Below are 57,671 nucleotides of genomic sequence, written 5' to 3'. Positions count from 1 at the left end.
ACCACGGCCCGCGCCGCATACCGTTCACCGTTCCCGGTCTGAACGGTGAAGGCGCCGCCGGGCCCGGGCCGGACCGCGGTGACGCGGGCGCCGGTGCGGATGTCGGAGTCCAGGCCCTTGGCGACGGTGCGCAGGTAGTCGGCGACCTCGTCCCGCGCCGGGTAGCGGCCGGGGTCGCCGGGGAAGGGGTGGCCGGGCAGGGCGGAGTACCGGGCCGGGGAGAACAGGGTGAGGCTGTCGTAGTAGGCGGGCCAGGAGCCGGCTGTGTCGCTGCCGGCCTCCAGGACCAGCGGCCGGGACCAGCCGGTCCGGGCGGCGACGGCCGTCGTGGACAGTCCGGACTGGCCGGCGCCGATGATCAGGAGGTCAACGTGTTCCATGGTGGATGCTCCAACAACAGATAGTTCGATGTTTCGGGAAAAGACGAAGTTTCAGAGCCGGGTGGGCCCCGGGGCGAGGGGATACGCAATGGATCAGGTGCCGCCGGTCGACCAGGAAACGGCCGACTTCCTCAAGGCGCTGGCGAGCGAGACGCGCCAGCGGGTGATGATGCTGTTCGCCGGCGGCGCGGAACTCACCGTCGGCGAGGTCGCCGCCCGCAGCGGCCTGGGTGTCTCGACCGCCTCGGAGCACCTGGCGCTGCTGCGCCGCGGTGGGCTGCTGCGGGCCGAGCGGGACGGGCGGCAGGTCCGCTACCGGGCCGACGGCTCCCGGACCGCTCGGCGGCTGGACGCCCTGAAGGACTACCTCACCGGATGCTGCCCGCCCGACTGACCGCCGGGCGGGCGCCGCGGCCGGTCACCGACGCCGCGAGGCCGGGGATCAGGTGGTGGTGCGCAGGTCGAGCATCGCCGACATGGCCGCCACGACGGAGGGCGCGACGGCGTAGTAGACCCAGGTGCCGCGGCGCTCGGAGGTCAGCAGCCCGGCCTCGCGCAGCTTCTTCAGGTGGTGGGAGACGGTGGGCTGGGAGACGCCGACGTCGGCGATGTCGCACACGCACGCCTCGCCGCCGGGGTGGGAGGCGACCCTGGAGAAGAGGCGCAGCCGCACCGGGTCGGACAGGGCCTTGAACATCGCGGCCATCCTCTCCGCGTCCTCGGGCGACAGTTCCCCGGCTGTCAGCGGCGGGCAGCACGGCACCGCCATGCCCTCGGGTTCGAGTACCGGGAGTTCCACCGTCTTCTGATTCGACATGCCTCTATGTTGACACTTGTCGATGTCGCGTGGCAAGCTCCGGGGTATCGACAGACGTCGAAGTAACGAGGGAGTGCTGATCATGCCGGAGTCCGCCGGTCTGCCCGTCGCCGTCATCGGCGCCGGCCCCATCGGTCTTGCCGCCGCCGCCCACCTGGTCGGGCGCGGCATCGAGCCCCTGGTCCTGGAGCGCGGACCGCGGGCGGGGGCGGCGGTGCGCGCGTGGGGGCACGTGCGGCTGTTCTCCACCTGGTCCGAGCTGGTCGACCCGGCCGCCGAGAAGCTGCTGGCCCCCACCGGCTGGGTCCGCCCCGACGCGCGCACCTACCCGACCGGAGCCCAGTGGGCCGAGGACTACCTCCAGCCGTTGGCCGACACCCTCGGCGACCGGATCCGCTACGGCACCACGGTCACGGGTGTCGCCCGCGCCGGACGCGACCGCGTCGTGGACTCCGGCCGCGACACCCGGCCCTTCACCGTCCACCTGACCACCGTCGACGGTGGCGAGGAGCGCATCGCGGCGCGGGCGGTGATCGACGCCTCCGGCACCTACGCCACCCCCAACCCCCTCGGGGCGGACGGCTACCCGGCCGCCGGCGAACGGGCCCTGGCCGCCGAGGGCCGCGTCACCTACCGCGTCCCGGACCTCGGCGACCCGGCCGTCCGCGCCGCGTTCGCCGGCAGGCGCACCGCCGTCGTCGGCACCGGCGCCTCCGCGTTCACCGCGCTCGCCGGCCTGGCCGACCTCGCCAGGGCAGGGGACGGCGGCGGCACGCACGCGGTGTGGGTACTGCGGCGCGGCATCTCCGGCTCCACCTTCGGCGGCGGGACCGCCGACCAGCTGCCCGCCCGCGGGGCACTCGGCCTGGCAGCCAAGGCCGCCGTCGACGACGGCCACGCGGACGCGGTCACCGGCTTCCGCACCACCGCCGTCGAACGCGACGGCGACGACCGTCTCGTCCTGGTCGCCGACGACGGTCGCCGCACCGAGCCCGTCGACCACGTCATCGTCCTCACCGGCCTGCGCCCGGACCTGACGTTCCTGTCCGAGGTGCGCCTCGGCCTGGACGAACGCCTGTCCGCCCCCACCGCCCTGGCACCGCTGATCGACCCCAACCAGCACTCCTGCGGCACCGTCTACCCCCACGGCGTGAACGAGCTGACCCACCCCGAGGAGGGCCTGTTCCTGGCCGGGATGAAGTCCTACGGCCGCGCCCCCACCTTCCTCGCGATGACCGGCTACGAGCAGGTCCGCTCCGTCGCCGCCGCCCTCGCCGGGGACATGGAGGCCGCCGAGCGCGTCGAGCTCACCCTCCCGGAGACCGGAGTGTGCGGCGGCGCCGGCCTCTTCGACGTCTCGGGAGCCGACCCCACCCCCGCGGGCAGCTGCTGCGCGGCGCCCGAGCCGGAGCTCGTCCAGCTGGGCGTCGGCGCCCCCGCCACCACGGACGACTCCCCGGCGGGCGGCTGCTGCGGCTCGTAACCCGCGCCCACGCGGCACGGCGGCGGGGTGAGGCGGCGCCCGTGCGCGGCCTCACCCCGCCGTCAGGTCGGCGCGGGCGGGCCCCTTGGTTTCCCTTCGCCCGCGCCGGCCGATCACCGGGCCGGTGCGGGATCGGTGTGGCCGCTTCCGGGCTCGCAGTCGGACGCGACGACGCCGGCGGCCCACCGGATGCCGCCGAGCAGGTGTGCGCGGAAGTCCGGGTCGGCGAAGGACTCGGTGGTGTGGCCGCCGCCGGTGTAGAACGAGCGGCCTCCCGCGTACTCCTGGCACCACGCGATGGGGTGGTCGCCGCCCATGGCGCCGCCGCTGTAGCTGGACTCGTCGAGCGAGGCCAGGACGTGGACGCTCTCGCGCGGGTTGGTCCGGTAGTCGTACCACTCGTCGGTGCGCTGCCAGACGGACGGGAGGTGGGCGGTGGCGGCGTGCGTGTGGTCCTCGACGTTCACGGTGGCGGGCTGGATCGCGGGGTGGGAGGCGAAGTAGGCGCCGACCAGCTCGCCGTAGAAGGGCCAGTCGTACTCGGTGTCGGCGGCGGCGTGGACGCCGACGTAGCCGCCGCCGCCCGCGATGTACTCCTCGAACGCCGCCTGCTGCGCGTCGTCGAGCACGTCGCCGGTGGTGGACAGGAAGACGACCGCCTCGAACTGGGCGAGGTTGTCGGGGGTGAACGCGGCCGCGTCCTCGGTCGCGGTCACCGTGACGTTGTTCTCCGCGCCGAGTTCCCGGAGCGCCGTGACGCCCTCGTCGATGGAGTCGTGGCGGAAGCCGGCCGTCTTGGAGAAGACGAGGATCTCGTACGCCGGGTCGTCGGGGGCCGCGGCGGCGCCCTGGGCGATCACGGCGGGCAGCGTCGTGACGCACAGGGCCGTCCCGGCCACGAGCCCGGCCAGCCGCAGCCGGCGGGACCGTCCGGGCCTTCGGGACTGTTCGGTGGTCATGAGGGGGCTCCTTACTCCTGTTTACTCCTGGGGGAGGCTCGCGGGGGAGCCGGTGGTGAACGTGAAGTCGTCCACGTCGAACAGGTAGCCGCTGTCGGAGGGACCGGTGAAGACCAGGTACAGCGTGGTGGTCCCCGTGGGGGCGTTCGACAGGGAGGTCGTCACGTCCTCGAAGGTCTCCCAACCCCCGGTGTTCGGCACGTCGACGCTGCCGAGCAGCGTTCCGTCGGGCGATCCGGCGCGGACCTCGACGGTGCCGCCGGCGCCGTCGGAGGAGACCCGGGCGGTGAGGTCGGTGGCGTCGGCGAGCACGTAGGGCTCGAACGCGATCCAGTCACCGTCCTCGATGAAGCCCACGGTCCTGCCGCCGTGGGCGCTGGTGTGGCTGGCGATCTCGACGCCGCTGTGGTCGGAGAAGTACTCGGCCTGCCGCTGACGGGTCTGGGTGACGTGCTGGTCGTGCGTGGTCAGCCCGCCGGAGTCGGTGTACTCGGCGTCCCAGACGCCGAAGATGTTGGCGTTCGGGTCGTGTTCGCCGTCGGACAGCGTCTGGAGGGTGCCGGAGCAGCCGGTGGCGGAGGTCTGCTCGTGGCCGTGGTCGTCGTGGCCGAGGATGAAGGACAACGTGACCTTCGAGCAGTCGATCTCGCTGTCCTCGGGGTCGGTGACGGTGATCTCGTACGGCACGGCGTCGCCGAAGTCGACGAGCTGCCCGTCGGCCGGGAGTTCGAGGGTGACGGTCGGCGCGGTGTTGCCGACGGTGATGTGCGCGGAGGCGGTGGCGGTCAGGCCGCTGGCGTCGGTGACGGTCAGCGTGGCGGTGTACTCGCCCTCCTCGGTGTAGGTGTGGCTGGGGTTGGCGTCGGACGAGCCGCCGCCGTCGCCGAAGTCCCAGCGGTAGCTCAGGGAGTCGCCGTCCGGGTCGGTGCTGCCCTCGGCGGAGAAGGCCACGTCCAGCGGCGCCTGGCCCGAGGTCGGGTCGGCCGACGCCCTGGCGATCGGGGACAGCCCACCGGAGACGTTCTCGATCCGGTACAGGGCGCTGAACTCGTCGCCCGAGCCCCACCCGGTGCCGTAGTCCAGCACGTACAACGCGCCGTCCGGCCCGAACTCGGCGTCCATCACCTGGGTGCCCGACCAGGGGAAGTTCTGGATGGCGCCGGGGCTGCCGTCGTCGTTGACCTCGATGTTCCTGATCCACCGGCGGCCGAACTCCATGGCGAAGAAGTCGCCGTCGAACTCCTGGGGGAACTTCACCGAGGAGTTCAGGTCCGGGTCGTAGCGGTAGACCGGGCCCGCCGTCGGGGACTCCGAGCCGTTGCCGAACTCCGGCACCGACCCGCCGTCGTAGACGATCCATCCGGGCTGTGCCGGGGGGAGGGAGGTCAGCCCGGTGTTGTTCGGGGAGTCGTTGGTGGGCGCGGCGCAGTTGAACGCGGAGCCGGAGGAGCCGGTGGCGAAGTTGTAGTCGACGTAGGGCTGGTTGTCGCCGACGCAGTACGGCCAGCCGAAGTTGCCGGCCTGGGGCACCCGGGCGAACTCGACCATGCCCCCCGGGCCCCGGCCCGGGTTGGAGGTGCCGGCGTCGGGGCCGTACTCGCCCACGTAGACGGCGCCGGTCGCCTGGTCGACGCTCATGGTGAAGGGGTTGCGGAAGCCCATCGCGTAGATCTCGGGCCGGGTGTTCGCCGTGCCGGGCGGGAAGAGGTTGCCGTCCGGGATGTCGTAGGACCCGTCGTCGTTGACCGCGATGCGCAGGATCTTGCCGCGCAGGTCGTTGGTGTTGCCGGCGGAGCGCTGCGCGTCGTAGACCGGGTTGCGGTTGCCCCGCTCGTCGATCGGGGTGTAGCCGTCGGAGGCGAACGGGTTGCTGTCGTCGCCGGTGGACAGGTAGAGGTTGCCGTCGGCGTCGAAGGCGATGTCGCCCCCGACGTGGCAGCACTGGCCCCGGTCGGTGGGCACCTCGAGGACGACCACCTCGCTGCTCATGTCGAGCGTGTGGTCCTCGTTCAGCGTGAAACGGGAGAGCTGGTTGTGCCCCCGCCACGCCGCGAAGTCCGCCGCGCTGCCGGTGCTCGGCGCGTCCCCGGCCGGGGTGTCGAGCCGTGGCGAGTAGTAGAGGTAGACGAAGCGGTTGGTGGCGAAGTCGGGATCGACGCCGACGCTCTGTAGACCCTCCTCGTCGTGGGTGTAGACGTCGAGTTCACCCGCGACGCGGGTGGTGCCCCCGGCGTCGGTCACCCGCAGCGTGCCGTCGCGCGAGGTGTGCAACACCGCGCGGTCCGGCAGGACCGCCATGTGCATCGGCTCGCCCATCTCGGCGACGCCCTGGGCGAGGGTCACCTGCTGGAACTCCGCCTGGAGCGGGGCGGCGCCCTCGTCGACCGTCGCGGTGGGCTCGGCCGAGGCCGCCGACAGCGCCGTCAGGGTTCCCGAGGTGGCCAGCAGCGCGCCGGTCACGCCGGCGATGAGCCACCTGAGTTTCTTGTGTGGTTTCTTGTGTGGTTTCTGGTGCACGTGTGCTTCTCCATCGTGTGGGGGGCGGACGGCGGCGCGCGTCCCGGTGGGCCGGCCGGCACGGCGTCGGCCCGGGAGACGGAGGACGGGGGACCGAGCCGGGACCGGGGACCGGGGACCAGGGACCGGGGGAAGCCGACCCTGGACGGCGTCCCCGCCGCCACGCCCGGTGGTGGCGTGGCGTGGGGCGGCCTACGCCTCGACGAACTCCCAGTTGGTGCCGCCGCTGCTGGCGCCGGTGGGGAGGCGGTCGTGGGCGGCGGTGTCGCCGTACAGGCTCCAGCGGAACCAGTCCAGGAAGGTGTCGCGGGTCTGCTGGTAGGTCGGGAAGCCCGGGACGAGGTAGGAGCCGTGGTCCGCCCCGAGGTGGGTGAGGAACGCCTTGGGCGCGGCGAGTTCTCCGTAGGCCTGGCGGGCCGAGCCGTAGTCGCAGGTCGGGTCGCGGTCGCCGTGGATGAACAGCACGTTGGCGGTGGCTTCGCCGGTGGGGTTGCCCATGTCCACGCAGGCGATCGGGACGGCGGCGGCGACGCGGTCGTCCGGCCAGCTGGAGACCAGGCCGTGGGTGGTCATGCCGCCCATCGAGTGGCCGGAGACGCCGACTCCGGCGGCGGTGTCGAGGTGTCCGGCGAGCGGGTCACCCGAGGCGTCGTTGAGTGCGAGGGTCCGGGTGATGACCTCGGAGACGTCCCTGGACCACTCGCCGCCGTAGACGCTGCCGATGTTGGTGTTGTCGGAGAACGAGGGAGCGGGGCAGACGAAGCCCGCGGACGCCAGCTCGTGGGTCTGTGACGCGTAGCAGTCGGAGTTGCAGCCCATGCCGTGGCTGAACTCGGCGACGGGGAACACGCCGTCGGCGACGGGGGCGTCGGGGATCGGCTGGCCGCCGGGGCTGCCAGGCGTCGGGTAGAAGACCTTGGTGAACAGCGAACGGCCGCCCCGGGACCAGGAGAACTGCCGTACCCCGACCGCGAACGGCTCGGTCGGTGCCTGCCGAGGCGTCGCCGACCGCGGCCGGGAGAGGAGCGGGGCCGGGCTGCCGGCGGCTGGTGCGGTGCCGAGCAGGGCTAAGCCCAGGCTCGCCGCCCCGGCCGCGCCCAGGCCCAGGAGTGAGCGTCGAGTGACCGACATGGGTGACTCCTTGTGTGGGGGAAGGATGCCTGTCCTGGCGTCCGACGGCCTGGTGCGTGGGGGAGGCCTCGTCGGAACACCGGATGGTGCACCTGTGTCGCGTACGGCCCGTGGGGCGGACACAGGCCGTGCACACCAGCCAAACGTTCGTCATGCCGAACATGAGCCGGTTGGTCAGACGGCAGGAATCATAGGCCAGTCGAGGTCGTAATCGCCATACGTCGTACGAATTTTTTCCGTACGAGGGGTTGGTTGGCGCAGGGGCCTCGGCGCTCTGGCCTGGGCGGTTGGGTCATCTTATGAATGAGCCTCCGCCGCGTCTGGGGCGACCGGTGGGCGTCGTGGTTGACTCGTTCGTGCGAGGCATGTTGACGCCGCGTGCGGCGCGTCTATCATCGGTGTCTGGTAATTCGATCATTATTCGAAATGTCGAACACCACCTGGGTCGGCCCGCACAGCCCCTGATCCGCCGCACGACAGCACGCCACCCGTCCGCACCGACCGGTGAGACCCCCACACGTCGCCGTGCCGCACGCCTGAGGACGACGTCGCAGGCCGTGGCGGCTCCCCTCGCCGGCCAGGCGGGCGTTGTTCCCGTCAGGCACCTCTCTCACGGTGCCCGCGCCCTCCCCGCCGGGCGCCCCCGATCGATCCGGAAAGGGACCCCATGCGCACTCGATCACGCGGCCGTCCGTCGCTGCTCACCGCCCTGGCCGCCGGCCTCGTCCTCCTGCTCTCGCCGTTACCGCAGGAGCCCGCGGCGCAGGCCGCGCCCGGCAGCCCCGCGCTGACCCCGCCCATGGGCTGGAACAGTTGGAACAGCTTCGGATGCGCCGGCATCAACGAGCAGGTCGTGCGGGAGGCCGCCGACGCGATGGTGGAGTCGGGCATGCGAGACGCCGGCTACGAGTACGTCGTGGTCGACGACTGCTGGTTCGACCCCGAGCGCGCCGCCGACGGCACGCTCCGCGCCCACCCGACGAAGTTCCCCAGCGGCATGAAGGCGTTGGGCGACTACATCCACAGCCGCGGCCTGAAGTTCGGCATCTACCAGGTACCCACCGAACGCACCTGCGCCCAGCGCGTCGGCACCCACCCCGGCGCGACCGGCAGCCTGGGACACGAGGTGCAGGACGCCCGAACCTTCGCGTCGTGGGGCGTGGACTACCTCAAGTACGACTGGTGCTCGCCCGACGGCACCCGCGAGGAGCAGGTCGAACGGTTCTCCCTGATGCGCGACGCCCTGCGCGCCACCGGCCGGGACATCGTCTACAGCATCAACCCCAACAGCTTCCACGCCATCACCGGCTCCACCTACGACTGGGGCGAGGTGGCCGACATGTGGCGCACCACCGAGGACCTGCTCGACATCTGGCAGAACGGCAACACCAACAGCTACCCGATGGGCGTGGGCAACGTCGTCGACGTCAACGCCCCGTTGGCCGCCCAGGCCGGGCCCGGCAACTGGAACGACCCCGACATGCTGGTGGTCGGCAGGCCGGGGCTCACCCTGACCGAGTCGCGGTCCCACTTCGCGCTGTGGGCCCTGATGGGCGCGCCGCTGATGGCGGGCAACGACATCCGCTCCATGTCCGCGGACGTCAGCGAGATCCTGCGCAACCCGCGCCTGGTGGCCGTGAACCAGGACGCGCTGGGCGCGGGCGGCCGACGGGTCCGCGACGACGGCGACGTCGAGGTCTTCGCCAAGCCGCTGGCCGACGGCTCCGTCGCCGTCGGGCTGTTCAACCGCGGCGGCGGCACCGCGAACATCAGCACCACCGCGGCCGAGATCGGGCTGTCGGGCTCGTCGTTCACGCTGACCGAGCTGTGGACCGGCGCCTCCTCCTCCACCACCGGCCAGATCAGCGCCAGCGTGCCCGCGCACGGCGTCGCCGTGTTCGAGGTGTCCGGCGGCACCCCCCTGGCCAACGAGACCACCCGGCTGCGCGGTGCCGGCTCGGGCCGCTGCGTGGACGTCGACAACGCCGCCACGGCCCCCGGCGCGGCCGTCCTGATCTGGGACTGCCACACCGCGGCGAACCAGTTGTGGACGACCTGGGAGGGCGGCGAGATCCGCGTCTACGGCGACAGGTGCCTGGACGCCTACGAGCAGGGCACGACCAACGGCACCCCCGTGATCACCTGGACCTGCAACGGGCAGGACAACCAGAGGTGGGTCCTCGGCGACGACGGCAGCGTCCGCAACGTCCACGCCGGCCTCTGCCTGACCGCCGACCAGGCCGGCACCGCGAACGGAACCCGGCTGGTCCTCGCGGCCTGCGACGGCCAATCCCACCAGAGGTGGGACCGCGCGTGACGGCGCGTCCCCGGCACGGGGCTCCCCCTCGTGCCGGGGCCGCCCACCCCGACCCGCCGACACCCCCCTGACGTTCACCGCACGGCCCACCGCGTGGACGTCACCCCGTCCCTTCCACGACCACCAACACCCACGCCAGCACCAGTAGCAGCACCCACTGCCCACGGGAACGCGCTTCGAGGGAGTCGATGATGTCGCCACACGCCAACCGCAGGAACTTCCTGGCCCTCTCCGCCGCCGGCACGGTGGCCGCCGCGGGCGCGCGACCCGACTCCGCGACGCCGGCCTCCCCCTCGGCCTCGCCCTCGGCCACCTCCTCGGACACCCGGCCCCGCCAGGACCACCAGCTGAGGCTGTGGTACCCGGCCCCCGCCGCCGAGTGGCTCCAGGCGCTGCCGATCGGCAACGGCCGTCTCGGCGCCATGGTCTTCGGCGGCGTCGCGTCCGAGACGCTCCAGCTCAACGAGGACACCGTCTGGGCCGGCGGGCCCTACGACCCCGCCAACCCCGACGGCCTGGCCCAGCTGGAACGGATCAGGAGCCTGGTGTTCGCGGGCGACTGGGCAGGCGCCCAGTCCCTGGTCGACAGCGCCTTCATGGGCGGCCCGCTCGGCCAGCTGCCGTACCAGACCGTCGGGGACCTGCGGCTCACGTTCCCCTCCGGGGGAGCGGTGAGTGACTACCACCGGGAGCTGGACCTGACGACCGCCGTGGCGCTGACCCGCTACGTCCGCGACGGCGTGACGTACTCCAGGGAGGTCTTCGCCAGCGCCGCTGACCAGGTGATCGCGGTGCGGTTGACGGCCGACACCGGCGGCCGGGTCTCCTTCTCCGCGACCTTCGACAGCCCACAGTCCAGCTCGACTCTCTCACCGGACCCGCTGACGATCGGTCTGGACGGGACGACGGAGGGCTGGGAGGGGGTCCCCGGGCAGGTGCGGTTCCGCGCGCTGGCCACCGCCCGCGCCACCGGCGGCAGGGTCACCAGCGGCAACGGCACCCTGACCGTCGAGGGCGCCGACGCGGTGACCCTGCTGGTCTCGGTCGGCAGCGGGTACACCACCTTCGAGGACGTCACCGGCGACGAGGACGCCCGCGCGCTCGGTCCGCTGACAGCGGCGGGCGAGCTTGCGTACGAGGAGTTGCGCGCCCGTCACGTCGGGGACTACCAGGAGCTCTTCCACCGGGTCGCGCTCGACGTGGGCACCAGCGGCGCGGCCGACCGGCCCACCGACGAGCGGGTGGCGGACTTCGCGGCCGGCACCGACCCGCAGCTGGTGACGCTGTTCTTCCAGTTCGGCCGCTACCTGCTGATCTCCTCCTCCCGGCCCGGCACCCAGCCGGCCACCCTCCAGGGCCTGTGGAACGAGCAGCTGGCCCCCTCCTGGGACTCCAAGTACACGGTCAACATCAACACCGAGATGAACTACTGGCCCGCCGGCCCCACCAACCTCATCGAGACGATGGAGCCGCTGCTCGCGATGGTCGAGGACCTGTCCGTCACCGGCGCGCGGACCGCCCGCGTCCAGTACGGCGCCGAGGGCTGGGTCTGCCACCACAACACCGACGCCTGGCGCGGCACCGCCCCGGTCGACGGCGCGTTCTGGGGCATGTGGCAGACCGGCGGCGCCTGGCTGGCGCTCGCCGTCTGGGAGCACTACCGCTTCACCGGCGACCTCGACGCCCTCCGCGCCCGCTACCCCGTGCTCAGGGGAGCCGCGAGGTTCTTCGTGGACACCCTCGTCGAGGACCCGAACACCGGCCACCTGGTCACCTGCCCCTCCAACTCCCCGGAGAACGCCCACCACCCGAACGTCTCGGTCTGCGCCGGCCCCACGATGGACATGCAGATCATCCGCGACCTGTTCGGCGCCGTGGCCGAGGCGTCGACCCTGCTGGACACCGACGCGGACCTCCGCGACACCGTGCGAGCGCTGGCCGGCAGGCTGGCGCCCACCAGGATCGGCGCCCAGGGACAGATCCAGGAGTGGCAGGAGGACTGGGACGCCATCGCCCCCGAGCAGGGCCACCGCCACGTCTCCCACCTCTACGGCCTGCACCCCAGCAACCAGATCACCCCCACCGGGACCCCCGAACTCGCCCAGGCCGCCCGCGTCACCCTCGAACGGCGCGGCGACGCCGGCACCGGCTGGTCCCTCGCCTGGAAGATCAACTTCTGGGCCCGGCTGGCCGACGGCGCCCGCTCCTACAAGCTCCTCGCCGACCAGCTCACCCCCGACCGCACCGCCCCCAACCTCTTCTGCCTCCACCCGCCCTTCCAGATCGACGGCAACTTCGGCGCCACCGCGGGCATCACCGAATGGCTGCTGCAGTCCCACACCGAGGAGATCCACCTGCTGCCCGCCCTGCCCCCCGAACTCCCCACCGGGCAGGTCACCGGGCTGCGTGCCCGAGGCGGCGACACCCTCGACATCACCTGGGAGAACGGCCGGCTCACCCACGCCACCGTCCACGCCCTGCGGGCCCGCACGGTCCGGATCCGGGCCGGCGTGCCCGTCAGGGTGACGACGGCCGGCGGCCGACCGGTGGCCACGCGGCGGCCGCAGCCCACCGTGGTCTCCTTCACCACCACCGCCGGCGCCACCTACGAGCTCAGCCCGGGGTCACGGCCCTGACCCCGTGCCCCGCGAGCGGACGGGCGTTCGCCGCCGCGAGGGCGCGGGGCGCGAGGGCGTGGGGCGCCTCAGCCCGGAGAACGGAGCCGGAGGATTCGGGCGGCGGGCGCCGGTCCGCCCACGAGGCGGAGCACGCCGGCGGCGGCGTCCCACTCGGCGGACCAGGCGCCGAGCCGCGTCGGATACCGCACGTCGATCTCCGCGTCGACGCCGCGCAGGTGCGGCATCGGCAGGTCGACGCCGGCGTCCGCGCCGGGCCGCCGCCACACGGCCAGGACGTTCTCCCCACCCGCCCGCAGGCCGAGGGCGATCCAGCCGTCCTCCCATCCCGGCAGGCCGAGCGGCCAGAACGGCACCGCGCGGGCCAGCAGGCCACGGATCGCCTGATGCGCCTGGACGCCCTCGCGGACCAGTGCGAGCTGGTCGGCCGCCATCCGGTTGAGGTGCCCGGAGAGGTAGAGCCGGCCGAGCATCCCGGTGACCAGCGTGAACGCGATCTCCTCGTCGGACATCTCCGGCTGTGGGTAGGCCCAGCTCGCGGACTGCTCGGGCAGCACGGCCATCGGCGCCGACGCGGCGATCGGCGGATAGCGCAACGGGTTCTCCTGATCGCTGGTCGACTGGAGTTGCAGCCGGGCCAGCAGCGCGTAGTCCATGCGCATGCCGCCGGAGCCGCAGTTCTCCAGCACCAGGCCCGGGTGCCGGTCCAGCACGCCCTCCAGCCAGCGCAGGTGGGCGCGGTTGTGCTCCAGCAGCCCGGCCCCGGGCGACTCGGCCCGCACGTCGGTGCCGGGACCGGGGTTGACGTTGTAGTCGAGCTTGAAGTAGTCGATGCCGAACTCGCTGACCAGCCGATCGACCGTGGCGTCCAGGTGCGCGACCGCGGCGGGGTGGCGCAGGTCCAGGTGATACCGGCCGTTCTCGACCTGCCGCCGGCCGTCCCGTTGGAAGAACGCGTCGGGCGGCAGGCTGTCCGCCAGCGGGCTGCGCACGCCGACGACCTCCGGTTCGAGCCACAGCCCCGGCCGCATCCCGGCGGCGCGGACGCGGTCGATCACCTCGGCCAGACCGCCGGGGAACCGCGTACGCGAGGGCTCCCAGGCGCCGACGCTGTCCCACCACGCGCCGTCCTCGGCGTACCAGCCGGCGTCGATGCAGAAGTACTCGGCGCCGGCCGAACCAGCGGCGTCGATCAGGGGGAGCAGCCGTTCGGTCGTCGGGTCGCCGCGCAGGGTGTTCATGAAGTCGTTGAACACCACGGGCAGCGCCGTCCGGTCGGGATGCGGCCGGACGATCGCCCGCCGGTACGCCGTCAGCGCCGCGACCGCCGACTCCAGGCCCGCGTCGCCGATCGCGAGCCCGACGGGCACGCTGGTGAACCCCTCGCCCGGGTTCAGGGTCCGGCGCCACTGGTGGTCGCGGTCACCAGGTCCGGTCACGGCCAGGTACACGCCGTCGAGGCGCTCGCCCACCTCCCAGCGCCACGCCCCGTTGTGCTCCACCTGGAACGCCCACGCCCGCCCCGTGTCCGTGTCGAGAAGCGCCCCCATGGGCAGGTACTCACCCGACGACCAGGAGCCGTGGCCGGCCATCACCAGCGCGCCGCGCGGCCGCTGCCCGTGGGTGGCGAGGTCGACGTCCGGCAGCCGGCGCCGCCGCAGCGGCTGCCGCTGCCACCGGCTCTCGGCCAGCCAGTCGTTCTCCGCCCAGTACACGTCGATGCCGTCCGCGCCGGAGCCGGGTCGGAACGCTCCGGTCGCCAGCGAACTGACGGCGTGCAACGTCACCGGCTCGGCACCGACGGCCCGAACGCTGGTGTGCGCCTGGATCGCCGGGACGTCCCGCGGCGAACGGATCACGGTCAGGACCTGGAGTCCGGCCTGGTCGTCCACCTGCTCGACCTCGATCCGCACCCAGTCCCGCGCCGTCTCGACGTGGTGGCCGACGTACCGCAGCCGGGCACCGAGCGTGGTCCCCACCTGCCGGGGCCCGGACCAGGGGTGCCCCTCGCCCGCGATCAGCACCTCGACCAGCGGCTGGCCTGACCGGCGCGTGCCGTCGCCCTCGCTCCCGCCGTCGGCGTGGGCCCGGGACACGTCCGTCGGTTCGATACGTGTCAGGCACACGGGCGCGTCGGCGTCGGCCGTCAACGCGACGGTCAGCGCGGAGTGGCCCCACAGGAGTCGGATCGGAGGGCGCGTCACCATGTGAGGGGCCTTTCGGGTTCGCTTCCGCCGAGCGCCGGCGTGGCTCTGTCGCCGCGTGCGACTCGGTCGCAGGTCATCCGCTGGAGTCAGCGGGGCAGTTCATCTGATGTTCTCACGCTCGCGCCGGCCCCGCAACGGCCTGCCTCGCCGCACGAACGGCCCGGTGCGTGGCGGCTGGACCACGGCGACCGGACGGCCAACGGTGTCGCCCCATCAGGCGCGCTGCCCCTCGTGCGCCGGCACGAGGCTCGCTTCTCGCCGCCGGGCACCCCCCGGACGCGTCGCTCTCACGCCCGGGGTTGGCCGTGGAGCCCTGAGGGCCTAGAGTTCCCGATCGAAGTATTCATCATATGACTCGCCTTGTCTGAGGCGCCGGTCAGGACCGTCGAGCATCTGATCCCACGAGAGGACTGTGATGATCCGCCGATCCTTCTCCGACGGCTGGTGGTTCCGGGCCACCCACACCGAGGGCGCGCCGGTCGCGGGGGACGCGCCGGCCGTGGGGGTGACGCTGCCGCACGACGCCGTCCTGGCGTCGCCACGGCGCCCGGACCCGGCCCTGGCGGGCACGGCCTACTTCCCGGGCGGTGCCTGGGAGTACACGAAGCGCTTCCCCGTGCCCGAGGAGTGGCGGGACCGCCACGTCCTGCTGGAGTTCGAGGCCGTGTACCGGTCCGCCTCCGTCTTCGTCAACGGCGCCCTGGCGGCACACGCCGCGTCCGGCTACACCGAGTTCACCGTGCCGCTCGACCCGTTCCTCCGGTTCGGCGCCGAGAACGAGGTGCGCGTCCAGGCGCGCGCTCACCGGGACTCACGCTGGTACTCCGGTGGCGGTGTCATCAGACCCGTGCACCTGGTGGTCGCCGACCCCGTCCACGTGGCGCTCGACGGGATCGTCGTGACCACTCCGGACGTCGACGCGGAGTACGCCCTGGTCCAGGTCGACACGACGGTGGACAACGTCGGCCGGCACACGGCGACGCGCACCGTGCGGACGCGCGTCCTCGCGCCGGACAGCACCGAGTGCGCCGCCGACACGGCCCGGGTCACCGTCCTGCCCGGCGAACCGGCTGTCGTGCACCAGCGGATGCTCGTACCGCGCCCCCGGCTGTGGAGTCCGGACTCACCGTCGCTCTACCGGGCCGTCGCGACGGTCGCGGCCGACGGCGTCGTGACCGACGAGGCGGAGACGACGTTCGGGATCCGGGTGCTGCGGGTGGACGTCGCGCGCGGTCTGCGGATCAACGGCGAACAGGTCAAGCTGCGCGGTGCGTGTGTGCACCACGACAACGGCGTCATCGGCGCCGCCACGATCGCGCGCGCCGAGGAGCGCCGCGTCGAGCGCCTGAAGGCGGCCGGCTTCAACGCGATCCGCAGCGCCCACCAGCCGATGAGCCGAGCGATGCTCGCGGCCTGCGACCGCCACGGCATGCTCGTCATGGACGAACTCTCGGACATGTGGACGCGGCCCAAGAGCGACCACGACCCCGCCACGACCTTCCCCGACACCTGGCGCCGCGACCTGGAGTCGATGATCCGCAGGGACCGGAACCGGCCGTGCGTGTTCGCGTACTCGATCGGCAACGAGATCCCGGACATCGCGACCGGGCACGGCGCGGCGTGGGCGCGACGCCTCGCCACCGAAACGCGCCGACTCGATCCGACCCGCTTCGTGACCAGCGGCGTCAACGGCGCCCTGCTCGTGATGCCCGACACGCACGACCACGACCACGATCCCGAGCTGCTCGGCGAGGCCGCGCGCGCCGAGGTCACGGAGATCAACGAGGCCGGCACGGGGCTCGCCGAGAAGATGAACACGCTCGGCACCTCCGAGGCGGTCAGCGCACTGACGGCCGAGCCGTACGCCGCCCTCGACATCGCCGGGATGAACTACCTCGACGCGCGGTACGGACCCGACCGGCGGCTCTTCCCGAACCGCGTCATCGTCGGGTCGGAGACGTTCCCGACGCGGATCGACCAGCTCTGGGCGCTGGTGCTCGCACACCCCCACGTCATCGGCGACTTCACCTGGACCGGCTGGGACTACCTCGGCGAGGTCGGCATCGGCCGCCCGCGGTACGCGGAGCGTCCCGACGATCCCGGCGCGCTCGCGGGGTATCCCTGGATCACGGCGTGGGTCGGCGACATCGACATCACCGGGCGCCGCCGCCCGGCGTCGTTCTACCGGGAGATCGTGTTCGGGCGGCGGGCCGAGCCGTACGTCGCCGTGCGTCGTCCGGGCACCAGAGGGCTCACGCCGACGTCGAGCCCGTGGGCGTGGTCCGACAGCGTGGCGTCGTGGACGTGGCCGACCGCCGAGGGCTCGGCGGTGGAGGTCGAGGTGTACAGCGACGCCCCCGAGGTCGAACTGTTCGTCAACGGGACCTTGGTGGGCCGTCGACCGGCCGGCGCCGCGCACCGCCACCGCGCCGTCTTCGACGTCCCCTACGAGCCGGGACACCTCGAAGCGGTCGCCGTGCGGTCCGGCGAAGCCGCCGAACGCTTCTCGCTCCGGTCGGCCACCGCGGACCGGCGGCTCGTGGTGGCGCCGGACCGCACCGAACTCCGGGCCGACGACACCGAGCTGTCGTTCGTCGACATCGACGTCGTCGACGAGCACGGCACCCACGCCACCGACGCCGAGACCGAGCTGGAGATCGAGATCGACGGCCCCGGCCACCTGCAGGGATTCGGAAGCGCCGCGCCCCACACGGAGGAGTCCTACCTCGACCGCCGTCATCGCTCCTTCCAGGGCCACGCCCTCGCCGTCATCCGGCCGACGGGTCCCGGGACCATCACCGTGACCGTCCACGCGAGAGGGGTCGGCCACGCCGTCGCGACGGTCGTCGTGCGCTGACAGCGGTCTCCACGGTCGAGGAGGGCCCGCCCTGGACGGGTGGGGTGAGGCGAGGTGAGGCGAGGCGCGGTGTCCCGTGGCGGCGGCGGGCCGGCGTGCCGTTCAGCCGCGTGGGTCGGAGACCCAGTCCAGCCGCAGCGTCGACGGCCGCTCGTCCACGGTGATCCGGTGCTCCTCGCCCGCGCGGCCGTTGAGGGCGAACGGCCGTCCGGCGTCCAACCGCACTCGGTCGCCGGGGTTCAGCCAGGCCGCCTCGGGCAGGCGTCGCAGCCGCACGGTGGCGCCCGTCGCGTCCCACGCGAGCCGTTCGACGACGATTCCGCCGCGGGCCCTGAGCCCGGTGACCGAGCCGACCGGCCATTCCTCGGGCACCGCCGGCAGGAGCGTGAGCGTCCCGACGGTGGAGGTGAGGAGCATCGCCGCCACGAGCGCCGGGAGGCCGCCGCTGGGATCGAGATTGAAGATGCTGCCGGCGTCGTGCGTGGTCGTCAGCGCGGGGCGCCAGTGCTCCACCGCGAGCCACTCGGCACAGCGCAGCGCCGACCGGGCGTCCCCCAACGCCGCCGCCGCCATGCCGAGTTGGACGAGGCCGAACGCCATCTCCATGCGTCCGGGAGGCGCCGTCGGATCCTCCGCCCGCCACGCCAGCCTCGCCGCGACCGTCGCCGCCGCGGCGGCGCGCAGCGCGGCCGCCGACTCCGTCGCGCCGACGAACGCGGGATCGGGCTCGTACCACAGCGGGTACAGCTGCGAGGTGTGCCGGTGCGCGTGGTTCTCCGGCCACCGGTCGTCGATCCACTCGGCCAACGTCCCGTCGTCCGCGCGTCGGTACGCCGGCAGCGCCGACGCGAGCGCGGCCCACCGCTCGTCCAGGGAGTGGTCACCGCGCGCGCGTGCCAGGAGCCCCGCGCACCGAGCGGCGTCCCGCAGGATGGCCACGTCCATCGTGGCGTCGGCGACCAGAGGCGAGCCACCGGGCTCCGGGGCGTTCTCGGGCGAGTAGTTCGGGACGAGGTGCCGCCGCCCGCCGGCCCGGGTCGTGGCGGTCTCGGCGAAGGCGAGGACGCCCTCCACCAGGGCCCACAGCTCGTCGTCGACGACGCCGCGGTCGCCCGTCGTCGAGACGAGGTCCGCCGCGAAGCGGAGCACCCAGCCACCGCAGCCGACCCAGAACACGTGAGGGAACGCCGGGGCGAAGTGGTTGGCGCGGCCATGGTTCGACATCCGCGCCGGCAACAGCATGCCGTCGGCCCCGAAGACGCGGCGGGCGTTGTCGCGGTAGTCGTCGAGGTAGGGGAGGACCAGGCGCAGCAGGGAGCGGGCGAGCTCGGGGGTTCCCGTCGGGATGAGGCCGGCGACGCCGCCGTTCTGGACGTTCCCGTTCATCGTGTAGTCCGCCGACCAGGCCGGCGTCCACGTTCCCTGCCACACGCCCTGCAACGTGGGGGGGAGCTCACCGGTCGCGGCGATGGTGTTGGCCCGCCCGGAGAGGTAGGCGATCTCGACCACGCGGCGCCGGGCGGACCCGTCACCGTCCCGCGCGGCGGCCCACAGGTCCTCCGTGGTCCTCGCGGCGTGCCGGCACGCGAGGTCGAGCACCGACCGCCGCACGAGATCACCGTGGGCCGCGCGCTGGTGCTTCCGCAGGGCCGCCCAGTCCGACGCGGCCGGTTCCGCGCGGGCGCCGTCGGATGCGCCGACCCGGACGTCGAGCCGGAGCAGACCGCTGCCGCCGGCCGACACGCGCAGCCGGCCGCGCAGGCGGGTGCCCGACGCGTCGGGCACCCACGGCCCGCCGCCCCGCACGGTCGTCTCCGCGGTGATCCCGTCGGAGGCCCCGTCGGAGGTCCCGGCAAAGGTCCCGACGGGCCCGGCGCGCTCCGCCGACGCGGTCACGACGCCCACCGTGCCCCCGGACACCTCCGCCCGAACCGCCGAGGCGTAGTTCGGCGCGCCCGTCTCGGCGCTCGGCGTCGACTCCTCCGACAGGCCCACCTCGACCTCGGCGACGAGGTCGCGCTCCGACTCGACGGCGACCCAGACGGTCTCCGTTCCGCGCGGGGCGACCGCTCGCAGAACGATCCGCCCTCCCCGGTCGTCCGACCACTCCACCGCGACCTCACCGTGCTCCAGATCGACGCGGCGGCGCATGGCGCCGCCGCCGGGAGTCGACACGGTCAGCGTCGCGCACATGCCGAGGGGGTCGGTCCAGACGAGCCCTCCGTCGAAGCCTGACTCCCGGGCCGCCTCCGTCATCAGGCGTCCGGCCTCCTCGCCGTCGCCGGCCAGAACGAGCTCGCGCATCGTCGCCACGACCGGGGCGAGGAACGGCGCGGGAGGCGTGGGATTGGCCGGCAGGAAGAACCGCTCGTGGGCGATCGACACGCTCTGGCGTCCGGGCGGGCCGAAGACGACCGCCCCGACGCGCCCGCTGCCGGTGATCACGCCGTGCTCCCAACCCGGCGCGGGCGTGGCCGTTTCGAGGACGGGAAGGGGCGTCGTCGGACGGCGATCGGCGAGGGGGCGGGAGGTCCGGGCCATCGTTGAGGTCCTTCCCGTGGGCTCGGGAGCGTCGGTTGACGTTCCCCCTCCGCGCGGCCCCGGGCCGCGCGGAGGGGGAACGGTGCCACAGGGCGTTCAGCCGGCGTCGTAGGCGTTCTGCCAGATCTCCAGGTAACGGTCCACGCCGAGTCCGTCCAGGCCGTCGAGGTAGGACTGCCAGTCTCCGTCGCTGTCCGGGTCACGTACGCCGGTGACGAACTCGGCGGTCGCCGTCGTGATGTAGGTCTCCACGTTGGTGAGCAGCGTGGAGAGCTCGCTGCCGTCCTCGAGGGGGATCCAGACGTTCCAGTACGGGAACATCGCGTCGGTCTCCTTGCCCTCGTAGAGCTCCGTGGCGTCGAACAGCCGCCGTTCGAAGCCTTCCTCCGTGTAGATGTCCATCGGCTGGACCTGCGTGTTCCGGAAGGTCTCGGTGTCGAACACCTGCGACATCGGGCCCCAGTTCCCGTTGTAGTCCGCCTCGTTCTCCTCGTCGAGGGGAAGGTCGACGAGCGCGGGTTCCAGGTCCTGGTCGAGCGCGATCTCGCCCGCCCTCGGCTCCCGCCAGCCGATGCCCTCCTCGCCGAACTGGGCGCGGACATGACCCTCCGGCGAGAAGATGTAGTCCATGATCTGCATGATCTTCTGCTGCTTCGCCTCGCTGGCGGCGTTCGTGATCACGAAGGTCGCCCCCGGCGTGCTCGGCATCACGTAGGTCGCTGGATCGCCGGCCGGCCCGGTCAGGGGCGGCATCGGGTCGTACTGGTTGTCGCGACCGTCCTCCTGGCCGATGGTGACCAACATGCCCGGGTGCATCCCCGTCATGCCGCCGACCGTGACCCCCTGCGCGGCGTTCCCGGTCGCCTGCATGGTGTCGGGGCCCTGCGAGAAGGCGGCCGGGTCGATCAGGTCCGCCTCCCACATCCGGTTCAGGAACCTGAGCCCCTCGCGCCAGCCCTCCTGCGCCGCCTGCACCTGCACCGTGTCGCCGTTCAGGCCGAGCGACACCGGCTGCCCGACCACGCCGGAGTTGAACGCGTTGTAGATGAACGCGTTCATGATGAACGGCACGAGGGAGTTCTGGGTGTTGCCGGTCAGGGGGATCTCGTCGGCCTTGCCGTTGCCGTTCGGGTCGTCCTCCTTGAACGCGACCATCACGTCGAAGAACTGCTCCGGTGTGGTCGGCATCGACAGGCCCAGGTTGTCGAGCCACTCGGTGTTGATCCAGAACTTGTAGGGATACGAGCAGTGGTAGCAGTCGTTCCACTGCGGCAGGCCCCATATCGTCCCGTCCGGGGCCGTCGAGAACCGCTCGAACTCGGGTTCCTCCTCGAACGCCGCCTGGATGTTGGGGGCGTGCTGCTCGATGAGGTCGTTGAGCGGCGTGAGGAGTCCCTGCTGGCCGTAGCGCAGGAGTTCTGACTGGTTGAACTGGGTCGCCCACGCCACGAGCATGTAGGCGTCGGGGAGGTCGCCGCCGGCGAGGGAGATCTGGCGTGCCTCCGTGGCCGCCGTGGCCTCGACGGAGGTCGTCTCGAACCGCAGGTCGACGTCGAACTTCCTCTCCAACTCACGTGTGAACGAGTTGGTGTTGAGGTTCATCTGCGCCAACTGCGAGGCGAATATCGTGATGACGTTGTCGTCGCCCGCGTCCGAGTTGGAGCAGGCGCTGGTCAGCCCCAGGAGGGCGCCGAAGGCGGCGAGGGTGGCCACGACCCTCCTGACGTGGCGCGATCTCGATCTGGATGGCGATGCGAATGGCACTGTTCTTCCCTCTTCCGTGGGCAGGCGCGGTCGACGGACCGGCGCGAGCCGAGGTCGTCCGTGTGGGTGGCCTCCAGGCCCCGGGAGTGAAACCGGTCGGATCCGCGGGCACCGCGGCTCCTCCGGTCACCCCTTGACGGCGCCGATCATGACGCCCTTGGTGAAGTACCGAGCAACGAAGGGATAGATCAACATGACGGGAACGGTGGATATCACGATCAGGGAGTACTTCATCAGGTCGGCGAGCTGCTGCCTTTCGAGCTGGGCCGCGGCGTCCATCCCCGGCGCCGACTCGTTCAGGATCAGCACGTTGCGGAGCACCAACTGAAGGGGATAGAGGCTCGGGTCGCGCAGATACAGGAGCGCGTCGAAGTAGGAGTTCCACTGGGCGATCGCGTACATCAGCGCGATGACCGCGATCAGTGGTTTCGACAGGGGCAACACCACGGACCAGAGGAAGCGGAGATCGCTGGAGCCGTCCAGCTGGGCCGCCTCGTAGAGTTCGTCCGGGATCGTGGAACGGAAGAACACCATGGCGATGATCACCTGCCACACCCCGATCGCCTGCGGCAGTATCATCGCCAGCCGGGTGTCGAGCAGGCCGAGGTTCTGCACCACCAGATAGGTGGGGATCAGCCCACCCGCGAACAGCATGGTGAAGACGACGGCCATGGTGATCACACCACCGCCCCAGAGATCCTTCCGGGACAGCGGGTAGGCGATGGCGACCGTGAGGGTCACGCTCAGCAGGGTTCCGACCCCGGTGTAGAACAGGGAGTTGGCGAACCCGGTCAGTATCTGGTCGTCGCTGAGGACGCGTTCGTAACCTTCGAGTGTGAAGTCGACCGGCCAGAGCGTCACGCGCCCGGACGACACCGCCAGCGGATCGCTGAACGAGCTGGCGACGATGTAGACGAGGGGCAGCAGGACCACCAGCAGGAACGTCGTGAGCAGAACGTACACGGCGATCATGAACACGCGGTCCACGAGCGGGTCCCGAATGTGGCCCGATCGTCCACGAGACGCCTTCAGCAGCCTGGGTTTCGCGGTCGTTCTCGAATCGGTCACCATAGTCCGTTCCCCGTGATCCTCTTGGCCGTGAAGTTGACGACCAGCAGCAGGATGAGGTTGACCACCGAGTTGAGCAGACCGATGGCGGCGGCCTGGCTGAAGTCGGCGTTCAGCAGTCCTATCTTGTAGGTGTAGGTCGGGATGATCTCCGACGTCGACAGGTTCAACGAGTTCTGCAGCAGGAACGCTTTCTCGAACCCGATGGACATCACGTTGCCCACGCCGAGCACCAGAATGATGACGGCGGTTGGCATGATGCCGGGGATGTCCACGTGGATGATCTTCTGTAGCCGGTTCGCGCCGTCCACGCGCGCCGCCTCGTACAGCGCCGGATCGATGGAGGACAGGGCCGCCATGTAGATCACGGCGGAATAGCCGACCGTCTGCCATATGTCAGTCGCGACGTAGATGTGTCGGAAGTAGTCCGGATCGCTCAGGTAGTCGACCGTGCTCAGCCCGAAGAACGAGGTCATGTCGCTCATCAGACCCAGTCGTGGCGACAGGAAGAGAATCGTCATCGAGACCACGACGACGGTCGAGATGAAGTAGGGCGCGTAGGTGACCATCTGCACCGTGCGCTTGAAGAAGCGGTTGCGAACCTCGTTGAGGGCGAGCGCGAGGATGATGGGGAACGGGAAGCTGGCCAACACCACGTATCCCGAGAGCAGGAACGTGTTCTTCACCAGGGTCCAGAACTGGGGATTGGCGAAGAGCCGGTCGAACTGCTCGAACCCCGCCCAGTCGCTGCCCCACACGCCGTCAATGACGTTGTAGTCCTTGAACGCGATGACGTTGTTGGCCATCGGGACGTACTTGAAGACGACGAAGTACACCAGTGGCGGGACCATGAGGAGGTACAGCTGCCAGTGTCGGCGAAAGCTCTTCCTCGCGCCCGCCCGGCCCCGCGCGGTACGACGGGACCCCGCCGTCTCCGACGCCGGCCTCGCCGCCACCGGCGTCACCACGGTGACCCCGGCCCGAGCGGCGCCAGTGGGGTCCTCGCCGGACCGGCGCGGCGCGTGGTGCGTTTCCAGGTTCTCGACACCATCGTCGGGCACCAGCCAATCTCCGACGTTCACGGACGACGTCACGATAAAAGTCTGACCTATCCGTGTCAACAGTCGTGGCAACCGTCGAGGAAGGCGCTCGCTGCGATCACGCGGTGACACCCCGTTTGCTGCCGACCCCACCGTGTCCGCGCAGCTCCACCCCCCTGTTCCGGTCTCGTGCCGACGGCTTGGCCCCGCTCCGCTCGGACGGCGGGCAGCGCGTAGCCGGCCCTGTTCTCTCCCGGGAGATCAGACCTTTGGTTTCCCCCATCGGTGGGGGAAACCCGGGCGATCCCGCCCGCCGGGAGGGCCCGCCGGCCGCCGGCGACCGGGGCGTCGGTGACGGTGGAGCCACTCTCCCCGGAGCCGTCGGGACGCCGGGGTCGCGCCACGGTCGGCTACGTGGCACGGGCCGCTTCCGGTGGCCCGTGCCACAAACATCTAATCTTCATGGCGGAGGCGATGGCTGAAGCGCAGCCAGTCCCTTCCTCCTGCTGAACGCGCTGAGCCCGATGTTCTCGCGGTCAACCGGCCAGTGTGGACGCCAGGGCGGTGACCGTCGGTTGTTGACGCAGCGAGAACGCCATCCCTACACTGCGGTAGTCATCTGATCTTTACCCCTCTCAGGCGAAGGGTCGGCCCATGCCGCAGATCACCGCCGTGACCGTTGAGGACGTCCGTTTCCCGACGTCGCTCACCGGCGACGGATCGGACGCCATGAACAAGGACGGGGACCATTCGGCGGCGTACGTCGTCCTGCACACCGACGGCTCCGACTCCACGGGCGCCCCGCTCGCGGGCTACGGCCTGACCTTCACGATCGGCAGGGGCAACGACATCGTGGCCGCCGCGGCCGTCCAGCAGGCCCAGCACCTCGTCGGCCAGGACGTCGACGCGATGGCCGCGGACATGGGCGCCGTCTACCGCCTCCTCACCTCCGACTCGCAGCTGCGCTGGCTGGGACCGGAGAAGGGCGTCGTCCACCTCTCCGTCGCGGCCGTGCTGAACGCGCTGTGGGACCTCGTCGCGCGCCACGCGGGCCAGCCGCTGTGGCGGCTGCTCACCGACCTGACGCCGACGCAACTGGTCGACGTCGCCGACCTCCGCTACCTCTCCGACGTGCTGACCCGCGACGAGGCGCTGGAGATCCTCCGGGCCAGGGAGGACACGAAGGCCGACCGGGTGGCCGACCTCGCGCGGACCGGCTACCCCGTCTACACCACCTCGGCGGGCTGGCTCGGGTACGACGACGACACGCTGCGTCGGCTCTGCCGCGAGGCGGTCGACGCCGGGTACGGACACCTCAAGCTCAAGGTGGGCGCCAACCTGGACGACGACGTGCGTCGCTGTGCCATCGCACGCGAGATCATCGGGCCCGACCGCAAACTCATGATCGACGCGAACCAGATGTGGGACGTCGGGCAGGCGATCGACTGGGTGCGGGCCCTGGCGCGGTTCGAGCCGCTGTGGATCGAGGAGCCGACCGGCCCCGACGACATCCTGGGCCACGCGGCCATCCGGCGCGCGGTGGCACCCATCGGTGTCGCGACGGGCGAGCACTGCCACAACAGGGTGATGTTCAAACAGCTCTTCCAGGCCGGCGCGATCGACTACTGCCAGCTCGACACCGGGAGGCTCGCGAGCATCAACGAGATCGTCGCGGTGCTGCTCCTGGCCGCCAAGTTCGGGGTCCCGGTCTGCCCGCACGCGGGCGGCGTCGGGCTGTGCGAGATGGTCCAGCACGTCGCGGTGCTCGACTACGTCGCGGTCTCCGGCGACCTGACCAACCGTGTCACCGAGTTCGTCGACCACCTGCACGAACACTTCACCGACCCCTGCGTGGTGCGCGACGCCGGTGCGGGCACGGCCTACGTCCTTCCGACCGCGCCTGGCTACTCCACCCGGATGCGTCCGGCCTCGGTCGAGGAGTACCGCTTCCCCGACGGCCGTTACTGGGCATCCGCGACCTCCCGGACACCCTCCCCGCACCCGTCGGCCGCCGCCGCCTCGGCGGCTGTCAACACCACCGAGAACTAGCACCATACTGAGTCATGTCTCGCACCGAAGAAGTCGTCGACGGCATCAAGCGGATGATTCTCGAAGGCCGGCTCCGGCCCGGCGATCGCCTGCCGATCGAGAAGGACCTCGCCGAAACCCTGGGCGTGTCACGCGGCCCGCTGCGCGAGGGAGTCTCCGCGCTGTCCATCCTGGGCATCCTGAACACCCGTCAGGGCGACGGGACGTACGTCACCAACCTCGACGTGACACGGCTGCTGGCGCCGATGGGGTTCGTCGTCGACATCCAGGGCGACAGCACCGCGGCGAACACCCACGCCGTGCGCCGGATCCTCGAATGCGAAGCGGCGCGGCTGGCCGCCACCCGGATCACCGACGAGGCACTCCGTGAGGCGGGAGACCTTCTCGACGAGGCGGCCCAGATCGTCGGCCGGGCGCCCGAGGAGCACGAGCGGCTCATCGAGGTCGACATCGCGTTCCACCGCATCATCGCCGCGCACAGCGACAACCCGGTGCTCGCCGGGTTGATCGAGGCGTTCGCCGGCCGCACGGTGCGTGGCCGGCTCTGGCGCAGCCTCCACGAGGAGGGCGCCGACCTGCGCACCCACGAGGAGCACGTGGCGATCCTCAAAGCCCTCCAGACCCGCGACGCCGAGACGGCACGCATCCGGATGGCCAACCACCTGATCGGCGTCGAGGAGTCCCTCCGCGGTCTGCCCGACGACGGCGAGTCCACCGTGCCGCAGCCGGCGCGGGGCTGACGCCGCGGCACGGGTCGGCGCTCGTCTCCTCCCTCCTACCAGGGACGCGACGCGCCACGGCGCCTCATCGATCGTCCAGGGGAACGGCCGCCGGGCGATCGACGGTGCTCGTGACCGGGACCGACCGGCCCTCGGCCGCGGCGGTCAGCACCGCCTCCATCACCTCCAGGACGTGGAAGCCGAGAACCCCCCGGGCCCGGCCCGCCGAGGGGTCACCGGCGAACGCTCCCGACCAGAGGAGATCGGCCAGGCCGTATCCGCGGGCGGCCTGCCGGTACCCCGCCGACACGGGCAGCACCGTCCAGCCCGCACCGGTGTCCAGTGCGACGTCGCCGCTGAACAGGTTCGGGTCCGGCACGGCCAGCGAACCGTCCGTCCCGTGCACCTCGATGTGGGCGGCGTGGGTGGACAGCGCGTCGAAGCTCATCACCAGGGTCGAGAGGGCACCCGAGGCGTGCGTCAGCGCTCCGGTCACGTGGGTGGGGGTGGCCACGGGTATGCGCTCGCCCGCCCGTGGCCCCGACCCGATGACGCGTTCGCTCCGCAGGGCGCTGGCGGCGCCGACGACGCCCACGACCGGCCCGAGCAGCGTCACCAGCGACGTCAGGTAGTAGGGCCCCATGTCGAGGAGCGGGCCGCCACCGGGCTGGTAGTAGAAGTCAGGCGCCGGGTGCCAGCGCTCGTGACCCGGCGTCACCATGGTGGCCGTGGCGCTGAGCGGCGTTCCGATGGCGCCCTCGTCGATCGCCGCGCGAGCGGTCTGCACCCCGGTGCCGAGGACGGTGTCGGGCGCGCTGCCGAGGACGACGCCCGCGGCGGACGCGGCGTCCAGCATCACGCGGCCCTGCGCCGTCGTGGCGGCCAACGGCTTCTCGACGTAGACGGCCTTGCCCGCCTCGATCGCCGCCAGCGACGTCTCGGCGTGCGCCGCCGGGATGGTGAGGTTCAGCACGGCGTCGACGTCCTCGCGTCGCAGCAGCTCCTCGACGGTCAACGCCCGCGCGCCGTACGCGTCCGCCGCCGCGGCGGCACGGCCGGCGTCGAGGTCGGCGACGGCGACGAGCTCCAGCGCGTCGAGCCGGGCGATCGTCTCCAGGTACTGTCGGCTGATCACGCCGGCGCCGACGAGTCCGATCCTCAGCGGCTGGCCCACAGCATTCCCCGTTCGATGATCGTCCGGACGTTCGGGTTCTCCAGGACCTCGACCCGATGGCCCGGTGTGCACGCGAAGATGCGTCCCGCGCCCCAGCGCCGGGTCCACACGGCCGGACAGGTGTGCGGCTGGTGCCACGGGTCCCACGGGCGGGCCGGCAGCGTCGTCGTGGCCAGGACGTCGAGCAGCCCGTCGGTGAGGACCCAGTACTGCTCGGTCACGAGGTCGAAACTGTCGATCCCGGCGGTGATGGGGTGATCGGCCGCCGCCGGCAGCATCTCGATCCGGTGCGGTATGTAGTTGTCGGACTGTTCGCCCTGCCGTTCGTCGGGGTGTTTGCCCGGGTGGTGGGCGAACTGCGCCCCCATCAGGTGCAGGTAGTCGTCGCTGGCCCGGTAGGAGTCGGCGATGCCGCCGTGCCAGCCGGCGAAGCCGGTGCCGGCCTCGATCGCCGCCCGCAGTCCGAGGACCTGGTCCCGTTCGATCGTCGACATGGTCACGCACTGCACGACCAGGTCGGCCGTGGCCATGCGGTCCGCGTCCGCGTAGACCGCCGGTGAGTCGTGAATCTCCCATGCGTAGCCGTGACGCTCCAGGTGGGGCAGGAACATCTCGGTGGCCGCCTCGGGCTGGTGTCCTTCCCAGCCGCCGCGAACGATGATCGCTTGTTTGCTCATGGAGAGGTACATCCTCGGTGTCGTGAACGCCGCGATGGGCGTCGGTGAGTGTCGGGGGTGCGGGCGGTCGCGGGTCGTCACACGAGCGGAACCCGTACCTCCTCGCCGCGCTGTTCGACCCGGACCGAGCCCGTGGCGTCGCCTCGCCAGCCGTGCCCGGGGCGGACGAGCCCCGCGTGGAACGTCCGGGTGGCCGGGCCGCCGGGACGGGACCCCCGCGGCGCTCCGACCACGAGCGTGTGTTCCGCGTCGATCCAGCGCAGCGTGGTGCGGGTGTACTCGCCGGCCTCGTAGCCCCAGCCGTCGCCCTCGTCCTCGTAGAGGCCGAACTCGCCGTCGGCGCCGGGGAACACCAGGACGTCGAGATCGCCGTCCGGACGCGCGAGGGGCAGGATCGTCCCCGCCCTCGCGTACACGGGAATCGTCTCAGGACCGGCCGGGGCCTCGACCTCCCCGCCGCCGCCGTGGACGTCACCGGTCCACGCGTCGATCCAGGTGGTGCCCCGCGGCAGGTACACCGGCCGCGTCGCCTCGGTGCCGAGCGGAAGGCCGGAGCCGGAGCCGGAGCCGTCCCGCTGGGGTCGCGTGACGGGGCAGACCATCAGCGACGGTCCCAGGAGGAACTGGTCGTCGACCCGCAGGGCGCTCGCGTCGTGCGCGAAGTCGAAGGCGAGGGGCCGCATCATCGTCGACGATTCGAGGTACACGGCGCCCGCGACCGCGTAGAGGTAGGGGACCAGCGCCTTGCGCAGCTCGACGAAGCGCACGAGCGTGTCGTAGACGACCTCGCCCGGCGTGCCGAAGTGCCAGATCTCGCGAGGGGTGTCGCTGCCGTGCACGCGGAACATCGGGAGGAAGCAGCCGTACTGGAACCACCGGAGGAAGAGTTCGCGGTAGGCGGGATCGTCGACACCGTCGGGGAACTCGCCCCGGGCGAACCAGGCGTCTCCGGGCCTGACGAAGAAGCCACCGACGTCGCAGGTCCAGTAGGGGAGACCCGAGGCGGCGAAGTTGAGCCCTTCGGCGATCTGCCGGGCGAGGGTGTCCCACGAGGCCGAGACGTCGCCGGACCAGCTGAACGTGCCGTAGCGCTGCTGGCCGGGATAGGCCGAGCGCGTGAGGTTCAGCAGCCGGTGGGAGAAGCCGGAGGCGCGGTGACCGTCCCAGACGCCACGGCTGTGCGCCAGGGAGTAGGCGTTCGCCCTGGCCGGCCCGAGGAACTCCTCGGCCGCGCCGACGTTGAGCGCCCGCTGCTCCTCGGGACCGGGCCTGTCGGCGCCGTGCCAGTCGGCCTCGAAGGGCTCGGAGCAGTCGCACCAGACGGCGTCGAACCCGTGGCTGAGCAGGCCGCTCCGCGTCTGTTCCCAGAAGAGCGCCCGCGCCTCGGGGTCGAACGCGTCGTAGGTGCGATCGTTGGCGAGCAGCCTGCCGGCCGCCTGGAACTCCGCGTGGTCGGGGCCGGCGGCGTCCATGTGGGGCCAGACCGAGATCATGATCCTGGTCCCGAGCTCGTGCGCCTCACGGCACATGCCTTCGGGATCGGGGAAACGACGCGCGTCGAACGACTTCTGCCCCCACTGACCGTCCGGCCAGTACTGCCAGTCCACGACGACACACTCCGCCGGGAGGCCGAGCTCCGCGTAGCGGCGCGCGACCGCCAGCACCTGCTCCTGCGTCTCGTAGCGCTCCGTGGACTGAACGAAGCCGAACGCCCAGCGGGGTGGGATGGGCACCGCGCCGGTGAGGTGGCGGTAGCCGGCGATGACACCGTCCAGGGTGTCGCCGGCGATGACGAAGTAGTCGGTCTCGTCGACGCAGTCCGCCCGCAGCGTGGTGCCCGAGGCGTCGTCGTCGAAGCTCATCGCCGCGTAGCAGTGCCACAGCAGTCCCCAGGCGCGCGACGACAGGAGGAAGGGGATCGCGATCTTCAGGTTGTGCTGGTAGAGGTCGAGGTGGTGGCCCCGCCGGTCGAGGACGCCGACCTCGTGTTGGCCGAGGCCGTAGAGGGCCTGGTCGTCGGGGACGGTGAGGGAGAGGCGGGCCCGGAACCCGCTCCCGTCCGCCCTCGGTTTCCTGTCGCCTCCGGCCGCGCCCTGCTCGGCGAACAGCAGCTCGCCGCGGCCGTCGCGGTACGAGAGGCCGCCGGTGGAGCGGTCGACGTGCAGGGCCAGCGCCCCGTCGGACAGGACGAGTTCGTGCTCCGACTCCCGCGCGCTGAAGCGTACGGCGTGCCGCGTACGTCCCGGATCGAGCATGGGCCCGTCCTCGAACGACGCGGGCCCGTCGCCGTTCGACCGTGCGCCGATCCGCACGACGCCCTTCGCCTCCCACGACACCCGGACCACGGTCGCGCCGTGGCGGATCAGCACGCCGCCCTCGTGGTGCTCCCACGAGAGGTCACGGTCAACCTGGCGACGTGGCACGACGCCCTCCATGCGTTGCTCCCTCCTCGAACGCGTCGAGCGCGTCCCGTCGAACCCGGGGCGTGGCCGAACTCCTGTCGCCAGAGCCGCTCTCGTCACGTGGCGCCGCACGAGGCAGCAGCCGTATCATGTGATGAATTTACCACCCAGGTGTCCGTTCCTGTCCAGAGCTTTCGCATGCGCACCGGTCTCGCTGGGTGGAATCATCAGATCTATGACAGTGGTCCGGCGCGTGTCGCTGACCGACGAAGCGCGGGTGGACCTGCCGCCGGCTCAGAAGTTCTTGGTGGCCACCACCCAGGGGGCCTGGGAGGCCAGTCCCGCGGGGTCGAGGATGTGATCCGTCGCCGCCTGGTTGCCGTTGAGCACCATGTCGAGGAACGAGACGACCACCGCCATGCCGTCGGCCATCTGGGCGCCGGTGATGAACCCCCCGTGCCCGGCCTGCGGGTGTGTGGCCAGCACGGCGGGGACGGTGACCAGGCCGTAGTTGGCCTGGGAGTTGGTGTAGGCGATGTCGGAGGGGCCACCGTCCAGGAACATGACGGGTGTGTGGAGCTTCGCCAACTCGGAGCGGGGGTATCCGAACGAGCCGTCCTCGAAGAAGCCGCTGTTCAGGGAGACCGTGGCGGACACCCGGGCGTCCTGGGCGGCGACGAGCGCCTCCAGGCCGCCGCAGGAGTGGCCCGCGGTCGCCACCTTCGTCAGGTCGAGTCGCTGGAACAGCGGCGAGGCGGCGCGGTCGTGTTCCCGCTCGGCCCAGGCGATCGCGTCGGTCAGCAGGGACGGGATGGGCGAACCGCTCGGCACGCCGTTGGGCGAACCGTCGGCCGATCCCGTGTTCACCACGACGAATCCCTTCGACGCGACGAACGTCAACGCCTGCGTCACCTCGCTGTTGTCGGTGTGGGCGCACGCGCCGTTGCCGAAGGCCAGCACGGGCAGGGGGCGGCCGACGGCCTGCGGGTCCGTGGGACGGAACACCGTGAAGCGGTTGTCGCCGTACGCGCCCTCCCGGGTGACCGGGAAGTTGTTCTCCACCGCAGGCGGGTCCGTGGGCGCCTGCGACGGTGCCGTGGCGCGGGCTGTGGAGGGGGCCGTGGCGGCGGACGACGTGGACTGCGGACCGATCAGGAGCGCGGCCGCCGAGGTCAGTACCAGGGCGACGAGGGCCGCGATCGTCCGCTGGGCGAGGGGATCGATTCTGCGCATGGTGGTCACTTCTCCTTCGGGCAAGGCCGGTTCGGCCCGACGCGCGGGCGGTGACCGCCGCGACGCCGAGCGGTGCGACGGTGGTCGTGAGGAAGCGGGAGAGGTCGGGTCGTCGTGCTGAGACGAACGGGCACGGAGAACGGTGGTGGGGCGGCTCGGGACTGTTCGCCTGGCGTCGTCTGCGGACCGTGGGGCGGGCACGGGCCGCTCGCGTCCAGCGATGTTCGGGATGACGAACGCCGACCGGTTCGTCAGACGCGATGGTAGGCGGCCAGGGGAGGGAGCGGCCAGACCGCCTCCGCGGTCTCTCAGGTTCCCGGTCGGTCGGCGGGCCCCCTCGCTCCGGGCCCACCCGCCGTCGGCCACCGCCCCGCCGTCGGCCACCGCTCCCCCCGACGCGCGGCCCGGGTTCGGCGTCGGCGCAGCGGCCACCGCCCCGCCGGTGCCGCGTTCATCCGGCGCCTGCCCGCAGGTAGGGAATCGTCTGCGGACCCTCGGGCAGGACGCACACCCGGGCGCCCGTCCCGGCGGCGGCCAGCGCGTCGGCGACGGCGGCCGAGACGTCCTCCGCGTGGCCGAGATGCGCGGCGGCGAGTTCCTCCGCGCCCAGACGGGACGTGTGCACCAGCACACGGGCGTCGCGTTGGACGCGGGCCTGGATCTGGGCCTGCCACTGGTCGGGCACGGTCCTCGCGCGGCGGGCCAGGGTGTCCAGCAGCGCCTGCGGTGAGTCGGCCGACGCCAGGACCGCGCGGTAGGAGCCGTGGTCGGGAAAGCCGTCGCGGCACTCGGCCGCGCAGATGATCGTGCCGCCCGGCCTGACCACCTTGTGGGCCGCCGACATGCCCTTGACCGACTGGTAGAGGTTCTGGTCCAGCGGGTAGCCGGAGTTCGTCGTGACGACGACATCGAACAGCGTGTCCACCGGCCGCATCGCCGTGCGCCGCGCCGCCTCCGTGGCAGCCGCGTGCATGGGCAGCAGGTCCCCGCCGAAGGCCGTGACGATGTCCTGCTCGCGGTTGAGGACCACGTCCAGGGCGAAGGTGACTCCGGTCGCCTCCGCGATGGCCCGGACGTCGTCGTGCACCGGGTTGCCGTGGGTGACGCCCCACGTGGCGCGCGGGTCGGCGATCCGGGCGGCGTCGTGCAGGACGAGAACGGTCTCCAGCGCGGCGAGGCCGGGCGCGACGAGCTTCGGTCCGCCGGAGAAGCCGGCGAAGAAGTGGGGTTCCACGAAGCCGGTGGTGATGCGGACGTCCGCCTCGGTCCACTCGCGGTTCAGCCACACGGGCACGCCGTCGCCGAACGTTCCGCACCAGGCGAGGGACGCGCGATCACGCGCGTCGTGGTTGACGACGCGGACCGCGTCGACGACGTGGTCGCCGAACATGCGCCGCAGCTCCGCGTCCGTGTTGCCGCGGTGGGTGCCGGTGGCCACGAGCACGACCACGTCGGCCAGGTCGACCACGCCGTCCAGTTCGTCGAGGATCGCCGGAATCATCAGGTGACGGGGTTGGGGCCGCGTCACGTCGCAGGCCGAGATCGCCACCGTCTGCCCCGGCCGCACCCGGTCGCGCAGCGGCGGGCCGGCGACGGGGGAGCGGAGGGCCCGGCGCAGGGCGGCCATCTGGTCCTCGGCCGCCGGATGGTGCACCGGGGTGATCACGGTGGCCGCGGCCGGGTCGACCCGCAGGTCGAGGCCGGTCTCGCCGTAGGCCAGGCGAACGGTCAGCACGGCTCCTCCCTCGGGGTCGACGGCGCGGGGAGCGGGCGGGCCGTGGTGGTCATCGGGCCTGCTCCAGGGTGTGTCGCTGTCGTCCGAGCCGCTCGATCTCGATCTCCACGACGTCGCCGGCGCGCAGGTAGGGGAAGTCGTTGGCGCCGAACGCGACACCCGCCGGGGTGCCGGTGTTGATGACGTCGCCGGGGTCGAGGACCATGAACTGGCTGAGGTACCAGACGACGTGGTGCACGCCGAAGATCATGTCGCCGGTGCTGCCGTTCTGACGCAACGCCCCGTTGACCCACAGCCGCATGCCCAGGGCCTGCGGGTCGCCCACCTCCTCCGGGGTGACGAGCCAGGGCCCCAGCGGGTTGAAGGTCTCGCAGGACTTGCCCTTGTCCCACTGGCCGCCACGGTCGTGCTGGAAGACGCGCTCGGACACGTCGTCGGATATCGCGTATCCCGCGACACAGGCCGCCGCGGCGTCGGGTGAGGCGAGGTAACGGGCGGTGGCGCCGATGACGACGGCGAGCTCCGCCTCGTAGTCGGTGGCGGTGCTGCCCCGGGGCACGAGCACGGTGTCGTCGGGGCCGACGACGGTGTTGGACGCCTTCATGAAGACGACGGGCTCGGCGGGCGGCGGGGTGTTCGTCTCGGCGGCGTGGGCGCGGTAGTTCAGGCCCACACACACCACCTTTCCCGGCCGGGCGACCGGCGGACCGGTCCGGACGCCGGTCAGGTCGACGCTCGGCAGCCGTCCGGCGGCGGCCGCCTCCCGTGCCCGCCGAGGGCCGTCACCGGCGAGGAAGGCCCCGTCGATGTCGTGAGTGAGCGGCGACAGGTCGTGGGCGGTGCCGTCCGTGGACAGCAGGCAGGGGCGTTCGGCGCCGGGCGGGCCGACTCTCAGAAGGCGCATGGTTCTCCCGGTCGTGCGGAGGGGGTCTCAGTCGGGGTGCTCATCCGACGGGTCGCCTGGGCGGAGGTGGGCACGGAGCCAGTTCTCCGTGGTGCTGACGTGCACCAGCGCCGTCGCCTGGGCGAGGGGCGCGTTCCGGTCGGCCAGCGCGGCGTAGATGGCCTCGTGCTCGGCGATGGTCCGGTCCGCCGAGTCCTCGTCGACCAGGCCACGCCACACCCGGCCGCGCAGCGTGCGGCTGGAGATGCCCTCCAGCACGGACACCAGCGTCGCGTTGCCCGTCGCGAGGGTGACCGTGCGGTGGAAGGCGGCGTCGTGCTCGGTCAGGAGTCGGGGGTCCTCGCGGCAGGCGTGCATGGCCTTCAGGTGCTGGCGCAGCTCGTGGAGGTCGGCGTCGGTGATCCTGGTCGCGGCGAGCCCGGTCGCGACGGGTTCGAGCAGGCGCCGCACCTCGCTGACCTCCAGCAGCGTCTCGCCGCGGAGCATCTCGACCGCCGCGCTGAGCCCTTCGAGCAGCAGGCCGGGCTCCAGGCTCGTGACGTAGGTGCCGTCCCCGCGCCGGATGTCCAGGACCCGGGCGACGACCAGGGCCTTCACGGCCTCGCGCATGAGGTTGCGTGACAGGCCCAGCTCGGCGGCCAGCTGCGGCTCCGGAGGAAGCCTGGAACCCGGGGGCAGGGCACCGGACCGGATCAGCTCCCGGATGCGGGCGATCGCCCCGTCGGTCAGTGACATGCGCCGCAGCGTAGATCAGAGATCCCATGTCTGGATAGGATCTTCGGAGATCTTGGGTCGATTCTTCCCAGAAGTTGGGTCTCTGCCCCACGGTTCTCCGTGAATCGATCCTATGTCTGCGCGAAGCGGCGCCGACGGCGCGTCGACCCGGCGTTCGCCGTGCAACGCGGGCAACGCGGCGACGCGGCGACGCGGTCCCGACCGCGGCCATCAGGCCCTGGCCCGTTGATGCCGACCCGCCACCCGGCGGGAAGCGCGAGCTGCCGCCGGGCGTTCACGCGCCCGCCCCTGCCTGACCGGGGCCGGCCGTGCCCCCGGTAGGGGAGTCGGCCGGCGACGCGACCGCCGGTCACTTCTTCCTGTCCTCTCCTGGCGTACCACGAGGCGGAGCCGAAGAAGCGGAGCAGGGCGACCAGTACGGCTTCCTGGCGGGTGGTCAGTCCCTGACGGCTCCGGCGATCAGGATCGCCGACGGAGTCGACCCTGGTAGCCGAGGTGAGCCCCTGGGGTTGCCGATCCTCGGGCGGGGGTGAGGGCCCCGGCTGTCGGTGTCGGGCGATACCTTGTGCCGCATCACGGCAGATTGGTCGACACGGGGGATCCCCATGCGGTACCGCTTCACGTCCTACCAGCCGGCGAGTGACGCCGAGGCCGCAGCCGTCACGGACGGCACCAGGCTGGGCGGCCTGCCGCACTGGCTGGAGGAGCCGCAGTGGCCGGTCGACCCGTACGAGAACGAACTGGCCACGTTCATGGGGCAGTTCCGGATGCCGGCGGCGGACGGCAGCGGCAAGGGAAACGGGGACGGGGACAGGGACGGGGACCGGATGGTGTACCTGTTCGCCATCGGGTTCTCGGGCGAACACGCCACCGTCGTCCAGCCGGGCGGGCGGGTCACCGAGTCCTTCGAGACGCGGGCGGCGGCCACCGGGCCGAACGAGCTGGACCGGGTCCACCTGCTCCGGGTGGAGGAAAAGGTCGACTTCTCCCACGTCGAACGGGACCTGGAGCCGGTCGAGGGCGAGGACGAGTATGACCGGGAGGCTCGGCTGGAGGAGGCGCTCGAAGAGCGCCAGAAGGACGCCGAAGGCAGCATCCGGATGAACCAGCTCGGCGGCCCCGACGTGGTGCCGGTCTGGTTGCAGGGCGACGACCTGCCGGGTGAGGGCTGGCAGCTGGTCGCCCAGCTCGACTCCTACGAACTGCCCTTCGGGGTCAACTTCGGTGACAACGGGGTCGGTTACCTGTTCCTCTCGCCGGACGGCAAGAACGCCGAGTTCTTCTTCCAGAGCTGCTGAGACGTACCTCGTCGACACCACCACCGCGCGCACGGCCCCCGCCTGGAGCCCGTCCGACGGATCCTGCCGGGCAGGACCTGGCTCCGGACGGCGGCCTCACCGCCATCGCCGGCTTGTCCGGCCGGCCGACAAGGGGCCGCCGCCCGCCCGACGGCCCGGACCCCTCAGGGGGCGCTGGCCAGGCGCCCCCTCACCTCGGCGACCTGCCGCGAGGTCAACGGGCTCGCGGGAAGTGGGCGGGCGGCGACGCGGCCGCTGGAGGGGAGGGCGACAGCCGCCGGCACCGGGCGTCCGCACCGGCACCGGCGGCCGTCTCTCTGACCCGGCCCCGGAAGGGGGTCAGGCGGTGTGCAGCGTCAGCCCGTACGCGTTCAGGATCTCGTTGACGGGCTGGTACCAGGTCTCGCCGCCACCGGAGCAGTTGCCCCAGCCGCCCGAGGTCACGCCCTGGGCCTGGTCGCCGCTGATGTACGAGCCGCCCGAGTCGCCCGGCTCCGCGCACACGCTCGTCTTCGTCAGCTGGTAGACCGTCTCGCCCGAGCTGTAGTTGACCGTCTCGTTCTTCGCCAGCACGGTGCCGCAGTGCCAGCCCGTGGTCGAGCCCGACCGGCAGATCGACGCGCCGATGGGCGCCTCCGCCGAGCCGCGCACCAGCGCGTCGGAGACGGTGCCCCAGCCGAGGACGACCGGCACGGTCCACCAGCCGCTGCCCACGCTGACCCACGCGTAGTCGTTGCCGGGGAACGACGAGCCCTGGAAGGTGCCGATGTGCGTGCGGTCCCAGCCGCTGACGCTCGCCCCGACCCCGCCGCAGTGCCCGGCGGTCACGAAGCCGCCGTGCACCGAGAAGCCGATGGAGCAGCGGACGTTGCCGGTGTAGTACGGGTCGCCGCCGACCGTCCCGGCGGCGAACGTCTCGGGCGCCTCGACCGCGCCGGTGCGCACGGTGACGGGGCCGGCCCGCCGCGCGTCGGCGAGGAACGCCGCCACCTCGGCGTCACCCCGGGCGCCGGCCACGACGTCGACGACGACGCTGTTGACGCGCGGGTCCACGTGCCAGGCGGCGACGCCCTCCGGCGCGTCCAGCTCGTCCAGTTCGGTCAGCGTGGCGTTCAGTTCCCGCTGGGTGTGGCGGACGAGCTCGACCTCGGCGCCGGTGGCCCGCACGTCGGCGGCCCGGGCCTCGTCGGTCACGGCCACCACCAGTGTGCCGTCCGCCGGGTCGAACCAGCTGCCGCCGAACGCCCGGCCCGCGGCGCGCCGCGCGTCGGGCTCGACGGCCACGGCCCGCGACTCGGCCGCGAGTCGCGTCAGGGCCTCCTCCTCCGTCAGCCCGAGGTCGCGCTGGAGCGCCTGCACCAGGGCGGGTTCGGCCGCGGGCTCCGCCGCGCCGCCGGAGTGTTCGGCGGCGACCGCCTGGCTGCCGCTCACCGCGGCGACGGCGACCAGGAGCGCGGACAGACACAGGCGCATGCCTGCGGTACGTCTCATGTGGGGGATCTCCTTCTGTGCTCTGCGTGTGGAGCCGAACAAGGAGACTGAGAGCGCTCTCACTCCAGTGGGGAGAGTAGGGCCGAGTCTTTGACATGTCTAGACCAACGGCTGCTCCGGCCGCGGGATCCGGCCACGGCGCGCCACGGCTTCTCCGGTGCGCGACCCGGCCCGCGCACGAGGGGTGAGGGGTGAGGGGTGAGAGGGCGCCGCGCTGCCGGATCGGATCACCGCCCGCCGTCCCGAGGCGGACGCGCTCGCCGAGACGCCGTCCGAGGAAACGGACCGCGAAGGGTGACCCGCGTGGCGGGTTGGAATCCCGGGCGCGCCAGGGGAGTTGCAGGGTGTCACGCCTTCGCTACCATGTCCTGCCGTCCACAGCGTGGGGCTTTGGGGGCTTCGAGGGGGAAGGTATGGCCGAGCTCGGTGACGCGGGGCGTCCCGGCAGCCGGGATGGGGACACGGTCAACCTGTTCCACGGGGACGCCCGGGTCGTTGTCCAGTTCCGGGATCTCTACGGGAACCTGAGCATCAACGTACCGGCGGCGACCACCCCCTCGGAGGAGGAACGGGCGGCACACGCCCTTGCCGAGGCGGTGTTTCGACAGTGGCGCGAGGAGGCCAAGGTCTGGGATGTCGGCGGTGACCGCACCCCACTCGCGATCGAGTGGCGGGCCCGGGAGCGGCGCGCCGACCATCCGGAGAACGTCGGGGGCTCCGTCGGGCGTACGGCCGACGGCCCGTGTGGTGGCGGTGACGACGTCGGCGACATCGTCTCGCCGTTCCTCGCGCTGCCACAGCGGCGGCTGGTGATCCTGGGTGGTGCCGGCTCCGGCAAGTCGGCGCTCGCGATCATGATGACGCTCGACCTGTTGAAACGACGGCTCCTCGCCGTTGGGCCAAACGACCCCGACGCACATCTCCCGGTGCCGGTGGTGCTCCCGCTGACCGCGTGGGACCCGGACCGCGAGGAGTTCGGCGCCTGGCTGGTGCGCCGGCTGGCCGAGGACTACCCCGCCCTGCCGCGCGTCGGAGGTGACCACCCCGCGCGTGCGCTGTGGAAGGCGAGCCCCACCACGCGGCTGCTGCCGGTGCTCGACGGGCTCGACGAGATGCCGCGCGACCGGCAGGCCACCGCGATCAGGTCGCTCAACCGGGCGCTGTACGAGGGACACCCGCTGATCCTCACCTCGCGCACGGAGGAGTTCGACGCGCTCGCCCGGCACCCGGTGCTCCGTTCCGCCGCCGTCGTCGAGGCGCAGCCCGTCAAGGCCGCCGACGCCGAGGAGTACCTCAGGCGCAGCGCCCCGCCCGACGCGCTGCACCGCTTCGGCCCGCTGTTCGAGACCCTGACGAAACAGCCCACGGCACCGGCCGCCACCGCCCTGTCGACGCCGCTGATGCTGTGGCTGGCCCGCACCGTCTACAGCCGGCCCTGGTCGGATCCCGGCGAGCTCGCCGACCAGGCACGGTTGCCCACCCGGGCCGCCGTCGAGGACCACCTCCTCGACGCGTTGGTCCCGACCGTCTTCGCCGGCCAGCCGGTGGCCTCCGGCGACCGCCACGATCCGCCCCGCCGCTGGTCGCCGCGGTCGGCCCAGCGGTGGCTGCGCTACCTCGCCGGCCACCTGGAACGGCGCGGCACCACTGAGCTGGCGTGGTGGCGGCTCCACCTGGCGGCCCTGCCGAGCCTGCTGGTGCTGCCGGCCCTGGTCGCCCTCGGCCTCGCGGTCTCCGCGGCGGGGTCCCGCCTCACCGCCTGGTATCGCGACGAGCAGAGCCAGGGGTCGCGCTGGGAGTGGCAGGAGTTCACGTTCACCAGCGAGATCACGACCGCGCTCCTCAGCGGGTTGACCCTGGGAGTCGTCCTGCAGTTCGTCGTCAGGATCTGGTACTCCGACTACCGCTTCGGCGAGCCGCGCCGCATCGTCAACCCGTTACGCCTGGGGGCCACGCTGCGCGCCGCGGCCCACGCCATCACGCCGTGGCGGGCCGTCGGCGCCGTGCTGGCCGTCGTCCTCTTCGCGGCCATCCTTCTGCTGGCCGCGCTGAGCACGCCGTCCGACCTGGGGGGCCGTCAGTTCGGCAACCAGGCGATCGGCCTGGTCGTCGCCGCCGCGCTGGTCATCCTGCTCGCCGCGCCGGCCACCGCGGAGGACGAGGTCGTCACGCCCGAGCGGCGGATGCGCGGCGAGCACGTGGCGGTGGCCGTCACGCTCTGCGTGATCGCCCCGGTGATCGGGTACGCCGTCGGCGCCAGCGCGTGGCACGAGCCGGGCACGGCGGGCCGCGCTGTCGCCGTCGCCGGCTGGCTCGGAGCGGCCACCATGCTGCTGGGCGTCAGTCCGTGGAGCCGTTGGCTGCTGGCCCGCGGCAGCCTGGCGCTCGCGGGCCGCGTGCCGTTCTCCCTGATGCGTTTCCTCCACGACGCCCGACGGCACGGCGTGCTCCGCGAGGTGGGCGCGACCTACCAGTTCCGCAACCGCCGCCTCCAACAGCGCCTCGCCGAGCGCGCCTCCGGTGGTGGCCCGGCCGCGGTCTTCGGTCACGCCGCGCGGCGGGCGCCCGAGCTGCCGGGGGACGCGATCACCGTGCTGCGGGACGGCGGCGTCGTGATCAGGCTCAGGCGGCGCCGGCTCGCGTTCGGCCCGATCATGGTGCTGCTGCCGCTGATCGGCCTGACGACGCTGCGGATCGCCGTCACGGGGGGCACCGAGGCGCTGCCCGTGATCTGGGGGCCGGCCGTGGTCCTGCTGGTGCTCGGCGGCGCGCCCGCCCTCGCCGCCTTCGTCATGCCGCGCCGCACGGACGTGCTGCGCATCACCCGCGACCACCTGGAGTGCCGTACCGGGCTGTTCCGCCTCGACCGATACGCCTGGCGGCACGTCGAGGACGTCGCGGTGCGCCGCACCAGGTTCCGCGGGGTCGACACGCGGCTGTACGGCATTCACGTACGGCTCGACCCCGCGGCGCCGCGCGGCCCGCGGTTGGCCCGCAGCGACGGGCCCTGGTACACGCTCTGCCGGCTGGGGCTGCACCCGGTGCTGCCCTGGCAGGTGGAGGCGGCGCTGCGGCACTTCGCCGCCGAACGGTGGCGGCCCCCGGCGCTGTCGTCGCTGCCCGGTGGCGACGGCGAACTCGACTGGCAGGGCCTGCGGCGTGAGCTGCTCCGACACGGCGCCCACGAGGAGCAGGGCCCGGCGCCGGCAGGCGATCCGACGATGGAGGCCAGGGAACGGGTGACACCGGTCCGCAGGGCGGGCGGCGGCGCCGGCGCCGCGGTTCGCGTCGCGGTGGTCGGGGCGTTGGTCGTGGCGGCGACGGTCCCGACGCTGACGTCGCCGGGCGGCGCCGACATGCCGGGCTGGTCGGTGGTGGCCGCGGTCGCCGGCCTGCTGCTGCTCTGTACCGACCTGCCGTTCGGGTACGCCGGCAGGCTCGCGGCGCTGCTGCGGCTCGGTGGCGTGCTGTCGTTCGGCCTGTCCACCGCGGCGGTCCTGGCGGTGACCGTGCCGCCGGACCCGCTGGGCTGGGCCGACCTCCTCGCCGTCACCGCGCTCGCCCTCGTACAGGGCCTGTGCCAGCTGCGGCTGCGCTGGCACGCCACCCGCCGCACGCAGGGCCGGATCACGATGAGCTGGGCGTTCACCCTCCTGGTGCAGGGCTACGCGGTGCTGCCCTCGGCCGCGGCGGACGGGACGCCCGGGGCGGTGGCGTTCCTGGCGTACCTGCTGGCCGCCCTGCTGATCCTGCTGGGTGTCATAGCGGGGCTGGACCCCTTTCCCGACGGTGCGCGGCGCAAGATCACCGTCACCGTCGGCGCGACGACCGACCAGCTCTCGTGGGTGACGCCGGCCGTCGTCGCCTGGCACGTCCTGGTCGTGGGGACCCTGGTGGCGGGCGCCGGGTACGCGGCGTGGGAGGGCGGCTCGGCGGTGTGCTGGATCATCGCCGTCGGCACGGTCCTGCTGGTCGTCCCGGGCCTCCTGTCGCACCTCGGGCAACGGGTGCGGGCCCAGCGCGGAGCCCTCGGTTAGCGGCTGTCCCGTCATCCCGGGTGGGTCAGGGGATCGCCGAGAAGGCCGTAGGCCGTGTCGTGGGCCCGGCGCGCGGGAGGCCGGTCCCCCTCTGCTCCCGCATCGCTCCCACGTCCGGCCGAGGCGGCTCGAAGGACGTGGCCGTCCCGCCTCGGGAAGCCGGGCCGCGAGGCCGAAGACACAGGTCAGAACGTTCCTCCCGCCGGGGCGGGAAGTGGGGCGGGTGGGACTCGAACCCACGGCCGACGGATTATGAGTCCGTTGCTCTAACCGGCTGAGCTACCGCCCCGTAACGGCGTGCCGCGCACATCAGTGCGCGCCGTCTGCCGCAGCATAGCTGCTCATACGATCTGCCGCCCGGCGCGGGGGGCGACCGGCGGTGGCCGTACGTAGGCGAGGACTGCGGGCACGGGGTGATCGGTTCCCGGTGTGCGACGGGTGATGCACGCGGGGAGACAAAAACGACGAAGGGCCCCGCTGACGGGGCCCTTCGTCGTTGCTCCCCCGACTGGACTCGAACCAGTAACCTGCCGGTTAACAGCCGGCTGCTCTGCCAATTGAGCTACAGGGGACTGCTCCGCTCGGGTCCGCCGCCCTGGTGTTGGGGGCACGCCCGCGCTGCCGCCCATAGATTAGCGCATGTGATGGGATGCTTCGAAATCCATAATCGAGGCTACCCGGGGCAGGCGAGAGACACGGATCGGCAGGCGCGCGGCTGACGTGGGAGCGTCGGACGAGCACCTGTGAAGTACCAGGGAAGCACAGGGAAGGAAGGGCATCCCATGCACAAGCTCATGTTTGTCGCGGGAGTCGCGGTCGGCTACGTGCTCGGTACCCGGGCCGGGCGGGAGCGGTACGAGCAGATGCGGGAGCAGGCGCACCGGCTGGGCGCCAACCCCGCCTTCCGGAACACCATGGACACCGCGACCCAGACGGGCCGGCAGGCGGCCTCGCGCGCCGCCGGCGCCGTCGCGACCAAGGCCGGCGACCGCCTCCCCGGCCCCGTGGTCGAGAAGCTGCGGTCGGTGGAGGGGCGGTACCGCGAGGGCGACACGCCACCGGAGTCCTACGGCGGCGCGCAGGCCGCGAGCTGAGCGGCCCGCCCTGGTCCCCGCTTCCGGAGCGAGTCGATCGACCGGGTCGGCGGAACGTCGAGCGAAACGCCGGCCGAGACGAGGTCGACCGAAACGACGGAGCCGACCGAGCCTGAACGCGCCGGTCCTCGCGGGCGCACGCACGAGTCCGAACGAGCGCCGCCCGAGCCGAACCGTTGCTCGGGCGGCGTACGGGCGGATACCGTGTGTTCGGCATGCCGATCGGCCGTCGGCATGCCGAACGGCGTCAGAGGTCGGGGAGGGCAGGGCACCAGCACATGGGGCGACGCGTGCCGGCGGTGAGTCGGGCGTTGGACATACTCGAGCTGTTTCTCGACGGGGACGGGACACTGTCCGCCCCCGAGATCACCCGCAGGCTTCAGCTGCCGCGCACCACCGTTCACGAGCTGGTGACCACGCTCGCCGCGCGATCGTACCTGGTGCCGGTGCCCGGCCAGCCGGGACGGTACCGGCTCGGCGTGCGCACGTACCAGCTCGGCAGCCGGTACGCCGAGCAGCTCGACCTGGCGGCGGAGGGGCACCAGGTCGCCCGCGCCGTCGCCGAGACCTGCGGTGAGACGGTGCACGTCGCCGTCCTGGAGGACGTGGACGTCATCTACATCGCCAAGGTCGACAGCACCCACGCGGTGCGGATGGTCTCGGCGGCGGGCCGCCGGCTGCCCGCGCACTGCACCGCGGTCGGCAAGATGCTGCTCGCCTCCCTGTCGCCCGACGACCTCGACACCCGCCTCCCCGCCCCCGGCGGCGAGGAGCTGCGCGCCATGACGCCGAACTCCATCACCTCGCCCGACGAGCTGCGCAGCCGCCTGGCGGAGATCAGGGAGCGGGGCGTCGCGATGGAGCAGCGCGAGTCCAACCCCGACGTCTCCTGCGTGGCGGCGCCCGTGCGCGACCGCTCCGGGCGCGTGGTGGCGGCGCTGAGCATCTCCGTGCCGATGGTGCGCTGGAGCGGCGAACGCCAGGACGAGCTGGCGGAGCTCGCGGTCAAGGGCGCGAGTCAGCTCTCGGAGCGGCTCGGCCACCACCCCCGCCCGTAGCGGGCGGACGACGGGGCCCGAACGCCGCGACGGCGCGCGTCGGGGGAGACACTCGGGGGCGCGGGAGCCCCACACGCCACACACCGGGAAGAACGGGAGAACGCCGTGAGCGACGGGCTGGAGATCGCGATACGGGCCGAGGCACAGCTGGGGGAGGGGCCCACCTGGGACCCGGAGGGGCAGCGGCTGCTGTGGGTGGACATCCTGTCCTCCCGCATCCACGTCCTCGACCCCGCCAGCGGCCGGCGCACGGTGATGACCACCGAGCAGCACGTCGGCGCGGTCAAGCCGCGCGCGGCGGGCGGATTCGTGGTCAACCTGCGCGACGGCGTCGGCCTCTACGACGCGTCGGGCGCGTTCCGCTGGCTGCGCCACGCGCCCGTGCCGGGCCGCCGGGGCAACGACGCGGCCGTCGCGCCCGACGGCTCCCTCTGGGCCGGCAGCATGCGCTACGACGACGGGCCCGGCGGCGGCACCCTGGACCGGGTCGCCCCCGACGGCGAGACGACGACGGTGCTCCCGGCGGTCACCACCAGCAACGGCACCGGCTGGAGCCCGGACGGCACCCTCGTCTACCACGTCGACACCCCCACCCGCCGCGTCGACGTGCTGACCCTGACCGAGGACGGCCGGGGGATCACCGACCGCCGTCCCCTGGTGGACACCTCCGGGTTCGCCGGCTTCCCCGACGGCCTCACGGTGGACGCGGACGGCTGCGTCTGGGTGGCGTTCTGGGACGGCGGCGCGGTGCGTCGCTTCACGCCGAAGGGGGAGCTGGACCGCACCGTGACCGTGCCGGCCAGCCGCACCACGGCCTGCGCGTTCGGCGGCCCGCGCCTGGCCGACCTGTACATCACCACCGCCCGCGTCGGCATCGACCCCCGTAGGGAACCCCTGGCCGGCTCGGTGCTCGTGCTGCCCGACGCGGGACGGGGCCTGCCGCAGCCGGCGTTCGCGGGCTGAGCTGACGGCCGGTCAGGAGGCGGCTCGCCGCCGCCACCAGCCGGCCGCTCCCTTCTCCGGGCTCTCACGACCCTCGCGGCGTGGGAGCCCGCCGCGTGCTGCCGTGCCGCGCTCACCGGCGCGTCACCGGCGGCGCGTCGTCCCCGAATTTCCCACCAAGTTCCAACGAGTGCCGTCCGAACCGTTGACGGTGACCCGGGTCACACCTACGGTCTCGTTTCGTCTTGTTCGTATTTACGATCTACGTTCGATATCCCGACCGACTCTTCGTCGTGTCGCGATACGAGCGGCTCACGCAGACGAGGACGGGCCGTATGACCCCTTCCGAACCACCTCGCGGGCCGAGCCGACGCCGCCTCCTCGCCACCGTCGGCGGGCTCGGTGCCCTGGCCACCACCTCCGCCGTGGGCTGCGCCGCTCCCGCGCGCACGGATCCCGGCAAGACGCGGCTGCGCTACTGGCACCTCTTCGGCGGCGGCGACGGCGTCAACATGAAGGGCATGCTCGACGCGTTCAGCGCGAGCCACCCCGACATCGACCTGGAGGCCGCCACCCTCCAGTGGGGCGCCCCGTACTACACCAAGCTCGGCATGGCCGGCGTCGGCGGCCGGGCCCCGGAGATCGCCGTCATCCACCTCACCCGCCTGCCCGGCTTCGCGCCCGGCCGGCTGCTGGACCCGTTCGACCTCGACCTCCTCGCCGAACACGGCGTCACCGAGGAGGACCTCCCCGAGGACCTGTGGCGGCGCGGCGGGATCGACGGCCAGCAGTACGCCATCCCGTTCGACACCCACCCGATGGTTCTCTACTACAACACCGACGTCTGCGAACGGGCCGGCCTCCTCGGCGACGACGGGCGCCTGCTGCCCATCGAGGGCGCGGACGCCTTCCTCGCCGCGTTGCGCGCCATCCGCGACGTCACGGGCCAGCCCGGTCTGGTCATCGAGACCCTCGGCAGCGAGGCCATCGGCCCCTGGCGCCTGTTCGCCACCTTCTACTCCCAGACCGGCGGCACCGTCCTCGACGAGACCGCGACCCGCATCACGCTGGACGACGAGAAGGTCATGCGGGTCCTGCGCTTCATGCGGACGCTGACGGAGGAGGGGCTGGCCACCCGGCGCGTGGACTACCAGGGGACCGTCGGCGTCTTCGCCGCCGGCGACTCCGGCTTCTTCCTCAACGGCGAGTGGGAGGTGAGCACCTACACCAACACCGGCCTGCCGTTCTCGATGACCCGCGTCCCGAACCTCTTCGGCCGCCCCACCGCCCAGGCCGACGCCCACTCCTTCGTCCTGCCGCACCAGTCCGACCGCGGTGGCCCGGGGAACGAGGCCGCCCACGCCTTCACCGCCTGGATGCTGAAGAACTCCGTCGACTGGGCGGCCGGCGGCCACGTCCCGGCCTACCTCCCCGTCCTCGACGACCCCGAGTACCTCGCCCTCTCCCCGCAGTCGGAGTACCGCTCGGTCATCGAGGACGTGGCCCTCGACCCGCCGGCCTGGTTCGGCGGCTCGGCCTCCGCGATGTGGATCGAACTCAGCGCCGTCTTCTCCGGCGTCCTCACCGGGAGCCGAAGCCCGGAGAACGCGTTGGCCGAGGCCAGGTCACGCCTCGAGGACCTGCTGGACACCCCGAACCCCTTCGGAGAGACCGCATGACGACCGTCGCCACCCGGAAGCCGACACCGGGCGCCTCCCACGCGATACGCCGCCACTGGAGCGAGCACGGTCTCGTCTTCACGCTTCCCTTCCTCCTGGTCTACGCCGTCTTCCTCGTCTGGCCGCTGCTCTACGGCGTCAGGATCAGCCTGGGCAACAACGACGTCGCCGGCACCCAGTCCGACTACGTCGGTCTGGACAACTACGCCGAGGCCCTGCGGGATCCCGAGGTGTGGTCCTCCCTGTGGAACACGGTGTGGTTCACGCTGCTGTCCACCGTGCCGCTCGTCCTGGCGGGCCTCGGCCTCGCCCTCATCGCCCACCACCTCCGCTTCGTCAGCTGGCTGTGGCGGCTGAGCTGGTTCGCGCCCTTCGTCCTTCCCTCGGGCGTCGTCTGCCTGCTGTGGGCGTGGGTGATCTACCCGGCCGACTTCGGCTTCGCCGACCAGCTGCTGACCCGCATCGGCCTCGACCCCGGCATCGGCTGGCTCACCGAGACCCGCTACGCGATGCTGTCCATCGTCCTGACCACGGTCTGGTGGACGGTCGGCTTCAACTTCCTGCTCTACCTCGCCGCGCTCCAGGCGATCCCCCGTCACCTCTACGAGGCCGCCGAGCTCGACGGCGCCGGGGCCTGGCGCCGGCTGCGTCACGTCACCCTGCCGATGCTCCAGCGCACCACCGTCGTGGTGGTGGTGCTCCAGCTGCTGGCCTCGCTGAAGATCTTCGACCAGGTGTACATCATGACCGGCGGCGGGCCCGACGAGTCGACGCGGCCGATCCTCCAGTACGTCTACCAGCAGGGCTTCACCGGCTACCGGATCGGCTACGCCTCGGCCATCTCCTACATCTTCTTCGTCCTGATCGTCATCGTCTCGCTGATCCATCTGCGGCTGACCCGCCGTGCCCGGGAGGAGAACGGATCATGAGCAGCACCACCACCCCAGGCACCCCAGGCGCCGCGGCCGCCGCGGGCACCGTGGACAGCACCGACACCGTGGGCGCCCGTGACCCCGGCGCGGCCGGGTCGGAACGCTCGCGGCGCGCCGTCCAGGGGGCGGTCCGCGCGGTGTGGCGCGTCCTCGCGCCCCGGGAGGAGGACGACGACTCCGGGCGCCGGGCGCGGTGGACCCGTGGCCGGATCGCGCTGCTGGCCTGCGCCCTCGTGCTGGCCCTGCTGTGGGTGTTGCCGCTGCTCTGGGCGCTGGCGATCTCCCTCAAGCCCGAGGCGGAGACCACCAGGACGGGCCTGCACTGGTTGGGATCGGAGATCACCTTCGACGCCTACCGCGGCGTGTGGGAGTCCGGGGACCTGACGCGCTGGCTGTTCAACACCGCCTACATCGCCTCCATGACCACCCTGCTCACCGTCGCGCTCACCGCCATGGCGGCCTACGGCTTCGCCCGCACCCGCTTCCGGGGCCAGAAGGTGCTCTACGGGCTGGTGCTGGCCGGCATCATGGTGCCGCCGCAGGTGCTGATGGCCCCGCTCTTCGCCGAGATGGTGGCGCTCGGCCTGGTCGACACCTACTGGGGCGTGATCCTGCCGCAGGTCGCCGTACCCGCCATGGTCTTCATCCTGGTGAAGTTCTTCGAGGGGCTGCCACTGGAGCTGGAGGAGGCGGCCTACGTCGACGGCGCGGGGCGCTGGCGGGTGTTCTGGCAGATCGTGGTGCCGCTCTCGCGGCCGGTGCTGGCGGCCGTCGGGATCTTCACCTTCATCCAGACGTGGAACAACTTCCTGTGGCCGTTCCTGGTCACCACCGACCCCGGCGGCATGACGCTGCCCGTGGGCCTCGTCAACGTCCAGTCCACCTACGGGGTCCGCTACGCCACCGTGATGGCCTCGGTGATCCTTGGCGGGCTGCCGCTGCTGGTCGTCTTCGTCTTCTTCCAGCGCCAGATCGTCCGGGGCATCGCCCACACCGGCCTCGCCGGGCAGTGATCGAAACGTTTCATAGCAAGCGCTGTCATACCTGTTGACCGGGCTTCGGTCACGCCCTACGGTCGCTGCGTTCGCAAGTTCGATCGCCGTCCGGCATGTCGAACGCATGCCGGGCGGCGTCGTTCGCCACGTCCGTCCGCCCCGCCACCGGTCCACCCGCACCCACCGGGCGGTCGTGTCCGCACGTGTCCCCCCGCCGAAGCCCCACCGACCACCAGCCAAGGAGCGAGCCGCATGCCTCCCTCCCTCCCACGGCCTCCGCGCCCCCCGCTGAGCCGGCGCCGCCTGCTCCGCGACGCCGCCGGCCTCGGCGCGCTCGCCGCCCTGGGCGCGACCGCCGGCTGCGGCTCACCCGCCGACCTCGCCGGCGGCGCCGACCGCATCCAGTTCTGGAACCTCTTCAGCGGCGGCGACGGCGCCAACATGCGCGCCATGCTCGACGCGTTCCGCGAGGAGCACCCCGGGATCGCCGTCGAGGACACCACCCTCGCCTGGGGCGACCGCTACTACACCAAGCTCGCGATGGCGGGGGCCGGTGGCCGCGCGCCCGACGTCGGCGTCCTGCACCTCGGCCGGCTCGCCGGCTTCGCCCCCGGGCGGCTGCTGGACCCGCTGGACACCACGCTGCTGGCCTCCCACGGCGTGCGCCGCGAGGACTTCACCCCCGAGCTGTGGGACCGGGCGACGATCGACGGCGAGCTGTACGGGCTGCCGTTGGACATCCACCCCTCGACGCTCTACTACAACCGCGCCGCCGTCGAGCCCGCCGGCGTCCTCGACGCCGACGGCCACCTCGTCGAGATCAACGGGACCGAGCAGTTCCTCGACGTGCTCGACGCCGTCCGCGAGGCCATCGGCACCTCCCCGCTCGGCTGGAACGCGCTGATGCCCGAGGAGTGCTGGTGGAGCTTCCTCGGCCTCTACCAGCAGACCGGCGGCACCATCCTCAGCGAGGACGCCACCGAGATCACCCTCGACGACGACCGCGCCGAGGAGGTGCTGGCGTTCTTCGCCCGCCTCGTCGCCGAGGAGTACGCCATCCCGGGCCAGGACCTCGTCGGCTACCTCGTCAACGGCGGCGGCTTCGTCTTCTTCGGGAACTGGCTTGTCGTCAACTTCCAGACCGCCGGCCTCGACTTCGGCGCCCGCCCCTACCCCACCCTCTTCGGCCAGCCCGCCACCCAGGCCGAGTCCCACGTGCTGGTCCTGCCCCACCAGGAGGGCCGGGGCGGCACCGCCAACGAGGCGGCCCACCTGCTGCTGTCCTGGCTGGTCCGCCACAGCCTCGCCTGGGCCGAGGCCAGCCACGTCCCGGCGTACCTGCCGGTCCACCAGGACCCGGACTTCCTCGCGCTGCAACCGCAGGCGGAGTACCGCTCCGCCATGGACATCGCCGCCTTCGACCCGCCCGCCTGGTTCGCCGGCACCTCCTCCCGCCTCCACATCGACGTCGGCGTCCACCTCTCCGCCGCCGCCATGGGCACCGTCACCCCCGCCGAGGGGGTCCGCCGCATCCGCTCGGCCCTCGCCGACCTGCTCGCCACCCGCAACCCCTTCGGTGAAGGAGGTGCCGACCGATGAGCACCACCACGGCCAGCCCCGGCACGCCCGCCGGCGCCTCCGCCGTCCCCGCCGCCCCTCCGGCCGTCCCGCGCGGGCACGAGGCCGGGCTCCGGCCGCGCCTCGGGCGGGTCTTCCAGCACGGCGGCTGGTTCGTCGCGCCCTTCCTCCTGGTCTACGGCCTCTTCCTCGTCTGGCCGCTCGTCTCCGGCCTGTGGTACAGCCTCAACGAGACCAACCTCGCCGGCATCGACACCGAGTTCGTCGGACTCGACAACTACCGCGAGGCCCTGGGCGACGACCAGATGTGGGACGCGCTCGGCAACACCCTCCGGTTCACCGCCATGGTCACGCCCCTCATCGTGGTGACGGCCCTCGGCCTCGCGCTCCTGACCCACCACATCCGGCGCGGCAGGTGGTTCTGGCGGCTGGCGTTCTTCGCGCCCTTCCTGCTGCCCTCCGCCGTCGTCTCCGACATGTGGCGCTGGCTCTACGAACCCGACTTCGGGCTCATCAACAACGCCACCAACCACCGCACGCCCTGGCTGCTCGACGGGGACTGGGCGATGTTCTCCGTGGTCCTGACCACCCTGTGGTGGACGGTCGGCTTCAGCTACCTGCTCTACCTCGCCGCGCTCCAGGCCATCCCCGAGCACCTCCACGAGGCCGCGGCGCTCGACGGCGCGGGCCCGTTGAAGCGGATGTGGCACATCACGATCCCGATGCTGCGCAACATCACCGGCCTCGTCGTCATCCTCCAGATCCTCGCCTCGCTCCAGGTCTTCGACCAGATCTTCCTGATCACCGAGGGCGGGCCGAACAACGAGACCCGGCCGGTGGTGCAGTACGTCATCTACCAGGGCTTCACCGGCTACCGGATCGGCTACGCCTCGGCCATCTCCTACATCGTCTTCGTCCTGGTCGTCACCGTCACCCTGCTGCGCCTGTGGATGGTGCGTCGCCGAGAGGAGAGCACCCCGTGAACGGCACCTCCCCCGTGAGCCTGCGAATCCGGCTGCGGCGCAACGCCGGCCAGATCGCGCTCACCGCCGTCGCCAGCGTGCTGGCCGCGCTGTGGCTCGTCCCCTTCGGCTGGGCGCTGTCGACCTCCCTCAAGCCGGAGGCCGACACCCAGCTGCTGCCGCTGAAGTGGATCCAGTCGAACATGAACCTCGACGCGTACCGCAGCGTGCTCGGCGAGGGCGACATCCCCAAGTGGCTGCTCAACTCGGCGATCGTCTCCACCGGCGTCACGGTCCTGACGCTGGCCGTCTCGACGCTCGCCGCCTACGGCTTCGCCCGCACCACCTTCCGGTACCGCAGGGCGCTGCTCGGGCTCACCCTCGCCGGGATCATGGTGCCCGGCACCGTCATCACGGCGCCGCTCTTCACCGAGATGCGGGCCCTCGGCCTGGTCGACACCTACTGGGGCGTGATCCTGCCGCAGGTCGCGGCCCCGGCCATGGTCTTCATCCTCTACCGCTTCTTCCTCGCCATCCCCCGCGAACTGGAGGAGGCGGCCTGCCTCGACGGCGCCGGGCGGTGGCGGATCTTCTTCCAGGTGGTGCTGCCGCTGTCCCGCCCGGTGCTGGCGGCCGTGTCGATCTTCACCTTCATCGTGTCGTGGAACAACTTCATGTGGCCCTACCTGGTGACCACCGACCCGGACCTCGCCACGTTGCCGGTGGGCCTGGCGACCGTGCAGTCCTCGTTCGGCATCCGGTGGGCCCAGCTCATGGCCGCCGCGCTGCTGGCCGCGCTGCCGCTGCTGGTCGTCTTCGTCTTCTTCCAGCGTCAGATCGTCCGAGGCGTCGCCCACACCGGCATTGCCGGGCAGTGATCCCGGGCAGTGATTCCGCGCAGTGCGCCTCACCCGGCCCCACCCCGACCACGATCCCGATCCCGATCCCGATCCCGATCCGACGAACGGCACACCCGCCCGTAAGGACACCCGAGGAACCCCATGAACAACCCAGTCGCCGCCCACTTCACCCTCGATCCGGCCTTCGCCGTCTCGAAGGTCGATCCCCGCCTCTTCGGCTCCTTCGTCGAGCACCTGGGGCGGTGCGTGTACACCGGCATCTACGAGCCGGGGCACCCGACCGCCGACGACGCCGGCCTGCGGACCGACGTGCTCGACCTCGTCCGCGAGCTCGGCGTGAGCGTCGTGCGCTACCCCGGCGGGAACTTCGTCTCCGGCTACCAGTGGGAGGACGGCGTCGGGCCGAAGGACGCCCGCCCCCGCCGCCTCGACCTGGCCTGGCGCTCCACGGAGTCCAACGCGTTCGGACTCGGCGAGTTCATGGACTTCGCCCGCAAGGTCGACGCCGAGCCGATGATGGCGCTCAACCTCGGCACCCGCGGCGTCGCCGAGGCCCTCGCGCTCCAGGAGTACGCCAACCACCCGGGCGGCACCGAGCGCTCCGAGCTCCGCGCCGCCCACGGCGACGCCGAGCCGTACGGCATCCGGCTGTGGTGCCTGGGCAACGAGCTGGACGGCCCCTGGCAGACCGGCCACAAGACCGCCGCCGAGTACGGCAGGCTGGCCGCCGAGACGGCCCGCGCCATGCGCCAGATCGACCCCGGCGTCGAACTCGTCGCCTGCGGCAGCTCCAACCAGGGCATGGCGACGTTCGCCAGCTGGGAGGCCACGGTCCTCACCCACGCCTACGAGCTGGTGGACCACATCTCCCTGCACGCCTACTACCAGGAGACCGACGGGGACCGGGACTCCTTCCTCGCCTCCGCCGTCGACACCGAGTCGTTCATCGAGAACGTCGTCGCGACCTGCGACCACGTGGGCGCCCGGCTGAAGTCGGACCGGCGCGTCAACCTCTCCTTCGACGAGTGGAACGTCTGGTACCAGTCCGGGGACTGCCCCCAGCTCGACCCCGACGCCCCGCCCGCGGAGGACTGGGCCGAGGCGCCCCGCCTGCTGGAGGACAACTACAGCGTCACCGACGCCGTCGTCTTCGGCTCGCTCCTCATCGCGCTGCTGCGCCACGCCGACCGCGTCAAGATCGCCTGCCTCGCCCAGCTGGTCAACGTCATCGCGCCCATCGCGACCGAGCCCGGCGGCGCGGCCTGGCGGCAGACGACGTTCTTCCCGTTCGCGCAGGCCTCCCGGTACGGGCGCGGCACCGTCCTCGACGTGCGCCCGGAGGGCCCGACGCACGCCACGCGGCGCTTCGGCGAGGTGCCGCTGCTCCACGCCACGGCGGTGCGTGACGAGGAGACGGGGGAGGTGACGGTGTTCGCCGTGAACCGCCACCAGACGGCGCCGCTGCCACTGGAGGTCACGCTGCGGGGCCTGGACCTGACGCGGGTGGTCGAGCACAGCGTGCTCGCCGACGCCGACCCGGACGCGCGGAACACCCGGGCCGAGCAGACGCGGGTCGCGCCCCACGAGGGCGAGGGCACGACGCTCGCGGGGGAGCGGCTCGCGGCGACGCTGGAGCCGCTCTCCTGGAACGTCATCCGCCTCGCGCCGTAACGCCCCGCGCCCCGGCTCCCGGTGCGGGGTCCGCCCCGCGCCGGGACGCCCCACGCCGGGACCGCCCGCTGAGCCGTGCCGCCCCTGCCGGCTCAGCGGGCGACGGCGAGCGTGAGGCCGCCGACGTACCCGGCCGCGCGCCCGCCGGACGCCCGCTCCACCGTCACCAGCCCGTCCCGGGCGCCGCCACCGCCGTAGACCGGGTCGTCGGCCAGCGCGACGGGCCGCCCCGGCCGGTCCGCGTACGCCCTGTGCCGGTGGGCCTCGGCCACCACCGCGTCGTCGAGGAAGAGCTGGCCCGCGTGGATGGTGTCCTCGCCGTGCACCACGACGTGGACGTGCGGCGCGCGTCCGGGCCGCCAGCCGGGCACGATGGTGGTGAACGCCACGAGCCCGGCGCCGTTCGCGACCTGGGCGCCGCGCAGGTGGCTCTCGCGGCCCGTCGCGTACCGTCCGGTGGCGTCGCAGCTCCACAGCTCCACCACGGCGCCGACGACCGAGGCCCGGCGGCTGCCGGAGTCCTGGACCCGCAGCCGCAGCGCGAGCGGCACACCCGGTCTGCCCTCCCTGAGGTCCGTGCGCACCAGCGCGTCGTCGAGCGGGTGCGCCCGCGCGATGGTGCCGCGTGCGAGCTCGTACGGCTCGTCGCCTCCCGTCGGGGAGCCGCCGGCGTCCGGCGTGGTGGGGAGCGGGCTGGCGTGTGCGGCGCCCTGCCCGGCGAGCGCGACCCCTGCGAGGCTCGACGCCCCGAGCACGACGATCCTTCGGCTGATTTCACTGTCCGTCATGTCGATAACGCTACGGATCACTCCTGAGTATGAACGACACGCGGCACGAGAACACTCCAATGCGCCGCCGCAATGGCTTACACACTCCTCCGTGATTCTTATGCCACCTTTATGTGCCCTCATCAGACGGCATGCGGGAGCAGCCCGAGCGGGCGTCAGGCCGCCGACGTCGCCCCGACGCCGCTCCGACGCCGAGCCCGGGGCATCGAGGACCCCGGACCCGGCCGTCGGCCCTCGCGCGCGGGCGCACGCCGGCCCACGGCGCCCCACGGGTCCCTCGGCCGCCGACCCGGCGGCCGGCGACGCGCCCGCCTCAGGTCCGCTCCGCGCCGGTGTGGCGGAGGATCTCGGCGACCACCAGGTCCCACAGCGCCACCGGCGGCACCTGGTGCCCCACCCCCGGCAGCGGCACCAGCCGCGCCCGCGGTATCTCCGTGGCCAGCACCTCCCCGTGGCCCAGCGGGAACAGCGGGTCGTGCGTGCCGTGCAGCACCAGCGTCGGCGCCGTCACCTCCGCGAGCCGGCGCCGCGTCGTCGGCCCACGGTCCAGCACCCAGTGGTTGTGCGCGCTGGCCGCCATGTCCCTCGTCCGGTCCACCACGCGACCCGCCAGCGCCCGCACCCGTTCCTCCTCCCACGGCCACGTGCCCGCGAAGGAACGCTCGGCCGCGACGAGGTGGTCGATGACGGCCTCGCGGTCCGACCAGTCGGGGTCAGGCGCCGGCTCCTCGAAGACCGCGCGGAGCCGCTCGGCCATCGGCGGCAGCTCCGCGTCCACCGGCACGGCCGGGCTGGTCGACAGCAGCGTCAGCGTGGCCACCCGGCCCGGGTGCCCCAGCGCGACCTCCTGCGCGATCGCCCCGCCCATCGAGATCCCCACCAGGTGCGCCTCGCGCAGGCCGAGCGCGTCCAGCACCCCGACGGCGTCGGCCACCAGGTCGGCGCCGGTGTACGGCGGCGCCCCCGCCTCGTACGCCGTGGACTGCCCGGTGTCGCGGTGGTCGTACCGCACGACGAGGCGTCCGCCCGCCGCCAGCCGCGCGCACAGCTCCGTGTCCCACCAGTCCATCGAGGCCGCCGCCCCCGCGATCAGCAGCAGCGCCGGATCGCCGGTCCGGCCGAAGGTCTCGACGCACAGCTCGACGTCACGCGCGTGGATCGTCCTCTTCGTCATACGGGAATGACCCCGGCCGGTGACGAAACTCATCGGCGTACGTCGGTCGGCCGGGTTAGGGTCCCAGGCGTGACGACCACGACGACACCGCGCCCCCTCGGCAGCTCCGACCTCACCGTCTTCCCCCTCAACCTCGGCGGCAACGTCTTCGGCTGGACCGCCGACCGTGACCAGTCCTTCGCCGTACTCGACGCCTACGCCGAGGCCGGCGGCAACTTCCTCGACACGGCCGACTCCTACTCGGCCTGGGTCCCCGGCAACAGCGGCGGCGAGTCGGAGACGATCATCGGCGAGTGGCTGGCCTCGCGCCGCAACCGCTCCGACATCGTCGTCGCCACCAAGGTCGCCCGCCACCCCGACTTCACCGGGCTGGCCCCGGCCACCATCAAGGGGGCGGCCGAGGCGTCCCTGCGCCGCCTGGGCACCGACCACATCGACCTCTACTACACCCACTTCGACGACGAGTCCGTCCCCGTCGAGGACATCGTCACCGCCCTCGACGAGCTCGTCCGCGAGGGCAAGGTGCGCGCCGTCGCCGTCTCCAACATCAGCCCCAAGCGGCTGGAAGCGTCCCTGGCCTTCTCCGAGCGCGAGGGCCTGGCCCGCTACGTCGCCCTCCAGCCCCACTACAGCCTCGTCTCCCGCGACACCTACGAGGGTGAGCGCCAGGCCATCGCCGAGCGGTACGGCCTGGCCGTGCTGCCGTACTACGCCCTCGCCTCCGGCTTCCTCACCGGCAAGTACCGGCCCGAGACCGTCGACTCGGTGACGAGCGCGCGGGCCGGCGGCGCCGCCAAGCACCTCCAGACCGAGCGCGGCCGGAAGGTCCTCGCGGCCCTCGACGAGGTGGCGTCCGCCCACGGCGCCGAGCTCGCCTCCGTCGCGCTGGCCTGGCTCACGGCCCAGCCCGGGGTCGTCGCGCCCATCGCCAGCGCCCGCACCCCCGAACAGCTCCCCGCCCTGCTCGCCTCGGCGACGTTGGAGCTCAGCGAGGCGGAGCTCGCCCTCCTGACCGACGCCTCGGCCTAGCCGTGCCCCGGCCGGCCCCGCCCCCGACGCCCGCCCCCGTGATGCGGCGGGCGCGGCACGCCGACCTGGCGGCCGTGCTGCACCTGCTGTCCCAGGACGCGCTCCCCGCGCCCGAGGTCGAGATCGGGCCCGGCGATCCGGTGCCGCGCGTCTACGTCGAGGCGTTCGAACGCATCGACGCCGACCCCGGCCAGCTGCTGGCCGTCGCCGAGCTCGACGGAGCGGTCGTCGGCACGCTCCAGCTGTCGTTCGTGCCGTACCTGACGCGTCGGGGCACGCCGGTGGCGATGGTCGAGGCCGTCCGCGTGGACCGGCGGCTGCGGAGGAGGGGCGTCGGCGAGCACATGATGCGCTGGGCCCTCGGCCAGGCCCGCGCCCGCGGCTGCGTCCGCGTCCAGCTGACGAGCAACAAGGCGCGCGCCGACGCGCACCGCTTCTACGAGCGCCTCGGCTTCCGCGCCACCCACGAGGGCATGAAGCTCCACCTCGACGCCCGCGACAGCCTCGACGCCCTCCACGGCTGACCCGGTCCCGGAGCCGACGCGAACAGGCCGGGGCCCGGCGCGCGCACGCCGGGCCCCGGGGTCGGAGCGGAGAGCCGACGGGTCAGCTCAGGTTCGGGGTCTGCCAGTTCCACATCCGCTGTGGGTTGTCGCGGGAGGAGATCCGTATCTCGCCGGGGCCGTTGCCCGTGCCGGTGAGGAAGGCCTGGATGCTCTGTTGGAGGGGTGTGCGCCA

The 57,671-nt window shown here is 72.4% G+C and carries 40 protein-coding genes, 2 tRNA genes and 1 pseudogene (1 of these 43 running past the window's edge); 21 read left to right on the top strand and 22 right to left on the bottom strand.

Annotated features, from left to right (window positions below; translation table 11 throughout):
* Positions 1-380: the 5' portion of a flavin-containing monooxygenase gene (locus ACTWP5_RS22700; protein ID WP_443222909.1), read on the bottom strand. The gene continues 679 nt to the left of window position 1, outside the view; only the first 380 of its 1,059 coding nucleotides appear in the window; the start codon lies at positions 378-380; its stop codon lies off the left edge, out of view.
* Between the two features lie 88 nt (positions 381-468).
* Here ACTWP5_RS22700 and ACTWP5_RS22695 point away from each other — a divergent pair, with 88 nt between their 5' ends.
* On the top strand, positions 469-774 hold the full coding sequence (locus ACTWP5_RS22695) for an ArsR/SmtB family transcription factor (RefSeq protein WP_443222908.1): 306 nt from the start codon (positions 469-471) through the stop codon (positions 772-774).
* 48 nt (positions 775-822) lie between these two features.
* On the opposite strand, the gene ACTWP5_RS22690 is transcribed toward ACTWP5_RS22695, so the two are convergent.
* Entirely contained in the window at positions 823-1,197 is a 375-nt protein-coding gene (locus ACTWP5_RS22690; protein WP_443222907.1) for an ArsR/SmtB family transcription factor, read from the bottom strand.
* Positions 1,198-1,279: 82 nt separating this feature from the next.
* On the opposite strand from ACTWP5_RS22690, the gene ACTWP5_RS22685 reads away from it, so the two are divergent.
* The gene (locus tag ACTWP5_RS22685) at positions 1,280-2,680 is read left to right on the top strand and encodes an FAD-dependent oxidoreductase (RefSeq protein WP_443222906.1); all 1,401 of its coding nucleotides are present in this window, start codon (positions 1,280-1,282) and stop codon (positions 2,678-2,680) included.
* A 134-nt stretch (positions 2,681-2,814) separates the two neighbouring features.
* Here ACTWP5_RS22685 and ACTWP5_RS22680 read toward each other — a convergent pair.
* From ACTWP5_RS22680 to ACTWP5_RS22670, 3 genes and pseudogenes are all read right to left on the bottom strand, one after another.
* A pseudogene (locus ACTWP5_RS22680) lies at positions 2,815-3,639 on the bottom strand (ThuA domain-containing protein); the annotation flags it as partial.
* 21 nt (positions 3,640-3,660) lie between these two features.
* Positions 3,661-6,108, bottom strand: a complete 2,448-nt coding sequence (locus ACTWP5_RS22675; RefSeq protein ID WP_443222955.1) for a PQQ-dependent sugar dehydrogenase — start codon at positions 6,106-6,108, stop codon at positions 3,661-3,663.
* 240 nt (positions 6,109-6,348) lie between these two features.
* Entirely contained in the window at positions 6,349-7,287 is a 939-nt protein-coding gene (locus tag ACTWP5_RS22670) for an alpha/beta hydrolase family protein (protein WP_443222905.1), read from the bottom strand.
* A 667-nt stretch (positions 7,288-7,954) separates the two neighbouring features.
* Here ACTWP5_RS22670 and ACTWP5_RS22665 point away from each other — a divergent pair.
* Positions 7,955-9,604, top strand: a complete 1,650-nt coding sequence (locus ACTWP5_RS22665; RefSeq protein WP_443222904.1) for a glycoside hydrolase family 27 protein — start codon at positions 7,955-7,957, stop codon at positions 9,602-9,604.
* A 188-nt stretch (positions 9,605-9,792) separates the two neighbouring features.
* On the top strand, positions 9,793-12,240 hold the full coding sequence (locus tag ACTWP5_RS22660; protein ID WP_443222903.1) for a glycoside hydrolase family 95 protein: 2,448 nt from the start codon (positions 9,793-9,795) through the stop codon (positions 12,238-12,240).
* Between the two features lie 68 nt (positions 12,241-12,308).
* Here ACTWP5_RS22660 and ACTWP5_RS22655 read toward each other — a convergent pair whose 3' ends face one another.
* Positions 12,309-14,447, bottom strand: coding sequence for a glycoside hydrolase family 36 protein (locus ACTWP5_RS22655; protein WP_443222902.1), 2,139 nt, complete (start codon positions 14,445-14,447; stop codon positions 12,309-12,311).
* Between the two features lie 415 nt (positions 14,448-14,862).
* On the opposite strand from ACTWP5_RS22655, the gene ACTWP5_RS22650 reads away from it, so the two are divergent.
* Complete coding sequence (locus tag ACTWP5_RS22650; RefSeq protein ID WP_443222901.1) at positions 14,863-17,304, top strand: DUF4982 domain-containing protein; 2,442 nt, start codon at positions 14,863-14,865, stop codon at positions 17,302-17,304.
* A gap of 102 nt (positions 17,305-17,406) precedes the next feature.
* Here ACTWP5_RS22650 and ACTWP5_RS22645 read toward each other — a convergent pair whose 3' ends face one another.
* The 4 genes from ACTWP5_RS22645 to ACTWP5_RS22630 form a co-directional block, all read right to left on the bottom strand.
* On the bottom strand, positions 17,407-19,845 hold the full coding sequence (locus ACTWP5_RS22645; RefSeq protein WP_443222900.1) for a glycosyl hydrolase family 95 catalytic domain-containing protein: 2,439 nt from the start codon (positions 19,843-19,845) through the stop codon (positions 17,407-17,409).
* Between the two features lie 96 nt (positions 19,846-19,941).
* The gene (locus ACTWP5_RS22640) at positions 19,942-21,558 is read right to left on the bottom strand and encodes an ABC transporter substrate-binding protein (protein ID WP_443222899.1); all 1,617 of its coding nucleotides are present in this window, start codon (positions 21,556-21,558) and stop codon (positions 19,942-19,944) included.
* Between the two features lie 177 nt (positions 21,559-21,735).
* Entirely contained in the window at positions 21,736-22,596 is an 861-nt protein-coding gene (locus ACTWP5_RS22635; protein WP_443222898.1) for a carbohydrate ABC transporter permease, read from the bottom strand.
* Between the two features lie 77 nt (positions 22,597-22,673).
* The gene (locus tag ACTWP5_RS22630; protein ID WP_443222897.1) at positions 22,674-23,771 is read right to left on the bottom strand and encodes an ABC transporter permease; all 1,098 of its coding nucleotides are present in this window, start codon (positions 23,769-23,771) and stop codon (positions 22,674-22,676) included.
* 600 nt (positions 23,772-24,371) lie between these two features.
* Between ACTWP5_RS22630 and ACTWP5_RS22625 the strand changes: the two genes are divergently transcribed.
* Together ACTWP5_RS22625 and ACTWP5_RS22620 are read left to right on the top strand one after the other, a co-directional pair.
* Positions 24,372-25,766, top strand: coding sequence for an enolase C-terminal domain-like protein (locus ACTWP5_RS22625; protein WP_443222896.1), 1,395 nt, complete (start codon positions 24,372-24,374; stop codon positions 25,764-25,766).
* 14 nt (positions 25,767-25,780) lie between these two features.
* Positions 25,781-26,506: a FadR/GntR family transcriptional regulator gene (locus tag ACTWP5_RS22620; protein ID WP_443222895.1), complete on the top strand. Its 726-nt coding sequence runs from the start codon at positions 25,781-25,783 to the stop codon at positions 26,504-26,506.
* Between the two features lie 64 nt (positions 26,507-26,570).
* Here the strand turns inward: ACTWP5_RS22620 and ACTWP5_RS22615 are convergent, their stop codons facing one another.
* From ACTWP5_RS22615 to ACTWP5_RS22585, 7 genes are all read right to left on the bottom strand, one after another.
* Positions 26,571-27,659, bottom strand: a complete 1,089-nt coding sequence (locus ACTWP5_RS22615) for a Gfo/Idh/MocA family protein (RefSeq protein WP_443222894.1) — start codon at positions 27,657-27,659, stop codon at positions 26,571-26,573.
* Entirely contained in the window at positions 27,644-28,336 is a 693-nt protein-coding gene (locus tag ACTWP5_RS22610; RefSeq protein ID WP_443222893.1) for a ThuA domain-containing protein, read from the bottom strand. The genes ACTWP5_RS22615 and ACTWP5_RS22610 overlap by 16 nt, the downstream gene beginning before the upstream one ends.
* 77 nt (positions 28,337-28,413) lie before the next feature.
* Entirely contained in the window at positions 28,414-30,759 is a 2,346-nt protein-coding gene (locus ACTWP5_RS22605) for a glycoside hydrolase family 31 protein (RefSeq protein WP_443222892.1), read from the bottom strand.
* Positions 30,760-31,032: 273 nt separating this feature from the next.
* Entirely contained in the window at positions 31,033-31,971 is a 939-nt protein-coding gene (locus ACTWP5_RS22600) for a hypothetical protein (RefSeq protein WP_443222891.1), read from the bottom strand.
* 451 nt (positions 31,972-32,422) lie between these two features.
* On the bottom strand, positions 32,423-33,706 hold the full coding sequence (gene larA / locus ACTWP5_RS22595) for a nickel-dependent lactate racemase (RefSeq protein ID WP_443222890.1): 1,284 nt from the start codon (positions 33,704-33,706) through the stop codon (positions 32,423-32,425).
* Positions 33,707-33,755: 49 nt separating this feature from the next.
* The gene (locus tag ACTWP5_RS22590) at positions 33,756-34,610 is read right to left on the bottom strand and encodes a fumarylacetoacetate hydrolase family protein (RefSeq protein WP_443222889.1); all 855 of its coding nucleotides are present in this window, start codon (positions 34,608-34,610) and stop codon (positions 33,756-33,758) included.
* 27 nt (positions 34,611-34,637) lie between these two features.
* Positions 34,638-35,345: a FadR/GntR family transcriptional regulator gene (locus ACTWP5_RS22585; RefSeq protein WP_443222888.1), complete on the bottom strand. Its 708-nt coding sequence runs from the start codon at positions 35,343-35,345 to the stop codon at positions 34,638-34,640.
* 605 nt (positions 35,346-35,950) lie between these two features.
* Here ACTWP5_RS22585 and ACTWP5_RS22580 point away from each other — a divergent pair.
* A complete protein-coding gene (locus ACTWP5_RS22580) occupies positions 35,951-36,643 on the top strand; it encodes a hypothetical protein (protein ID WP_443222887.1) in 693 nt (230 codons plus the stop codon).
* A gap of 339 nt (positions 36,644-36,982) precedes the next feature.
* Here the strand turns inward: ACTWP5_RS22580 and ACTWP5_RS22575 are convergent, their stop codons facing one another.
* Entirely contained in the window at positions 36,983-38,134 is a 1,152-nt protein-coding gene (locus tag ACTWP5_RS22575; RefSeq protein WP_443222886.1) for a S1 family peptidase, read from the bottom strand.
* Between the two features lie 413 nt (positions 38,135-38,547).
* Between ACTWP5_RS22575 and ACTWP5_RS22570 the strand changes: the two genes are divergently transcribed.
* On the top strand, positions 38,548-42,171 hold the full coding sequence (locus ACTWP5_RS22570; protein WP_443222885.1) for an NACHT domain-containing protein: 3,624 nt from the start codon (positions 38,548-38,550) through the stop codon (positions 42,169-42,171).
* Positions 42,172-42,386: 215 nt separating this feature from the next.
* Here the strand turns inward: ACTWP5_RS22570 and ACTWP5_RS22565 are convergent.
* Both ACTWP5_RS22565 and ACTWP5_RS22560 read right to left on the bottom strand, forming a co-directional pair.
* Positions 42,387-42,460 (bottom strand) — tRNA-Ile (locus ACTWP5_RS22565).
* Positions 42,461-42,670: 210 nt separating this feature from the next.
* Positions 42,671-42,743: transfer RNA gene (locus tag ACTWP5_RS22560), tRNA-Asn, on the bottom strand.
* A gap of 210 nt (positions 42,744-42,953) precedes the next feature.
* Here ACTWP5_RS22560 and ACTWP5_RS22555 point away from each other — a divergent pair.
* The 10 genes from ACTWP5_RS22555 to arfA all read left to right on the top strand — a co-directional run bounded on the left by ACTWP5_RS22555 (position 42,954) and on the right by arfA (position 53,942).
* The gene (locus ACTWP5_RS22555; RefSeq protein ID WP_443222884.1) at positions 42,954-43,265 is read left to right on the top strand and encodes a hypothetical protein; all 312 of its coding nucleotides are present in this window, start codon (positions 42,954-42,956) and stop codon (positions 43,263-43,265) included.
* Between the two features lie 278 nt (positions 43,266-43,543).
* On the top strand, positions 43,544-44,323 hold the full coding sequence (locus ACTWP5_RS22550; protein WP_443222883.1) for an IclR family transcriptional regulator: 780 nt from the start codon (positions 43,544-43,546) through the stop codon (positions 44,321-44,323).
* Between the two features lie 105 nt (positions 44,324-44,428).
* On the top strand, positions 44,429-45,286 hold the full coding sequence (locus ACTWP5_RS22545) for an SMP-30/gluconolactonase/LRE family protein (protein WP_443222882.1): 858 nt from the start codon (positions 44,429-44,431) through the stop codon (positions 45,284-45,286).
* A 314-nt stretch (positions 45,287-45,600) separates the two neighbouring features.
* Complete coding sequence (locus ACTWP5_RS22540; RefSeq protein WP_443222881.1) at positions 45,601-46,944, top strand: extracellular solute-binding protein; 1,344 nt, start codon at positions 45,601-45,603, stop codon at positions 46,942-46,944.
* Positions 46,941-47,873: a carbohydrate ABC transporter permease gene (locus tag ACTWP5_RS22535; protein WP_443222880.1), complete on the top strand. Its 933-nt coding sequence runs from the start codon at positions 46,941-46,943 to the stop codon at positions 47,871-47,873. The genes ACTWP5_RS22540 and ACTWP5_RS22535 overlap by 4 nt, the downstream gene beginning before the upstream one ends.
* The gene (locus tag ACTWP5_RS22530; protein WP_443222879.1) at positions 47,870-48,889 is read left to right on the top strand and encodes a carbohydrate ABC transporter permease; all 1,020 of its coding nucleotides are present in this window, start codon (positions 47,870-47,872) and stop codon (positions 48,887-48,889) included. Before ACTWP5_RS22535 ends, ACTWP5_RS22530 begins: the two co-directional genes overlap by 4 nt.
* A 234-nt stretch (positions 48,890-49,123) precedes the next feature.
* Complete coding sequence (locus tag ACTWP5_RS22525; RefSeq protein WP_443222878.1) at positions 49,124-50,470, top strand: extracellular solute-binding protein; 1,347 nt, start codon at positions 49,124-49,126, stop codon at positions 50,468-50,470.
* Entirely contained in the window at positions 50,467-51,432 is a 966-nt protein-coding gene (locus ACTWP5_RS22520) for a carbohydrate ABC transporter permease (protein ID WP_443222877.1), read from the top strand. The genes ACTWP5_RS22525 and ACTWP5_RS22520 overlap by 4 nt, the downstream gene beginning before the upstream one ends.
* On the top strand, positions 51,429-52,289 hold the full coding sequence (locus tag ACTWP5_RS22515) for a carbohydrate ABC transporter permease (RefSeq protein ID WP_443222876.1): 861 nt from the start codon (positions 51,429-51,431) through the stop codon (positions 52,287-52,289). The genes ACTWP5_RS22520 and ACTWP5_RS22515 overlap by 4 nt, the downstream gene beginning before the upstream one ends.
* 123 nt (positions 52,290-52,412) lie before the next feature.
* Positions 52,413-53,942 carry an arabinosylfuranosidase ArfA gene (arfA, locus tag ACTWP5_RS22510; protein ID WP_443222875.1) on the top strand — a complete coding sequence of 510 codons (1,530 nt, stop codon included), beginning with the start codon at positions 52,413-52,415 and terminating at the stop codon, positions 53,940-53,942.
* Between the two features lie 92 nt (positions 53,943-54,034).
* Here the strand turns inward: arfA and ACTWP5_RS22505 are convergent, their stop codons facing one another.
* Both ACTWP5_RS22505 and ACTWP5_RS22500 read right to left on the bottom strand, forming a co-directional pair.
* Positions 54,035-54,730 carry a hypothetical protein gene (locus ACTWP5_RS22505; RefSeq protein WP_443222874.1) on the bottom strand — a complete coding sequence of 232 codons (696 nt, stop codon included), beginning with the start codon at positions 54,728-54,730 and terminating at the stop codon, positions 54,035-54,037.
* 313 nt (positions 54,731-55,043) lie between these two features.
* Complete coding sequence (locus tag ACTWP5_RS22500; protein ID WP_443222873.1) at positions 55,044-55,904, bottom strand: alpha/beta fold hydrolase; 861 nt, start codon at positions 55,902-55,904, stop codon at positions 55,044-55,046.
* Between the two features lie 69 nt (positions 55,905-55,973).
* Between ACTWP5_RS22500 and ACTWP5_RS22495 the strand changes: the two genes are divergently transcribed.
* Both ACTWP5_RS22495 and ACTWP5_RS22490 read left to right on the top strand, forming a co-directional pair.
* Positions 55,974-56,933: an aldo/keto reductase gene (locus ACTWP5_RS22495; RefSeq protein ID WP_443222872.1), complete on the top strand. Its 960-nt coding sequence runs from the start codon at positions 55,974-55,976 to the stop codon at positions 56,931-56,933.
* Between the two features lie 41 nt (positions 56,934-56,974).
* Complete coding sequence (locus ACTWP5_RS22490) at positions 56,975-57,457, top strand: GNAT family N-acetyltransferase (RefSeq protein ID WP_443222954.1); 483 nt, start codon at positions 56,975-56,977, stop codon at positions 57,455-57,457.
* The last annotated feature ends 214 nt before the right edge of the window (positions 57,458-57,671 follow it).

Origin of the sequence: Streptomyces sp. 4N509B (assembly GCF_052245655.1) — a bacterium.
GTDB lineage: Bacteria > Actinomycetota > Actinomycetes > Streptomycetales > Streptomycetaceae > Streptomyces.
This window is presented reverse-complemented; position numbering and strand designations above follow the sequence as displayed.

Bases quoted from the DNA above. Each gene is read 5' to 3' on its own strand.
- ACTWP5_RS22695 (WP_443222908.1), top strand. From the start codon at position 469: ATGGATCAGGTGCCGCCGGTCGACCAGGAAACGGCCGACTTCCTCAAG.
- ACTWP5_RS22690 (WP_443222907.1), bottom strand. From the start codon at position 1,197: ATGTCGAATCAGAAGACGGTGGAACTCCCGGTACTCGAACCCGAGGGC.
- ACTWP5_RS22685 (WP_443222906.1), top strand. From the start codon at position 1,280: ATGCCGGAGTCCGCCGGTCTGCCCGTCGCCGTCATCGGCGCCGGCCCC.
- ACTWP5_RS22670 (WP_443222905.1), bottom strand. From the start codon at position 7,287: ATGTCGGTCACTCGACGCTCACTCCTGGGCCTGGGCGCGGCCGGGGCG.
- ACTWP5_RS22665 (WP_443222904.1), top strand. From the start codon at position 7,955: ATGCGCACTCGATCACGCGGCCGTCCGTCGCTGCTCACCGCCCTGGCC.
- ACTWP5_RS22660 (WP_443222903.1), top strand. From the start codon at position 9,793: ATGATGTCGCCACACGCCAACCGCAGGAACTTCCTGGCCCTCTCCGCC.
- ACTWP5_RS22655 (WP_443222902.1), bottom strand. From the start codon at position 14,447: ATGGTGACGCGCCCTCCGATCCGACTCCTGTGGGGCCACTCCGCGCTG.
- ACTWP5_RS22650 (WP_443222901.1), top strand. From the start codon at position 14,863: ATGATCCGCCGATCCTTCTCCGACGGCTGGTGGTTCCGGGCCACCCAC.
- ACTWP5_RS22645 (WP_443222900.1), bottom strand. From the start codon at position 19,845: ATGGCCCGGACCTCCCGCCCCCTCGCCGATCGCCGTCCGACGACGCCC.
- ACTWP5_RS22625 (WP_443222896.1), top strand. From the start codon at position 24,372: ATGCCGCAGATCACCGCCGTGACCGTTGAGGACGTCCGTTTCCCGACG.
- ACTWP5_RS22620 (WP_443222895.1), top strand. From the start codon at position 25,781: ATGTCTCGCACCGAAGAAGTCGTCGACGGCATCAAGCGGATGATTCTC.
- ACTWP5_RS22610 (WP_443222893.1), bottom strand. From the start codon at position 28,336: ATGAGCAAACAAGCGATCATCGTTCGCGGCGGCTGGGAAGGACACCAG.
- ACTWP5_RS22600 (WP_443222891.1), bottom strand. From the start codon at position 31,971: ATGCGCAGAATCGATCCCCTCGCCCAGCGGACGATCGCGGCCCTCGTC.
- ACTWP5_RS22590 (WP_443222889.1), bottom strand. From the start codon at position 34,610: ATGCGCCTTCTGAGAGTCGGCCCGCCCGGCGCCGAACGCCCCTGCCTG.
- ACTWP5_RS22585 (WP_443222888.1), bottom strand. From the start codon at position 35,345: ATGTCACTGACCGACGGGGCGATCGCCCGCATCCGGGAGCTGATCCGG.
- ACTWP5_RS22580 (WP_443222887.1), top strand. From the start codon at position 35,951: ATGCGGTACCGCTTCACGTCCTACCAGCCGGCGAGTGACGCCGAGGCC.
- ACTWP5_RS22575 (WP_443222886.1), bottom strand. From the start codon at position 38,134: ATGAGACGTACCGCAGGCATGCGCCTGTGTCTGTCCGCGCTCCTGGTC.
- ACTWP5_RS22570 (WP_443222885.1), top strand. From the start codon at position 38,548: ATGGCCGAGCTCGGTGACGCGGGGCGTCCCGGCAGCCGGGATGGGGAC.
- ACTWP5_RS22555 (WP_443222884.1), top strand. From the start codon at position 42,954: ATGCACAAGCTCATGTTTGTCGCGGGAGTCGCGGTCGGCTACGTGCTC.
- ACTWP5_RS22550 (WP_443222883.1), top strand. From the start codon at position 43,544: ATGGGGCGACGCGTGCCGGCGGTGAGTCGGGCGTTGGACATACTCGAG.
- ACTWP5_RS22540 (WP_443222881.1), top strand. From the start codon at position 45,601: ATGACCCCTTCCGAACCACCTCGCGGGCCGAGCCGACGCCGCCTCCTC.
- ACTWP5_RS22535 (WP_443222880.1), top strand. From the start codon at position 46,941: ATGACGACCGTCGCCACCCGGAAGCCGACACCGGGCGCCTCCCACGCG.
- ACTWP5_RS22530 (WP_443222879.1), top strand. From the start codon at position 47,870: ATGAGCAGCACCACCACCCCAGGCACCCCAGGCGCCGCGGCCGCCGCG.
- ACTWP5_RS22525 (WP_443222878.1), top strand. From the start codon at position 49,124: ATGCCTCCCTCCCTCCCACGGCCTCCGCGCCCCCCGCTGAGCCGGCGC.
- ACTWP5_RS22520 (WP_443222877.1), top strand. From the start codon at position 50,467: ATGAGCACCACCACGGCCAGCCCCGGCACGCCCGCCGGCGCCTCCGCC.
- arfA (WP_443222875.1), top strand. From the start codon at position 52,413: ATGAACAACCCAGTCGCCGCCCACTTCACCCTCGATCCGGCCTTCGCC.
- ACTWP5_RS22505 (WP_443222874.1), bottom strand. From the start codon at position 54,730: ATGACGGACAGTGAAATCAGCCGAAGGATCGTCGTGCTCGGGGCGTCG.
- ACTWP5_RS22500 (WP_443222873.1), bottom strand. From the start codon at position 55,904: ATGACGAAGAGGACGATCCACGCGCGTGACGTCGAGCTGTGCGTCGAG.
- ACTWP5_RS22490 (WP_443222954.1), top strand. From the start codon at position 56,975: ATGCGGCGGGCGCGGCACGCCGACCTGGCGGCCGTGCTGCACCTGCTG.